At 31.7% G+C, this 57,671-nt stretch carries 48 protein-coding genes, 1 tRNA gene and 1 pseudogene (2 of these 50 cut by a window edge); 25 read left to right on the top strand and 25 right to left on the bottom strand.

Going from position 1 to position 57,671, the window contains the following annotated elements; all coding sequences use genetic code 11:
- Nucleotides 1-214, bottom strand: the 5' end (the start) of a protein-coding gene (locus tag KAOT1_RS18335; RefSeq protein WP_007096388.1) for an SGNH/GDSL hydrolase family protein. The gene continues 785 nt to the left of window position 1, outside the view; only the first 214 of its 999 coding nucleotides appear in the window; its start codon is at nt 212-214; its stop codon lies off the left edge, out of view.
- Nucleotides 215-401: 187 nt separating this feature from the next.
- Here KAOT1_RS18335 and rplM point away from each other — a divergent pair, with 187 nt between their 5' ends.
- The 4 genes from rplM to tsf all read left to right on the top strand — a co-directional run bounded on the left by rplM (nt 402) and on the right by tsf (nt 3,279).
- A complete protein-coding gene (gene rplM, locus KAOT1_RS18330) occupies nt 402-857 on the top strand; it encodes a 50S ribosomal protein L13 (protein ID WP_007096387.1) in 456 nt (151 codons plus the stop codon).
- Nucleotide 858: 1 nt separating this feature from the next.
- Nucleotides 859-1,245: a 30S ribosomal protein S9 gene (gene rpsI, locus KAOT1_RS18325; RefSeq protein ID WP_007096386.1), complete on the top strand. Its 387-nt coding sequence runs from the start codon at nt 859-861 to the stop codon at nt 1,243-1,245.
- 178 nt (nt 1,246-1,423) lie between these two features.
- Nucleotides 1,424-2,209: a 30S ribosomal protein S2 gene (gene rpsB / locus KAOT1_RS18320; RefSeq protein WP_007096385.1), complete on the top strand. Its 786-nt coding sequence runs from the start codon at nt 1,424-1,426 to the stop codon at nt 2,207-2,209.
- Nucleotides 2,210-2,313: 104 nt separating this feature from the next.
- The gene (gene tsf, locus KAOT1_RS18315; protein ID WP_007096384.1) at nt 2,314-3,279 is read left to right on the top strand and encodes a translation elongation factor Ts; all 966 of its coding nucleotides are present in this window, start codon (nt 2,314-2,316) and stop codon (nt 3,277-3,279) included.
- A gap of 73 nt (nt 3,280-3,352) precedes the next feature.
- On the opposite strand, the gene KAOT1_RS18310 is transcribed toward tsf, so the two are convergent.
- Nucleotides 3,353-3,529: a hypothetical protein gene (locus KAOT1_RS18310; RefSeq protein WP_157560185.1), complete on the bottom strand. Its 177-nt coding sequence runs from the start codon at nt 3,527-3,529 to the stop codon at nt 3,353-3,355.
- Nucleotides 3,530-3,860: 331 nt separating this feature from the next.
- Here KAOT1_RS18310 and pyrH point away from each other — a divergent pair, with 331 nt between their 5' ends.
- From pyrH to KAOT1_RS18275, 7 genes are all read left to right on the top strand, one after another.
- A complete protein-coding gene (gene pyrH, locus KAOT1_RS18305; protein ID WP_007096381.1) occupies nt 3,861-4,568 on the top strand; it encodes a UMP kinase in 708 nt (235 codons plus the stop codon).
- 276 nt (nt 4,569-4,844) lie between these two features.
- Complete coding sequence (gene frr, locus KAOT1_RS18300) at nt 4,845-5,399, top strand: ribosome recycling factor (RefSeq protein ID WP_007096380.1); 555 nt, start codon at nt 4,845-4,847, stop codon at nt 5,397-5,399.
- Between the two features lie 187 nt (nt 5,400-5,586).
- Nucleotides 5,587-8,109 carry a DUF5686 and carboxypeptidase-like regulatory domain-containing protein gene (locus KAOT1_RS18295; protein ID WP_007096379.1) on the top strand — a complete coding sequence of 841 codons (2,523 nt, stop codon included), beginning with the start codon at nt 5,587-5,589 and terminating at the stop codon, nt 8,107-8,109.
- A 47-nt stretch (nt 8,110-8,156) separates the two neighbouring features.
- Entirely contained in the window at nt 8,157-10,574 is a 2,418-nt protein-coding gene (locus KAOT1_RS18290) for an efflux RND transporter permease subunit (RefSeq protein WP_007096378.1), read from the top strand.
- A 782-nt stretch (nt 10,575-11,356) separates the two neighbouring features.
- Nucleotides 11,357-12,799, top strand: a complete 1,443-nt coding sequence (asnS, locus tag KAOT1_RS18285) for an asparagine--tRNA ligase (RefSeq protein ID WP_007096377.1) — start codon at nt 11,357-11,359, stop codon at nt 12,797-12,799.
- A gap of 314 nt (nt 12,800-13,113) precedes the next feature.
- A complete protein-coding gene (rpoN, locus tag KAOT1_RS18280) occupies nt 13,114-14,571 on the top strand; it encodes an RNA polymerase factor sigma-54 (RefSeq protein ID WP_007096376.1) in 1,458 nt (485 codons plus the stop codon).
- Complete coding sequence (locus KAOT1_RS18275) at nt 14,572-15,177, top strand: hypothetical protein (RefSeq protein ID WP_007096375.1); 606 nt, start codon at nt 14,572-14,574, stop codon at nt 15,175-15,177.
- On the opposite strand, the gene KAOT1_RS18270 is transcribed toward KAOT1_RS18275, so the two are convergent.
- From KAOT1_RS18270 to KAOT1_RS18235, 8 genes are all read right to left on the bottom strand, one after another.
- Nucleotides 15,172-15,870, bottom strand: coding sequence for a porin family protein (locus KAOT1_RS18270; RefSeq protein ID WP_007096374.1), 699 nt, complete (start codon nt 15,868-15,870; stop codon nt 15,172-15,174). The genes KAOT1_RS18275 and KAOT1_RS18270 overlap by 6 nt on opposite strands.
- 106 nt (nt 15,871-15,976) lie before the next feature.
- Nucleotides 15,977-16,468, bottom strand: a complete 492-nt coding sequence (locus tag KAOT1_RS18265) for an ExbD/TolR family protein (RefSeq protein ID WP_007096373.1) — start codon at nt 16,466-16,468, stop codon at nt 15,977-15,979.
- A gap of 13 nt (nt 16,469-16,481) precedes the next feature.
- Entirely contained in the window at nt 16,482-17,105 is a 624-nt protein-coding gene (locus KAOT1_RS18260) for an ExbD/TolR family protein (protein WP_007096372.1), read from the bottom strand.
- A 2-nt stretch (nt 17,106-17,107) separates the two neighbouring features.
- Entirely contained in the window at nt 17,108-17,518 is a 411-nt protein-coding gene (locus KAOT1_RS18255) for a hypothetical protein (protein ID WP_007096371.1), read from the bottom strand.
- Nucleotides 17,519-17,548: 30 nt separating this feature from the next.
- On the bottom strand, nt 17,549-18,277 hold the full coding sequence (locus KAOT1_RS18250) for a MotA/TolQ/ExbB proton channel family protein (RefSeq protein WP_007096370.1): 729 nt from the start codon (nt 18,275-18,277) through the stop codon (nt 17,549-17,551).
- A gap of 77 nt (nt 18,278-18,354) precedes the next feature.
- Nucleotides 18,355-18,442, bottom strand: a tRNA-Ser gene (locus tag KAOT1_RS18245).
- 57 nt (nt 18,443-18,499) lie between these two features.
- Nucleotides 18,500-19,528 carry an asparaginase gene (locus KAOT1_RS18240; RefSeq protein ID WP_007096369.1) on the bottom strand — a complete coding sequence of 343 codons (1,029 nt, stop codon included), beginning with the start codon at nt 19,526-19,528 and terminating at the stop codon, nt 18,500-18,502.
- Nucleotides 19,529-19,659: 131 nt separating this feature from the next.
- Complete coding sequence (locus KAOT1_RS18235; protein WP_007096367.1) at nt 19,660-20,427, bottom strand: TatD family hydrolase; 768 nt, start codon at nt 20,425-20,427, stop codon at nt 19,660-19,662.
- A gap of 161 nt (nt 20,428-20,588) precedes the next feature.
- On the opposite strand from KAOT1_RS18235, the gene KAOT1_RS18230 reads away from it, so the two are divergent.
- Entirely contained in the window at nt 20,589-21,029 is a 441-nt protein-coding gene (locus tag KAOT1_RS18230; RefSeq protein ID WP_007096366.1) for a retropepsin-like aspartic protease, read from the top strand.
- Between the two features lie 351 nt (nt 21,030-21,380).
- On the opposite strand, the gene KAOT1_RS18225 is transcribed toward KAOT1_RS18230, so the two are convergent.
- Entirely contained in the window at nt 21,381-22,979 is a 1,599-nt protein-coding gene (locus tag KAOT1_RS18225) for a recombinase family protein (RefSeq protein WP_007096365.1), read from the bottom strand.
- A gap of 2,900 nt (nt 22,980-25,879) precedes the next feature.
- On the opposite strand from KAOT1_RS18225, the gene KAOT1_RS18220 reads away from it, so the two are divergent.
- Nucleotides 25,880-26,107, top strand: coding sequence for a hypothetical protein (locus KAOT1_RS18220; RefSeq protein WP_007096364.1), 228 nt, complete (start codon nt 25,880-25,882; stop codon nt 26,105-26,107).
- A 344-nt stretch (nt 26,108-26,451) separates the two neighbouring features.
- On the opposite strand, the gene KAOT1_RS18215 is transcribed toward KAOT1_RS18220, so the two are convergent.
- The 4 genes from KAOT1_RS18215 to KAOT1_RS18195 all read right to left on the bottom strand — a co-directional run bounded on the left by KAOT1_RS18215 (nt 26,452) and on the right by KAOT1_RS18195 (nt 29,429).
- Entirely contained in the window at nt 26,452-26,697 is a 246-nt protein-coding gene (locus tag KAOT1_RS18215; protein WP_007096363.1) for a hypothetical protein, read from the bottom strand.
- 971 nt (nt 26,698-27,668) lie between these two features.
- A complete protein-coding gene (locus tag KAOT1_RS18205; protein WP_262494786.1) occupies nt 27,669-28,559 on the bottom strand; it encodes an IS3 family transposase in 891 nt (296 codons plus the stop codon).
- Between the two features lie 5 nt (nt 28,560-28,564).
- Nucleotides 28,565-29,116, bottom strand: coding sequence for a transposase (locus tag KAOT1_RS18200; RefSeq protein ID WP_007096359.1), 552 nt, complete (start codon nt 29,114-29,116; stop codon nt 28,565-28,567).
- A gap of 127 nt (nt 29,117-29,243) precedes the next feature.
- On the bottom strand, nt 29,244-29,429 hold the full coding sequence (locus KAOT1_RS18195) for a hypothetical protein (RefSeq protein WP_007096358.1): 186 nt from the start codon (nt 29,427-29,429) through the stop codon (nt 29,244-29,246).
- Nucleotides 29,430-29,979: 550 nt separating this feature from the next.
- Between KAOT1_RS18195 and KAOT1_RS18190 the strand changes: the two genes are divergently transcribed.
- The 8 genes from KAOT1_RS18190 to KAOT1_RS18160 all read left to right on the top strand — a co-directional run bounded on the left by KAOT1_RS18190 (nt 29,980) and on the right by KAOT1_RS18160 (nt 40,951).
- A complete protein-coding gene (locus KAOT1_RS18190) occupies nt 29,980-30,354 on the top strand; it encodes a LytR/AlgR family response regulator transcription factor (protein ID WP_007092587.1) in 375 nt (124 codons plus the stop codon).
- Nucleotides 30,355-30,496: 142 nt separating this feature from the next.
- Nucleotides 30,497-33,691: an RHS repeat domain-containing protein gene (locus KAOT1_RS18185; protein ID WP_007096357.1), complete on the top strand. Its 3,195-nt coding sequence runs from the start codon at nt 30,497-30,499 to the stop codon at nt 33,689-33,691.
- 1 nt (nt 33,692) lies between these two features.
- On the top strand, nt 33,693-38,039 hold the full coding sequence (locus tag KAOT1_RS18180; RefSeq protein WP_162014351.1) for a DUF6443 domain-containing protein: 4,347 nt from the start codon (nt 33,693-33,695) through the stop codon (nt 38,037-38,039).
- Between the two features lie 19 nt (nt 38,040-38,058).
- Nucleotides 38,059-38,610 carry a hypothetical protein gene (locus tag KAOT1_RS18175; protein WP_007096355.1) on the top strand — a complete coding sequence of 184 codons (552 nt, stop codon included), beginning with the start codon at nt 38,059-38,061 and terminating at the stop codon, nt 38,608-38,610.
- 391 nt (nt 38,611-39,001) lie between these two features.
- Nucleotides 39,002-39,574: a hypothetical protein gene (locus KAOT1_RS18170; RefSeq protein ID WP_007096354.1), complete on the top strand. Its 573-nt coding sequence runs from the start codon at nt 39,002-39,004 to the stop codon at nt 39,572-39,574.
- A gap of 331 nt (nt 39,575-39,905) precedes the next feature.
- A complete protein-coding gene (locus KAOT1_RS23080) occupies nt 39,906-40,076 on the top strand; it encodes a hypothetical protein (protein WP_157560181.1) in 171 nt (56 codons plus the stop codon).
- Nucleotides 40,036-40,749 (top strand): hypothetical protein, encoded by a 714-nt coding sequence (locus tag KAOT1_RS18165; protein ID WP_162014350.1) that lies wholly within the window; start codon nt 40,036-40,038, stop codon nt 40,747-40,749. The genes KAOT1_RS23080 and KAOT1_RS18165 overlap by 41 nt, the downstream gene beginning before the upstream one ends.
- Nucleotides 40,736-40,951 (top strand): hypothetical protein, encoded by a 216-nt coding sequence (locus KAOT1_RS18160; protein WP_007096351.1) that lies wholly within the window; start codon nt 40,736-40,738, stop codon nt 40,949-40,951. The genes KAOT1_RS18165 and KAOT1_RS18160 overlap by 14 nt, the downstream gene beginning before the upstream one ends.
- On the opposite strand, the gene KAOT1_RS18155 is transcribed toward KAOT1_RS18160, so the two are convergent.
- Nucleotides 40,935-41,372 (bottom strand): hypothetical protein, encoded by a 438-nt coding sequence (locus KAOT1_RS18155; RefSeq protein WP_007096350.1) that lies wholly within the window; start codon nt 41,370-41,372, stop codon nt 40,935-40,937. The two genes, KAOT1_RS18160 and KAOT1_RS18155, sit on opposite strands and share 17 nt — an antisense overlap.
- 193 nt (nt 41,373-41,565) lie before the next feature.
- On the opposite strand from KAOT1_RS18155, the gene KAOT1_RS18150 reads away from it, so the two are divergent.
- The 4 genes from KAOT1_RS18150 (at nt 41,566) to KAOT1_RS18140 (ending at nt 44,693) form a co-directional block, all read left to right on the top strand.
- Entirely contained in the window at nt 41,566-41,832 is a 267-nt protein-coding gene (locus KAOT1_RS18150) for a hypothetical protein (protein ID WP_007096349.1), read from the top strand.
- Nucleotides 41,833-42,207: 375 nt separating this feature from the next.
- Nucleotides 42,208-42,378 carry a hypothetical protein gene (locus KAOT1_RS23365; protein WP_007096348.1) on the top strand — a complete coding sequence of 57 codons (171 nt, stop codon included), beginning with the start codon at nt 42,208-42,210 and terminating at the stop codon, nt 42,376-42,378.
- Nucleotides 42,379-43,265: 887 nt separating this feature from the next.
- Nucleotides 43,266-43,754, top strand: coding sequence for a hypothetical protein (locus tag KAOT1_RS18145; protein WP_007096347.1), 489 nt, complete (start codon nt 43,266-43,268; stop codon nt 43,752-43,754).
- A gap of 270 nt (nt 43,755-44,024) precedes the next feature.
- The gene (locus tag KAOT1_RS18140; protein WP_007096345.1) at nt 44,025-44,693 is read left to right on the top strand and encodes a transposase; all 669 of its coding nucleotides are present in this window, start codon (nt 44,025-44,027) and stop codon (nt 44,691-44,693) included.
- A gap of 125 nt (nt 44,694-44,818) precedes the next feature.
- Here KAOT1_RS18140 and avs4 read toward each other — a convergent pair whose 3' ends face one another.
- From avs4 to KAOT1_RS18095, 9 genes and pseudogenes are all read right to left on the bottom strand, one after another.
- Nucleotides 44,819-49,510, bottom strand: a complete 4,692-nt coding sequence (avs4, locus tag KAOT1_RS18135) for an AVAST type 4 anti-phage nuclease Avs4 (RefSeq protein WP_007096343.1) — start codon at nt 49,508-49,510, stop codon at nt 44,819-44,821.
- Between the two features lie 197 nt (nt 49,511-49,707).
- Complete coding sequence (locus KAOT1_RS18130; RefSeq protein ID WP_007096342.1) at nt 49,708-50,202, bottom strand: VOC family protein; 495 nt, start codon at nt 50,200-50,202, stop codon at nt 49,708-49,710.
- Between the two features lie 75 nt (nt 50,203-50,277).
- The gene (locus tag KAOT1_RS18125) at nt 50,278-51,093 is read right to left on the bottom strand and encodes an AraC family transcriptional regulator (RefSeq protein ID WP_007096341.1); all 816 of its coding nucleotides are present in this window, start codon (nt 51,091-51,093) and stop codon (nt 50,278-50,280) included.
- Nucleotides 51,094-51,321: 228 nt separating this feature from the next.
- Nucleotides 51,322-52,716, bottom strand: a pseudogene (locus KAOT1_RS18120) (IS1182 family transposase); the annotation flags it as partial.
- Between the two features lie 256 nt (nt 52,717-52,972).
- Entirely contained in the window at nt 52,973-53,980 is a 1,008-nt protein-coding gene (locus tag KAOT1_RS23595; protein WP_007096339.1) for a hypothetical protein, read from the bottom strand.
- A gap of 159 nt (nt 53,981-54,139) precedes the next feature.
- The gene (locus KAOT1_RS18110; RefSeq protein WP_007096338.1) at nt 54,140-54,607 is read right to left on the bottom strand and encodes a DinB family protein; all 468 of its coding nucleotides are present in this window, start codon (nt 54,605-54,607) and stop codon (nt 54,140-54,142) included.
- A gap of 757 nt (nt 54,608-55,364) precedes the next feature.
- Complete coding sequence (locus KAOT1_RS18105) at nt 55,365-57,041, bottom strand: DUF6035 family protein (RefSeq protein WP_007096337.1); 1,677 nt, start codon at nt 57,039-57,041, stop codon at nt 55,365-55,367.
- A gap of 188 nt (nt 57,042-57,229) precedes the next feature.
- Nucleotides 57,230-57,496: a hypothetical protein gene (locus KAOT1_RS18100; RefSeq protein WP_007096336.1), complete on the bottom strand. Its 267-nt coding sequence runs from the start codon at nt 57,494-57,496 to the stop codon at nt 57,230-57,232.
- 8 nt (nt 57,497-57,504) lie between these two features.
- Nucleotides 57,505-57,671: the 3' portion of a hypothetical protein gene (locus KAOT1_RS18095; RefSeq protein WP_157560177.1), read on the bottom strand. 412 nt of this gene lie beyond the right edge of the window; only the last 167 of its 579 coding nucleotides appear in the window; its start codon lies off the right edge, out of view; the stop codon is at nt 57,505-57,507.

Here is a 57,671-nt window from a genome sequence, read left to right as displayed (position 1 = left end):
TAATTGTTGCCGCTGTGGCGGAAAAAGAATCGCCAAACACCAAAAAATCTACGGAAGGTTTTGCCAAATCTGATTCCGAATTTAAATGTGAAGTTTCTGCTTTATAAAAATCGATCACAGAATTTCGGTACAACACTTCAAACAACAAAAGACTTAGCAATCCTATGACAATAGTATTGACAAAAAACTTCTTTATTTTTGGTAAAAATTTCATCTTTGAAAATTTTGATAAATATAGTTCTTAAAATTATGTTTTTGAAGCATTTTTTAATGGATTGAAAACCAATACATTTAACTATTTTCAGTATTCTTCACAATGTATTTGTTATCTACAGAATAAATCTTACCTTTGCGGACTCTTTTAAAGAGATAGGAATGTTTAATTATTAAAAAAAATTAGTGTGGACACATTAAGCTACAAAACAATTTCAGCAAACAAAGCTACTGCAAATAAGCAATGGGTTTTGGTTGATGCTGAAGGACAGACGCTAGGGCGTATGGCTTCTAAGGTAGCAAAAATCCTTAGAGGTAAGTACAAGCCTAGCTTTACACCACATGCTGATTGCGGAGATAATGTTGTAATTATCAATGCAGAAAAAATCAACTTAACTGGAAACAAATGGACGGACAAATCTTATATTCGTCACACAGGCTATCCAGGTGGTCAAAGATCGCTAACTGCTACGGAACTTTTCGAAAAAGATCCTGCAAAATTAGTAGAAAAATCAGTGAAAGGAATGTTACCAAAAAACAAATTAGGTAGCGCTTTATTCCGTAACCTAAAAGTTTATGTTGGAGCTGAGCACGGACAAGAAGCTCAAAAACCAACAACTATTAACTTAAATGATTTAATGTAACATGGAAGTTATTCACAAAATTGGTCGTAGAAAGACCGCTGTTGCTCGTGTATATGTTACTCCAGGAACTGGAAACATTACCGTAAACAAAAAAGCATTTGAAACGTATTTCCCAACACCTACTTTACAGTACAAAGTAAAGCAACCATTTGCTTTAACAGAAACTGTTGACACTTACGATGTAAACGTAAATGTATATGGTGGTGGAGCTACAGGACAAGCAGAAGCTGTTCGTTTAGCTATCTCAAGAGTATTATGTGAGATCGACGCTGAAAACAGAGCTGCCTTAAAACCAGAAGGATTATTAACAAGAGATCCAAGAATGGTTGAACGTAAGAAATTTGGTCAGAAGAAAGCTCGTAAGAAGTTCCAATTCTCGAAACGTTAATTTTTGGTCGTTTTTCAAAAAAACGTACTGTTCATTTATTATTGAAATTAAAATCATGTTGTCGTTGTTTCGCAAAAGCGAAATTTAGTTTAGCATCTAAATAGGTAAGACCAATTACAAAAAATAAAATTGCTACTTATCTATTGCTAATTCAACGGAACGTAAACTATTTACAAAAATGGCAAATAACATAGAAGTAAAAGACTTACTTGAAGCAGGTGTACACTTTGGACACTTGACAAGAAAATGGGATCCAAACATGGCGCCGTATATCTACATGGAGCGTAATGGAATCCACATTATCAACTTATATAAAACTGCTGCTAAAATTCAAGAAGCTAACGAAGCTTTAAAGAAAATTGCAGCCTCTGGTAGAAAAATACTTTTCGTAGCTACCAAAAAACAAGCAAAAGACATCGTTGCTGAAAAAGCAGGGAAAGCGAACATGCCGTACATCACTGAAAGATGGCCAGGCGGAATGTTAACTAACTTTGTAACGATCAGAAAAGCCGTAAAGAAAATGGCTTCTATCGATAGAATGAAGAAAGATGGAACGTTCATGACTTTATCTAAGAAAGAACGTTTACAAGTAGATCGTTTAAGAGCAAAATTAGAGAAAAACTTAGGTTCTATCTCTGATATGACACGTCTTCCAGGTGCATTATTCGTAGTTGATATCAAACGTGAACACATCGCGATTAAAGAAGCTCAAAAATTAAACATTCCAATTTTTGCAATGGTTGATACAAACTCTGATCCTAGAGAAGTAGAGTATGTAATTCCTGCAAATGATGATGCTTCTAAATCAATCGAGAATATCTTAACTCACGTTACAGATGCAGTTATCGAAGGATTATCTGAGAGAAAAGCTGAAAAAGAAGCGAAAAAAGCTGAAAAAGAAGCGCCAGCAAAAAAGGAAGCTCCAGCGAAAGCAGAAGCTCCTGCTAAAGAAGAAACAAAATAATTATTATTTAACGTTGATGCGTTTATTCATCAAAAGAAGATCAATAGCTTTGCTATCGATATAAAAATGCTGAATAAATACATAAACATTAAAACTAAAATAAAATGGCAAAAATTACAGCCGCAGAAGTAGGTAAATTAAGAAAAGCTACCGGTGCAGGAATGATGGACTGCAAAAAAGCATTAGTAGAAGCAGAAGGTGACTTCGATAAAGCAATTGATATCCTTCGTAAGAAAGGTCAGAAAGTTGCTGCTAAAAGAGCAGATCGTGAGTCTTCTGAAGGTGTAGCTGCTGCAAAAGTAAATGATGACAACACTGCTGGTGTTGCTATCGTTTTAGGATGTGAAACTGACTTCGTTGGAAAAAACGAAAGTTTCGTAGCCTTAGCAAAAGACTTTGCTAATTTAGCAATCGGATACAACACTAAAGAAGAATTCTTAGCTGCTGATTTCGGTGGAATCACAGTTGCTGAAAAGTTAACGGAGCAAACTGGTGTTATCGGTGAGAAGATTGACTTAAAAGCTTTTGAAAAATTAGAAGCTGCTTATGTTGGTTCTTACGTACATATCAATAAAATTGCTGCTGTTGTTGGATTATCTGCAAAAGTTGACAATGCTGAAACATTAGCAAAAGACTTAGCGATGCAAGTTGCTTCTATGGGAGCTACTACATTATCTTACAAAGATTTTGATCCTGCGTATGTGGCTTCTGAAACAGAAGCTAGAATTGCTGCAATTGAAAAAGATAACGAAGAATTAGAGCGTTTAGGAAAAACATTGAAAAATGTTCCTCAGTATATCTCTATGTCTCAGTTAACTGATGAAGTAATGGCAAAAGCAGAAGAAGATGCTAAAGCGCAATTGGCTGCAGAAGGTAAACCTGAGAAAATCTGGGATCGTATTTTACCTGGAAAAATGGAAAGATTCGTTTCTGATAACACTACGTTAGACAAAGAACAATGTTTATTAGATCAAGACTTCATCAAAGATGAAAAGTCTACAGTTGCTAAATACGTTGCTTCTTACGGAGATGTTGAAGTTACAGGTTTTAAACGTGTATCTTTAGGATAAACAAAACACTCACTCATTTGAGTATTTATATAAAAAAGGATCGTCAACTTGACGATCCTTTTTTGTTTTTCTACTAACAACTACAGCTATCGCCTTCATAAGTTCGAAAGCCACAAAATGCACCAATAGTTTCTCCACAAGCATAACCACCTTGCGTTTCACAATTAGCCGTTTCTTCACAATCACCCATTTGCATAGAGTTACATAATGCAATAAAAGTTTCATCATATCCTCCTGTGATTGTTGACAAGTTTGAGACTTCAATTTTGTTTAATCCTAATTTTAATTTTTTCTTTTTTCATGGTAAATAATTTTTGATTCATATTATATAAAGATACAAAACAGAGATTCCTAGAAATATAATTAACATATTTTGTGATATTTAAAAAACTTATACTTTTTATAAGTAAAAGCCATATAACGTATAAGTTAAGTTGTAATAAAATAAATTTCATCTATACTCATTTCACTCTTTTAAAGCATAACTGTTTTAAATCTTTCTTAAAAATAATCTTCATTTTCAAAAACATTTTTGTAGACTTCAATATTTGCTATATTTGCAAAACTCATCACTACAAGCAATGCAATACAAAAGAATTTTACTCAAATTATCAGGCGAAGCACTTATGGGCGAACGTCAATACGGAATTGACCCAAAACGTTTGGCAGAATACGCTGAAGAAATCAAAAAAGTGACAGATTTAGGAATCCAAGTTGCCATAGTAATTGGTGGTGGAAATATTTTTAGAGGTGTTGCTGGTGCTAGCAATGGTATGGACAGAGTACAAGGAGATCATATGGGAATGCTCGCTACCGTGATTAACGGACTCGCTTTACAGAGTGCTTTGGAAGATGCAGACGTACACACACGTTTACTTACCGCTTTAGAAATTAAAGAAGTGGCAGAACCATACATTAAAAGAAAGGCTATTCGCCACCTAGAAAAAGGACGCGTGGTTATTTTTGGTGCAGGAACAGGAAATCCGTATTTTACTACAGATTCTGCTGCGGTTTTACGCGCTATCGAAGTCAATGCTGATGTTATTTTAAAAGGAACTCGTGTTGATGGTATTTACAATGAAGATCCTGAAAAAAATACCAAAGCCATCAAGTTTGACCATATTTCTTTTGATGAAGTTTTAAAACAAGGTTTAAAAGTAATGGACACTACCGCTTTTACATTGAGTCAAGAAAATGCACTGCCCATTATTGTTTTTGACATGAACACAAAAGGAAACTTACTCAAAGTAGTTTCTGGTGAAAATATAGGTACGAAAGTAAACCTGTAAGAAAAAAACTGGCGTAGTTTTTGATTTTATTCGATCAAAAACAAAAAAATATTTTAAATTAGTAATGATATAGTATGAAGTGATTTAAACTTTTCGGGTTTAAGCGAAAATTAGAAGTTTTAAGTACTGTTGAAGGATTTTTTGAGTTTCATAGCAGCGCTACGGAACGAAAAAAAGACGAAAACAGGGCTGAAAAAATAGTAATTTTTTAGCAAATCAAAAAAGTTTAAATCACTTCTATAATACTTGCTATTATATTCAATAATTAAAGACATTATGAACGAAGACATTAAATTTATTATAGATACGACAAAAGAAGGAATGGATAGTGCCATTACACACTTAACAAAACAACTTTTAGGAATTAGAGCCGGAAAAGCTTCTCCTGCTATGTTGTCTAGTGTTATGGTTGATTATTATGGTTCGCAAACGCCTTTGTCTCAAGTTGCCAACGTAAATAGTACTGATGCACGTACAATTACAATTCAGCCGTGGGAAAAAAGTATGATTCAAGAAATTGAAAAAGGTATTTTAGTTGCCAATTTAGGTTTTAATCCAATGAATAACGGAGAATCTGTAATTATCAACGTTCCGCCGTTAACAGAAGAACGTCGTAGAGAATTGGTAAAACAATCCAAAGCTGAAGCTGAAGATGCAAAAGTTGGTATTCGTAATGCACGACAAGAAGCCAATAAAGAAATTAAAAAACTAGATGTTTCTGATGATCTTAAAAAGAATGCCGAAATTGACGTGCAAGCTTTAACAGATGATTATGTAAAGAAAATTGATGAAATTTTCTCCGTGAAAGAAAAAGAGATTATGACGGTTTAAAAAAACGTTAAACTTATAATAAACTAAAAATAAAGCGACCAATGGTCGCTTTATTTTTGTAACATTATAGGATTATATTCGTTATAAATAATAAGGTCTGCAATTATATATTGTCAAACAAAAATTGATAGCAATACATAATAATATCGACCAACTATATCTGATCTATTAAAACATACCATAACAGATGAAAAAATCTTTGCTGATTTTTATTTTAGCATTCACTTCTATTACTGCTTTTGCACAGCAACGAATTTCGGGAGTTGTAACTGACAAACAATCTAAGGAAGCATTGCCATTTGCCAATATTTTTATTTCCCCTACCAAAGGAACAATTACCGACGCAGAAGGAAAGTTTACGTTAGATTTGAAACAGAATATTCCCTCTATCAAAGTTTCATACATCGGCTACAAAACGGTGACGATTCCTATTGATAAAAACACAACATATCTTAAAATACAACTCGATCCTTCACAAGAAGCATTGGATGCTGTGGTTTTATACAATAAAGAAAATCCCGCTTTGCAAATTATGCGTGATGCCATTGCTAATAAAAAACAAAACGATCCTGAGCGTAAACTGAATTCGTTTAAACTCAATTCCTATAACAAACTTTTAGTAACCGCGAATCCTGATTCTATCAACGGACAAATTGATTCTATCTTTACAAAAAAAGATGGAAAGCTTGTTTTTAAAGAAGTAGATTCTTCCAATTACAGCTTTAAAAAAGAACTCACGAGAAGTCATCTGTACATGACCGAAAAAGTGAGTGAAGTTTCATTTAGTTCCTCCAAAGGAAAGCGCGAAAAGATTTTAGCCACACGTATGGCAGGTTTTAAAGAACCTATTTATGAAATATTAGGTATTAAAATTCAGTCGTTCTCCTTCTATAAAGGTAAATATGAGCTTTTTGGAACTTCCTACACAGGTCCAATGGCAGGAAATGCACTTTCCAAATACAACTATAAAATACTTGATACGGTTAGTAACAGCAATCGCGAATCATACATGATTTATTACAGCCCGAAGAAAAAAGGGAAAACTTCTGGATTAGAAGGTATTTTATATATCGATCGTGAATCGTACGCACTGCAAAAAGGAATTGCAGAAATAAAAGGTGTCATTGACATTAAAGCCGTTCAAAATTTTGAATACAATCAAACCTTCGAAGTTTGGTTTCCGACCGACAAAGAAATTCAAATCCGTAAAGGAAAAACAGACGATTCTGTATCACTTTTTGGACAAACAATTAAAGTACAACGCGGCACACCGCAAGACAGCACAAAAACTACTCGAACTAACAAACAAGATGTTAGTGACTTTGTGTATTTGACTTCTAAAACACAAAACTTCGACTTAGCCATCAACGAACCTGTAACCATTCAAGGGCGCGGATTGGCAATTGAAATTGATGACAAAGCACACAACAGAGACGAAGCCTATTGGGAACAATTTCGAACGGAAAAGATCACTGATCGTGGCAAAGAAACTTATGTTGTTTTAGATAGTATTGTGGAAGAAGAAGGCGTAGAAAAAGATATTTACTTAGCACGAAAACTGTTGAAAGGATATTATCCAACAAAATATATCGATTTAGATTTACGCTACTTAGTAAAGTACAATAATTATGAAGCATTTCGTTTGGGACTTGGTGGTGTAACAAATGCCAATTTTTCTACCAAATATCGCCTAAATGGTTATGGCGTGTATGGAACGCGCGACAAAGATTTTAAATTTGGAGTTGGCGGCGCAGCACGATTAGACAAACGAACACAAACATGGTTTGGAATTTCCTATACGGACGATTTAGTTGAAACAGGAAGCTCTCGTTTTATCACAGACAGACGTGCGTTTTCACTTTTTGAACCACGATTGTTTAATATCGATCTTTTTTACGAAATAAAACGTCTTACCGCAAACATTGAACACCAAATTACTGCCAAAACACATGCAAATTTAATGCTTTCTAGAAGCAATGTAGAATCTACGTACGACTATGGTTTTGTGAATAATGGCGAAATATTTAACGCGTACGACATCACAGAAGCTACACTTTCTGTACAATGGAATCCGTTTAGCGAATACATGCAAAATCGTCATGGACGTAATGAAATCAAAAGAGGATTTCCACAATTTGCATTTCAGGCAACCAAAAGTTTTGATGGTTTCCTAGGCGGCGATTTTGATTATACAAAACTTGATGCGCGTATTGTGCATGAAATTCGACCAATTGACAAAGGTGTGACTTCCTTTTTACTAAAAGGTGGTTTGGGAATTGGCGACATTCCCATCTCACATTTATATCATACATCACCAAACAATCCTAACAAAGACGTACTTTTACAGCGTTTTTCGATTGCTGGAAGAAACAGTTTTGAAACTATGTACTTTAACGAATTTTTCTCCGACAGATACGCGATGTTTCAAGCAAAACACCAATTCAAACCGTTTAAAATTACCAAAGGGTTTCGTCCAGAATTAACCTTAATTACACGTTTTGCTATTGGTGATGCAGACAATATTGAACGCCATTTAGGACAACAATTCAATTCGTTAGAACACGGTTTTTCTGAATCTGGATTTGAAATCAACAAACTATTTGCAGGTTTTGGATTGAGTTTTATGTATCGCTACGGTGCATATCACCTGCCTGAGTTTGAAGATAACCTGTCATTTAAGTTCACTTATTATTTTAGTTTAGGATTCTAGTTGCCTTCAATCGTTTTTGTTAAATTTGCACGAGCAAAAATGATACAATGATTAAATGGATAAATACGCGCTTCTGGGCAAGTGTTGCGAGACTAATTCTTAGAAACAGAATCATCATTCTTACACTTGTCATTGGTATGACCGTATTTTTGGGATATCAATGGAAAAATATGCGTTTCTCGTATACGGAAGCAAATCTCCTACCTGACAATCATCCTGTAAACATTGAATACAATAAATTCCTTGATATTTTTGGGGAAGAAGGAAACCTAATCATTCTTGCCGTAAAAGACAGTACATTATTTACAACTGAAAAATTCAATGCTTGGAATCGACTGAGTAAAAAATTCAATGCAAAACCCGAAGTAAGTGCTGTAATTTCTACCGAAAATCTCAAAAAACTTGTTAAAGACGAAGAAAATCAACGATTTGCACTTGATAATCTTGTAAAAGGCGAAATTAAAACACAAGAACAAGTTGATGAAATTCGTGACGAACTCTTTAAAAACCTGCCTTTTTACAAAAGTTTATTATTTAATGACGAAGGAACCATTCGTACGGCGGTTTATCTCGATAAAGAAATTGTAAACACCATTGTTCGTAAAGATTTTATTTATGATGAAATTCTTCCGATAATTGCTGAGTTTGAAGAAGAAACTGGACTCGATTTGCGCGTTTCTGGTATGCCATACATTCGTACGCTCAACTCACAAAACATTGTTGATGAAATCGGTTTGTTCATTGGAGCGGCATTGCTCATTACAAGTTTGATATTTTTCTTTTTCTTCCGATCGTTTCGCGCTACGTTCATTTCTATGGTTGTGGTAATTATTGGTGTCATGTGGGCATTCGGAATCTTAGGATTATTGCATTATGAAATTACGGTACTTACCGCGTTAATTCCGCCATTAATCATTGTGATTGGAATTCCAAATTGTATCTTCTTCATCAATAAATATCAGCAAGAAATAAAAAAACACGGAAATCAGGCAAAGTCGTTGCAACGTGTAATTTCTAAAATTGGAAATGCAACCTTAATGACCAATGTTACGACTGCCGCTGGTTTTGCTACATTTATCATCACTGAAAGTAAGCTTTTAAAGGAATTTGGTATTGTGGCTTCCATTAATATCATTGCGATTTTTATACTCTCGCTGCTTATCATTCCAATCATATATAGTTTTATGGCATTGCCAAAACAGAAACATTTAAATCACTTAAACAAACGTTGGATTGGTGCTTTTGTTGGTTGGATGGAACACACAGTTCGTCACCACCGATTTGCAGTATATATCACTTCTGTTGCATTATTGGTTTTAAGTATCATTGGAATATATCAAATTCGAATTTCTGGAAGTTTAATTGAAGATATGCCACAACGCGCCGATTTCTTTAAAGATATTCGCTTTTTTGAAAAAGAATTTGACGGCATCATGCCATTAGAAATTTTGATTGATACCAAACGTAAAAATGGTGTCACACGACTTTCTACTTTGAAGCGAATGGATAAGTTTGAAGAATTAATCGTGGAAACTCCAGAATTATCTCAGCCTATGTCTGTAGTAAGTTTGGCAAAATACTCGCGACAAGCCTATTTTGGAGGATTGGCAAAAAACTACACCTTACCCACTTCCAATGAAAACAATTGGATTTTGGCATACGCTGGAAAATCGAAATCAGAGACCAATCTGCTGACAAGCTTTGTAGATTCTACCGGAAGGTACGCACGTATTACAACGTTTATGAAAGATATCGGAACCGATAAAATGGAACGTATCGAAGAAAATTTACGCGCAAAAATAGACAATACTTTTAAAGACAAATATGATGTCACGCTTACAGGAAAAGCATTGGTTTTCTTGAAAGGAACAAAATATTTAGTCGATAATTTAATCATGTCATTATCGCTTGCCATCTTTTTGATTTCGCTGTTTATGGCGTATTTATTCCGTTCTTTCCGAATGATTTTGGTTTCGTTAGTTCCCAACTTACTTCCGTTACTCATTACTGCGGGAATGATGGGCTTTTTAGGCGTTCCTATCAAACCTTCTACCATTTTGGTATTTAGTATTGCTTTTGGTATTTCTGTGGACGACACAATTCATTTCTTGGCAAAATACCGTCAAGAATTACGCAGTAGCAATTGGAAGATTCGTAAATCTGTATATGCTGCCTTGCGCGAAACTGGTGTCAGCATGTTTTACACATCTATTGTATTATTCTTTGGATTCTCGGTATTTATGATTTCTAGTTTTGGCGGAACGGTTGCTTTAGGCGGATTGGTTTCTGCAACACTACTGTTTGCCATGTTAGCAAACTTACTGTTGTTGCCTTCCTTATTGCTTTCGCTAGAAAGAAGCATTGCCAACAAACGCACAGTGAAAGAACCAAACTTTAGAATTCTCCCTGAAAAGGTAAACCGAAAACTATCGGAACTTTCAAAACGAAAAGATAAAAAAGAATAAATAACGTCAGTTCGATATAAATCATTCAATTTATATTTATAGTAATTTTAGAAATAATCCTGTAATATAATTCATTTTTAGGGTTTTATTTTCGTTTTCTTTGCTTACCCAAAGAAAAGAAACAAAAGAAAGGGAACTTTTCCAGAGGTATTTTTGGTTTTTCTTTTTGGGAAAAACTAAAACCGCATGAGTTTTTCTAAATTTTCTCCAAGGTTTCGAAAATTTTAACGAAAAACTCCTGCTATACTTCGGAAAAGAAAAGTTTCAAACTAAAGTTCTTACATCGAACTCACGTTAAATAGTTAAGATTGGCAATCAAATTTTTAGCAGAAACAGGAGCAATTCATTTACAAACTGCTGTAAATGAAATAAAGCCTGAAGCTGTGGATACAGCATTCAGACTTTATAGGTTCCCCCAAACCTACCTTAATTTACTTAATCATTGAAGACAAATTAAGATTACAATTGATTAATAGCCATGACAAATATATGTCAACATCAAGCGTTTAAACAAGGGGAAAAATCCCCTTTTTGCTGGGTAATACCCTTTTATTTCTACGTATTTTTACGTTATGTTGAATTCTCTCAATAGAAAAAGATACTCTTCGTACAAAATGAGACTTTAATTTTATTTAGTAACCTTTTAACTGTTTGGCTAATTTTATTGATTCTATTAAATTGATTCCGCTGCTCATCATACAACTAAGCAACAAAAATTTGTGATAGCGCATTTCATAAGTTTTCGCTAATAAACTATATTTGTCGACTAAATTATTTGAAAGATGAAATCATACACAGTCGCTGAATTATTACATTCAGAAACATTACTACAGGAAGTTACTGTAAAAGGTTGGGTACGAACGTTTAGAGCAAATCGTTTTATTGCTTTAAATGACGGATCGACCATAAAAAATATTCAATGTGTTGTTGATTTTGAAAATACCAATGAAGATATTTTAAAACGTATTGGTACAGGTGCTGCTGTTGCTATTAAAGGAGAATTGATTGAAAGTCAAGGAAAAGGGCAAAAAGTAGAAGTTCAGGTAAAAGACATTACAATTTTAGGTGATGCTGATCCGGAAGAAGTATCAAAAACAATTCTTCAACAGAAAAGACATACATTAGAAAAACTACGTGAACAAGCACATTTGCGTACACGTACAAATACATTTAGCGCTGTAATGCGTTTGCGTTCGTCATTATCATTTGCCATTCACAAATATTTTAATGATAACGGATTTTATTATATGCATGCGCCAATCATTACAGGAAGTGATGCAGAAGGTGCTGGAGAAATGTTTCGTGTTACGACATTAGATCCTAAAAATCCACCACTAAACGAAGAAGGAAATGTAGATTATACACAAGATTTCTTTGGAAAGGAAACAAATTTAACCGTTTCTGGACAGTTGGAAGCCGAAACCTATGCAATGTCACTTGGAAAAGTGTATACGTTTGGACCGACATTTAGAGCCGAAAACTCAAACACATCACGTCACTTGGCAGAATTTTGGATGATTGAACCAGAAGTTGCGTTCATGGATTTGGATGGAAATATGGACTTGGCAGAAGACTTTATGAAATCTGTATTAAGTTACGTGTTGGAACACAATGCGGACGATTTGGCATTTTTAGAAAATCGTTTGATTCAAGAAGATAAAACCAAACCGCAAGCGGAACGTAGCGAAATGACTTTGACAGAGAAGTTGCGTTTTGTGATTGACAATAACTTTAAACGTGTAAGCTATACGGAAGCGATTGATATTTTACGCAATTCTAAGCCAAATAAGAAGAAGAAGTTTAAGTACATCATCAACGAATGGGGCGCAGATTTACAAAGTGAACACGAACGTTTCTTAGTAGAAAAGCACTTTAAATGTCCTGTAATTTTATTTGATTATCCTGCAAATATCAAAGCGTTTTACATGCGTTTGAACGAAGATGAAAAAACAGTTCGCGCTATGGATATTTTATTTCCAGGTATTGGAGAAATTGTCGGTGGATCGCAACGTGAAGAACGTTTGGACGTATTGAAAGAAAAAATGGCTGCCTTAGATATTCCAGAAGAAGAACTTTGGTGGTACTTAGAACTTCGTAAATACGGAACTGCAGTACATTCTGGTTTCGGACTTGGTTTTGAGCGTTTGGTAATGTTTGCTACAGGAATGAGCAATATTAGAGACGTAATTCCTTACCCAAGAACTCCGCAAAATGCAGAATTTTAATATAGATATATAATACTTGTAAGAGCAGACTTTTTTCGAGTCTGCTTTTTTTATGACCAAATTTACTTACTTTTCTTTCATATTTTCTAACTACAGGAAAAACTACCGTTTTCTTCGCAAATGCGTTACTATTTTTTGTGTTACAGCTTCCAATACCTTTATAGGTTTTTTATATTTGTGTATATCTGTGCGCTGTTTTTTAAAAAAATAATAGTATTTTTAAATAATGGTCTCATTTTTGATTGGCACTACCAATAGTACGACTAAAAACCAATCCATTTTTAAGCTCTGAAAAGAGTTTTACACCAAAAAATATGCTTAAACAACAACTAAACTTTAGACTATCCCAAAAATTATCACCACAGCAAATTCAGTTGATGAAGTTGATTCAATTGCCTACACAAGCTTTTGAACAACGTTTGAAACAAGAATTAGAAGAAAATCCTGCGCTAGATAGTGGAAAAGAGCAAACCGACGATTTTGATTCCGATTTATCCAATGAATATGACGACGATTATGGAAATGAAACGATTGCCGCAGAAGATATCAATATTGATGATTATTTGAGTGACGATGAAATTCCTAGTTACCGTTTACAAGCTAATAATTACAGTGCCGATGATGACGAAAAGAGCGTTCCGTATGCTTCTGGAACTTCCTTCAATCAACATTTAAAAAATCAATTAAATACGTTTCGACTTTCGGAAGAAGATCGTGAAGTTGCGGAATTTTTAATAGGAAGTGTAGATGAAAGTGGTTATATACGCAGACCTTTAGAAGATATTGTAGACGATTTAGCATTTACTCAAAATATCTTTACTACGGATGAAAATATTGAAAAGATACTGAATATTGTCCACGAATTAGATCCTGCTGGAGTTGGCGCGCGAAATTTACAAGAATGCTTGTTAATTCAGTTGCACCGAAAAGAACCAACAGCTTCTATAGAGCTTGCTATCGCGATTTTGGAAAAGTCGTTTGAGCATTTTACCAAAAAACATTACAAGAAACTTTTACAGAAATTTGATATTACGGAAGTTCAATTGCGCGATGCCATTTTAGAGATCGAACGCTTGAATCCGAAACCTGGCGGATCGTATGCTGGGAATACGAAAATTATTGAGCATATTGTTCCCGATTTTACCATTCGCATCGTTGAAGGTGTTTTAGAGCTGACATTAAACGGTCGAAATGCACCAGAATTGCATGTTTCAAAGGAATACAATAACATGTTGAAAGGCTATAAAGATTCGCGTCAGAAAACGAAATCTCAGAAAGATGCCGTGATGTTTATCAAACAAAAGTTAGACGCTGCAAAATGGTTTATTGATGCTATTAAGCAACGCCAACAGACACTTTTGGTAACGATGAACGCTATTTTACATTATCAGGAGGAATATTTCCTTACGGGAGATGAGCGCAAATTAAAACCAATGATTTTAAAAGATATTGCCGATATGATTAATATGGACGTTTCTACCGTATCTCGTGTGGCAAATAGCAAGTATGTCGATACGCCGTATGGAACGAAATTAATCAAGGAATTTTTCTCTGAATCCATGAAGAATGAACAAGGAGAAGATGTGTCTACTCGTGAAATAAAGAAAATTCTGGAAACAGTTATTGAAGAAGAAAGCAAGAAAAAGCCGCTTACCGACGAAAAATTAGCAACAATTTTAAAGGATAAAGGCTATCCAATTGCGCGAAGAACGGTGGCGAAATATAGAGAACAACTTGATATTCCTGTGGCACGATTACGAAAGAAAATATAAATGCGTAGTTTTCTCAACGTAATATCATACCTATTTCATCCAATTTTTATTCCTGTAATGGCAACTGTTGGCTATTTTTTAGTCACGCCTCGCTTGTACGAACTAAATTTTAAGATAGATGTAGTCATTACCATTTCTATTTTTACCATTTGTATTCCAATTCTGATTTTTATTTTACTGAAACGCTTCAAGTTGATTGATTCTATTTTTGCTAGAAAGGTAGAAGAACGAAGAATTCCGTTGTATGTTTATGTATTGATTTTATTTTTGATCGTGACAAAAGTCATTACTAAATCTATTTTTGCAGAGTTGTACGATTTCTTTTTAGCGACCTTATTTGCTTCGCTTGTTTGTTTGGTGCTTGTATTGTTTCGAGTAAAAGCAAGCATGCACATGATGGGCGTTTCTGGATTGTTAATGTTTTTAATCGTATTGAGCATCACGTATCAACTCAATATTATCTTTGCATTGAGTATTTTGATTTTAGTGACTGGACTCGTAGGAACTTCGCGATTATTTCTAAAAGCACATACGTTTCCTGAACTGATTATTGGCTTTCTTATTGGGGCAATTTCGCAACTTTTGATGCTGTATAATTGGTTATAAGATGTAAAACATCAAGCCAACTTTGATAGTATTCATTTCAAATTGTTCGCCGCTTGTAGTTGCGGTTCCATCTTTAAAGAGTTTATTCAATCCATAATATACATGAAAATTCCAAGTATTGTAACCTGCACTTAGTGTCAATCCGTACCGAAAACGGTCAAAATCATCATTTTGAAACTTTATTTTCTCGTTATCTCCAACAAATTTAGAAACTCCTGAAAAGATATATCCAAATTTTATCCCACCATAAATACGCCAAAATTTATAATCGGTTGAAGTTGATGTTCTCCAACGAAATTCAATGGGAAGTTCTACTTCGTGTGTTCGGTATTTATTTCGCTTGAAACCTTCATCACTGGCAATTGCTTCATAAGAAACTCCTGCACTTGTTTCTGTAGCTTTTAAGTTATGAAAATAAGAATTATAGGAATATCCTACACCAATTCCAATAGCTTTGTTACGCTTCTCATTAATAGGAAAATCACGAATAAATCCTAAGTGTATTCCGTTAGACAGGTTATTTTGAGAAATGCCGCTTGGGCGATTTTGAAGAATGTTATAGGTAAATCCAATATAGAATTGATCTTCTCGGTAGTTTTCATCTGGAATAGTGTCTTGTGGTACTTCTTCTTGCGCGATAAGAGTTTGCATTCCTATAAAGATGATTAAAATTTTGATGACGTAGCGCTTCATTCGTTTTCTATATTAGCTGAGTAATTTTATAAACAAGTAGTACCAAGATAGCATAAAAAAAGCACTCTAAAAAGAGTGCTTTTTCTAAATATAAATTTAAGATCTTCTATTTGAAATTTTGTTGCACATTACCTTTTCGGGTAGTGTAGTTAATCTTTAAAGCATTAATTTCACGAAGTTGTTGTTTAATATCAGCTATTAAACCCATATTCGTTTCGTTATCTACCTTTAGTGCAGTAATCGCAATATTTTGGAATTGCTGCCCAAGTTTCGGATTGTTATTGATTTCATTGAACCAATAATCTTTGATTTCAGAAACATCAGCAAATTTATCATTCAACTGAATTTTTGCTTGTGTTCCAAATTCTTTTTGGTATCGTGAACTTGGCTTTCCTGCATAAATGTAGATTACTTTATCATCTTTATTCAGAACTTGTACTTGATCTGCGTATGGCAATTCTTGTTTTACTTTGTAATCATCTTTTTTAAACGTTGTTACCGTCATAAAGAAGAATAATAACATGAAAACAATATCAGGCAAAGCTGCTGTAGATACTGGTGGCAATTCACCACTTTTTTTCTTTTTAAATTTAGACATAGTAGCTACATTTTTAATTGTTAGTTTCCGCTTCAGATATCTTCATAGGATACATATCCTTAATCACGTCCATTTTCTTTTTTAGTTCTTCTTTAAGTACTTCCCCAGTTTGCGGGTGAGAATAAATTGAATCCATCGTTGTATATGAACTATTTTTCCCATAAAGTCTTATAGCTTCCCTGTTTCTCAACGTATTGTAGGCTCCTACTAATTCGTTTTGAACTGAAATAAACGTTTTATAATCTGTTTCTCTGTCATTTCTTACAGAGACGATCGCTTTGTTCGGATGATCGGAAGAATCCGGACTTCTTTTACCTTTGCAGTAATTACAAGGTTCTCCTTTCTCGTTAGTTCCTCCTCCGTTGTCTAGAAATTCTATCGCTGCTTGCCTCAAGTCTTTCAAATCCATTACTTCTTCTTCAACCAAAAGATCATTGTTTTTATTTACAAGTACTGTAAATAAGTTCTTTTGCTTGATAATTGGAGGTGTTACTCCTGGAGGTGGCATTGGAGGCAACTTTCTGTTGATACCATTGTCCACTTCAAAAGTAGTTGTTACTAAGAAAAAGATAAGAAGTAAGAACGCAATATCGGCCATCGAACCTGCATTAACTTCTGGTATATTTCTTCTTCCCATAATTATTTATTAAGTGATTTTTTGATTCCAAATCCTATCATTGCTAAAACAGCAACTGCTGCTAAGAAGTAGAACATGTAAATTCCTGTTCCTACCCATTTAGAGGTTCCTGCATCGATGGAGATATCTCCAACTTCTCTTAGCTCATCACTTGCAGACACATAAGAAAGGATTAAAATGATTGCTAAAACAGCAATTGAGATTAATGACTTCTTAAGAGCCTGTGGATTAGTAGCTAAGTTTTTGAGTCCAAAGAATACGGCAATTAAAGCAGTGAAAACAACAAGGATTTCACCTGCACGAATCATCATATTCCCATCAGATTTGCCTGTAAGAATCGTGATGTATAGGATAGCTCCTATAAGCGCGATAATAGCAATTACGATTGTTAATATTAATTTTAATGATTTCATATTATATTGTATTGTATAAAGTTGACAGTATTATTTCTTGTAACGAACCAATAAATCTATTAAAGAAATAGATGAATCTTCCATATCGTTTACAATACTATCAATCTTAGCAATAATATAGTTATAGAAAATTTGAAGTATAATACCTACTATAAGACCAAATACAGTTGTTAATAAGGCTACCTGAATAGAACTCGCAATTAACGAAGCATCTAACGAACCTACAGCTGCAATCTTATCAAAGGCTTGAATCATACCAATTACCGTTCCCATGAATCCTAACATCGGTGCAATGGCGATGAATAATGAAATCCAAGATACGTTTCTTTCAAGTTGTCCCATTTGAACTCCTCCGTATGCTACTACTGCTTTTTCTGCATTATCAACACCTTCGTCCATACGATCTAATCCTTGGTAGAATATAGAGGCAACAGGTCCTTTTGTGTTTCTTGCAACTTCTTTTGCAGCTTCTACACCACCCGTTGCTAATGCATTTTCAACATTTGCTAATAATCTCTTATTATTAGTTGAAGCCATATTTAAATAGATGATTCTTTCAATACATATTGCCAATCCTAAGATAAGACATAACAATACAATTCCCATGAATCCTGGTCCACCTTTAATAAAGTATTCTTTTAAAACTTGGTGAAAACCTTGAGCCTCTTCTGTTTTTTCTGCTACGTCTTGCGCTGTTGCAACACCTACATTTAAAATCGTTAACATGGCTACTGCCATAATAGAAAATCCTTTTTTCATTTCTCTTGAACTTAAATTTTGTTAGTTAATCGGGTTAAAGATATAAAAATTTTATAATTATTTACGATAAAATTATGCAGAGAGGAAGGGATTCGAACCCTCGATACGGTTATGCCGCATACACACTTTCCAGGCGTGCGCCTTCGACCACTCGGCCACCTCTCTTTATCGTCGGGCAAATAACAAAAAATATTTTAGTTTTTGAAATATATCCAGTTATTTTTAGGACATTTCACCTCTAATTTGTGTTTCAAAGACAGTTTTGAACTCAGATTGGCTAATTTTTCTTCCCAAAAGGTACATTAATTTTGCAATTGCAGCTTCGGAAGTTATGTCCTTACCACTGATGATTCCTAAGCTTTTTAACGCAACACTGGTTTCGTATTGTCCCATAATAACTTTTCCTCCAGAACACTGTGTAACATTTACAATAATTATACCTTTCTGCTTTATTTCTTTTAAAAAGTTTAAAAACCATGCTTCTGTTGGTGCATTTCCAGCTCCATACGTCTCCAAAATGATGGCTTTTATGGTATTTGAAGCCAAAAAACCTTCCAAACTTGCCAATGTTATTCCAGGAAATAGTTTGATTAAAGCAATATTATGGTCTATTTTTTTGTGAACTTTGAAGGGTTTTTGTTTCGCAGGACGCCATAAGTTTTCTTTGAAAATTTTTAAATGCACACCCGATTCTGCCAAAGGTGGATAGTTTAGCGAATCGAATGCTTCAAAATGTTCTGCATTTATTTTTGTGGTACGATTGGCTCTGTAAAGTTTGTATTCAAAATATAATCCAACTTCTGTAATCTGCGGATTTCCGCTATCGTCTTGTAAAGAAGCTATTTGAATTGAGGTAATGAGATTTTCTTTGGCATCTGTACGCAAGTCTCCAATAGGCAATTGCGATCCTGTAAAGATGACTGGTTTTGCTAAATTTTCTAACATAAAACTTAGCATAGAAGCCGAATAACTCATTGTATCACTTCCGTGCAAGACAACAAAACCATCAAATTTTTCATAGTTTTCCTCAATAATTGTTGCCATTTTTATCCAATAGTTCGGATTCATGTCAGAAGAATCTATCGGAGCATCAAAGGCAACCGTTTCTATCTCACAGTCTAAATGCGAAAGTTCTGGAATTCGTTCTAATAGTTTATCGAAGTTGAAAGCACGCAATGCACCTGTTTCGAAATCTTTTATCATTCCAATGGTTCCACCTGTGTATATAAGTAAAATGTTGGGTTGCGTCATGGTTTGGGTGTTGGGTTTTGGGTAGCTTTGTTCCGTTATTTGTGGATTTGTTAATTTGTCTTTTTGTGGATTCGTTTATCTGTGCGTTTCAATTTCGAGTTCAAATCCAAATTCAGTTTCAACTTCATTTTTCAAACTCCAAAGATAGCTTTTGAATTTTTAGTGGTGATTTCGGCAATTTCTGCTGTGGATTTTTCATAGATAGAAGCTACTTTTTCAAGTACATTCATCACATAACTGCTTTCGTTTCGCTTTCCTCTGTATGGCGTTGGAGCTAAGTATGGCGCGTCTGTTTCAAGCACAATATGTTTTAATGGTATTTCATGCAGAAACTTGTCAATTTTTCCATTTTTAAACGTGACAACTCCACCAATTCCCAATTTCATATTGTAACCAATTGCTTTTTCTGCATGTTCTTTGGTTCCTGTGAAACAGTGAAAGATTCCGAATAAAGATTCACTTTTTTCTTTTTCTAATACTTCAAATACTTCATCAAAAGCATCACGACAGTGAATTACAATCGGCAATTTATATTTTTTAGCCAATTGAATTTGGTATTGAAACGCTTCTTGTTGTTGTTTTAAGAATGTTTTATCCCAATATAAGTCAATTCCAATTTCGCCAACTGCATAGAATTTTCGCTCCGCCAATAATGTTTCAACATGCGCAATTTCTTCTTTATAGTTTTCTTTTACGTGTGTTGGATGTAAGCCTGACATTAAAAAAACTTCGTTAGGATAGTCTTTTTCAAGTTGAAACATACGTTCTGTGTAGGTAGAATCAATTGCAGGAACAAAAAAACGTTGTACTCCATTTTTTATAGCGCGCTGCATCATTTCGTTTCTATCCTCATCAAAAGCTTCACTGTATAAGTGTGTATGTGTGTCTGTGATTATCATGCCGTAAAAATAGTATTTTCAATAAGATTTATGTGTGGCTTCTTTTTAAAAAGTATGACAGGGCGTTATTTTTTTGTGAATACATGACAATTATATCATAAATAATGTAGCGGCATGGCTTTTGATTTGTAAATTTACACGAATTAAAGCGTTTTGCATAGATGAAAAATAGTTTACGAAAGTTTCTGCTCGATAAAGGATATCAGCGTGTTAAGTTGAATCGAATTAACACAAATCATTACGAAGTAAAGGCAAAGATTAATGGTGTTGAAGGAAGTTTTATTCTAGATACTGGCGCTTCTACTTCTTGTGTAGGATTTGAAGCTGTGAAAATTTTTAATTTAAAAGCAAAAGATTCTAAAATAAAAGCTGCTGGCGCTGGCGCCGTGAATATGGAAACGCAGATTGCTAAGAATAATAAGATTCGAATTGGAAAGTGGAAGAAACAACGAGTTGCCTTAGTTTTATTCAATTTAGATCATGTAAATACGGCGTTGACACAACATGAAGCACAACCTGTACATGGAATTATTGGAGCCGATATACTGCGAAAAGGGAAAGCCGTGATTGATTATGACAAGAATTGTTTGTATTTGAAATAAGGTTTTCTAGACTTTTTAGAGCTTTAGATTGTTAGACTTTTAGATTGTAATCATAACCGAATTCGTTTAACTAACAGTATTGAATGAGCTTTTTGGCTTTTTTTGAAATTCAAAAGAAAATACTGCAACATTTAAACTTTAATAATCATAGTTTAACGTCAGTTCGATATAAATCATTCAATTTATATTTATAGTAGTTTTAGAAATAACTCTGCTATATAATTCATTTTTAGGGTTTTATTTTCGTTTTCTTTGCTTACCCAAAGAATACTGAATCAAGTTCAGCACAGGCATCAACAAAAGAAAGGGAACTTTTCCAGAGGTATTTTTAGTTTTTCTTTTAGAGAAAAACTAAAACCGCATGAATTTTTCTAAATTTTCTCCAAGGTTTACCTCATGCAACTTTTTACTTTTGGTTGTATTTGTGCTAGTTTTATTTTTATTGTAACTAATTGATAATTTGCTTGTTATATCCAATATCGGATTCACTTCAAAACTTAGATAACGATCATTTTGACGATTGTACCTTATACCGTTTGGGAACAACAAATTTTGTAATTTCTGCTTTACCACACAGTTTGATAACTCCCACGTTGTAGGCAAGTTAGCTAATAGTTTTATCGAGTTTTCAACGTATAAATCAAACTTAGATTTTTCAATCGTACTATTTTGAATTTCCTTTTCAATTGCTTGATACTCTAGCTTTAATTTTTCATTATGCTTACTATAAAGTTCCATATTAATTTCGCCATATACAAATCGTTCCTCTACTGTTTCAATCTTCTGCTTGATTGCCTTTAGATTGTATTTTAATTGCGCTATAATATCCTTATTTGATTCATTGTGATACTCAAAGGTATATTTCATTTGTAGCTTAAGCGGTGCGATGAATTTTTCATCGATTTGAAAAGAGTTTAACAGGTTTTTAAACTTGTCATTTAGCTTATCAGCACGACTGTAACCACTACACCCTTTCGCATTGCACCTGTAATAATTGATTTTATATATTTTTTCAGTGTATCCTGTGATTGGTTTTCCACAACCATCACACGTAATGAATCCTTTTAATGGCAAGTGCGGATTGTTCTTTTTGTGCTTGAATCCTGCACCGTTTTTCTTTGCATTGATGTTATTGACTTGTAGAAATAACTTCTTTGATACGATAGGTTTGTGATTTCCTTTTACCACCTTACCTTCTAGTAAGCTATTTGCAATGAGTCCGCAGTATACAGGATTTCTAAACATATCTGTAAGTCTTGGTGGACTTAAATTAACTCCGTAGTTTTTTAAACGTCTGATGATCTCAACATTTGACAAACTTTCGTTTGCTTTCCACTGAAAAGCTTTGCGAATAAACTTTGCTTTGTCTGAATGAATTAATATAGGGCGGTTTTGCGTATCTCTAGCATTTTTAAAACCTATTGGAGCGTTGCCAATATAGAAACCTTGCAATAGGCGTTGCTTCATTCCTGTAATGGTTTTTTCTTTTCGCTGGTCATTATCGTATTTACTAAAGAGTAAGTTTAGGTTTTGAAAGAATGTACCCGTAGATGTTTTGGTGTCCATTGGCTGTGTGACCGATATTACATTGATACCTTTAGCCTGTAATTTTTCAACCGTTGTAATAGCGGTAGAACCTGCACGAGAAAAACGGTCAATACTGTAGACAATGATGTTTGATATTTTTTTCTGACGTACAAAAGTGAGCATTTTTTGATATTCTTTTCGATCGTCATTTTTCGCACTTTCGTTTGTACCACCAAAATACGCACTTATTTCAAGTTTGGCACGTTGTGCATACAGGGTACAGTATTCGCGCTGTGTTTCTAAAGAGGTATTTTCTTTTTGCTTTCCGCTAGAAACCCTTGTGTAGATAACTGCTTTGTTGTTATTGATAACAGTTTTAGTGCTTTTTTTTCCGAAGCTTTGGAAGTCTTGAAGATTGCTCATGGCTTGTAATGATGTTATGTGTTACTAATGATAGTTCTTTGAGTGTATGTATGATTTGCTCAGCTTCCTGAGTAGATATATCAGCAAACCCGTTGAAGCTTTTTAGTTGCTCCACTGAGATTGTTTTTAACGGCTGTATATCTTTTACATGTTTCATTGAAAGGAACTATCATACGCCTGTAAGCGATGAGACTATTTAAAGCAAAAATTCCTTTATTTAAAATTGTAAATTTAGCTGAAATCATAGATTTCAATATTACGAAGAATTGAAACCTAATCAAACCGTTTTTAGTTAATTAACAGTTAAAATCCTACAATTTGTACTTCAAAGAATTGCCTTTTATTTTTTTTAGATGAATTTGTGTTGTGTTCTCGTTTTTATTTTCTAGTATCGATTGGTAGTGATGCTACAGGATTTCAAAGAGCATGACAGGATTATATGTATCGTTTTCATTGTTTTTTTATTTAAAAATGAAAAAAAATAGAATAGTTAAAATGGGATTCGCCACGATTGGAAGCGATTAGCATCGATTCGACTAGATTCGACGCAATAAAAGGTAATTTTGTTTTTATCAATTTCATATTCAAGAATTTTTATTTAGTGCTGGCAACCTTCAAAACCATTTTAGCGTAAATGGATTTAAGTTGAAAAATTATTTCTTCTCTTATATGTACTTACGATCTGTTACAATTTTTCGAGCTTATTGGAACAAAGATTTAGTATAAGTTTGAAATATCATTTGTTCACTTTTGTAACTTGAACCTAAAGCCTACAAAAGCAAGTTTTAACTAGATAGAAATACTGATAGGATATCCACAGCAATGTTGTTTGAAAAATGACTGTTATTTTACTTATTATTTTACTCGTTAATTACCTTTTGTTGTTTTACCAATTAGCTTCTATTTAATTTTCAGCTAGAGATATTTTCTATTTTTTAAATTATTATGATTTGTGTTTTTTATTTGGTTTTAGGATTCAACATTCTTTTCAAGTATGTCAATTTATCATTTCATCGTTGTTAGGACTTTACAAAGACTTCTGAAATTCAGACATCTATTTTTATCAGTACAAAGATTTAAAATGAAATTGGAATATCATTTGTACGTGTTTTGTATCATACAAATCAAAACACTTCAATTTTATCAATACAAGGATTGAGAACTAAATTGAAATATCATTTATAAAATTTTATGCAGTGTACAAAAGCATTTAAAAACTTGTAGGCTCTATAGAACTTGCTTGAAAATGAAATTATTATTTGTTTTTTTAACAATCTTCTGAAGATTAGAATTAAAATTAACTCTAAGAAAATGAATTTAATTTCTGTTTTGAGGAAATATTTTTTTTAGAAAACAGTCGATTTGTAGGTTTTAAGCATCTTTTCTACAAAAATATATCAAAATAGAATGTCGGCTTCTTTTTGTTTAAAAAATCAAACCACTTTTATTTTTGATTTTTTAAAGTTCTGTATGCTAGATATCTATCTTCTAAAAAAAAGAAAATTTTTAAAAAACTCATCAAAATGGAATGTCAGCTTCTTTTGTTTAAAAAATCAAACTACTTTTATTTTTATATTTTTAAAGTACTGTATATCAATTATATAAATTCTGAAAAAAAGAAAATTTTTGAAAAATACATCAAAATAAAATGTCGGCTTCTTTTCGTTTTAAAAATCAAATCACTTTTATTTTTATATTTTTAAAGTACTGTATATCAATTATATCAATTCTGAAAAAAAGAAAATTTTTGAAAAATACATCAAAATGGAATGTCGGCTTCTTATCGTTTTAAAAATCAAACTACTTTTATTTTTGATTTTTTAAAGTATTGTATACTAAGCATCTAACTTCTGAAAAAAAGAAAATTTTTAAAAACTCATCAAAATAGAATTTAGATTTCTTTTCGTTTTAAAAAATCAAATCATTTTTATTTTTTTTGTTCACTGTTAAGCAATAAGTTGAAAATATTTACTCATCATTAAGTAATAAGTTGTAAAATTAGATAGATTTTTAATTGCTTTTATCATAGAATACGATGAGTTAATTTCATTATTTGCACCAACTTACTATGATATGATATGTTGGATTAAATGCTACAAAAAATTTGAAAATGAATCAATAAAATATATAGTAATTTGGGCATTAAAAATAGAGTTTTTAATGCCCAGATTCAACACCTTGTTTTATAACTGAATACTTAATGTTGATTTCAAAAACCTTAAAGTATTACTTTAGGGTTTTAGCAATATTTAATTTGTTTTTTAATACAGAAACTTTTGTATGGTACAAAAAGCATACAAATGATATCTCAATATTCTTCTCGATCTTTGTTCTATATATGAAATATAGCGATTGTCTTTTTGTCCTAGAAGTGACTCAAAAATGACCTGAAAATACCTTGAAAGTAATTCAGAAGTGTCCTAAAAGTGACTCAAGAGTGACCAGAAAGTGTCTTGAAAGTCCCAAAATGACTCAAAAATGACATGAAAACACCTTGAAAGTGATTCAAAAATGATTCAAAAGTGTCCTAAAAGTGACTCAAGAGTGACCAAAAAGTGTCTTGAAAGTTAGTTAGAAAATACTACCGTGAATTTATATCGCTTAATATCAATTATTTATAAAATATACGATTTAGTATAATGATTTAACTATTCACATTCTCAAAATTCGTTTTTGGATATTCAATTATTTCTGATGTGTATATCCTATTTGTGATTAGAAGTTTTGTAAGTCATTAATAAATTGTTCAAGTTACAAAAGTGAACAAATGATTTTTCAGACTATTTCCAAATATTTGTTTTTCACAAAATGGGATTCAGAGATTTCATTTTATAAAAAAAACAGCGTTTAGAGACACTGAGTATTTAAAAAAATAGTAAAAACCTAAAAAAATAATTTGTATGCGCAGAAAACAAAAATCAATTAGAGAAAAGCTAAATTTAGATTCCATTAAAACAGATACAAAACCTATTGTTGATAAAAAGGAAATTTTAAAGCATCCAATTACAAAAGTAATTATTGTCGGTGTTAGTATTTATGGATTCCTGTACGTCTCCAAACATTTTGTAAATGCGTATGCTGGTCTTGTTAAAGCTGTTCGCAATGCGCAACATAATTTGAAAAGATAATAAGATGCAAAAAGCTTCAATCCTACAGGATTTCAAAACCAAAATAATCCAATACTTTTAGTACCTCTGGTCGGGAAACCATTTTCATTTTCTTGGCTTGCTTTTCAGAAATCTTACGATGCTCCGCAATTGTTTTGTTAATGAAGCTTCTACCTAATTCTCTACCAATACCGTGAATGAGTTCGTTCCATAAGTTGAGATTTCCCCATTGCTTTTATATCGTCTTTTTTTATCATGCCTATGTTTCTATGCTTTGTTATGTATTCAAAATTGGCTATTTGAATATGGACACAAACAGGATTTGACGCAATACGACGCGATTAGTTTGCATTTGATAGGATTCGTTAGGATTTGACAGGATTTGACTGCGATGCTACTATTTCTTCGCATTCAAGTCCTAAGAAATCAAGTATGATTCTCACTTCTTTTTGAAATACAATTTTTTGATTTTTTGCAAAGGATAAGGGAACACCTCGTTGCTTTGCTATGACTTCATTGATGATTGCACTTGCATATCTTCTGCTAATGGGTTTTACAAGTTCCCTTAACTGCGCTTTGCCCATTGTTTTGATTTGTGATTGCGGTATCATCGTCGATGCTGTTTTGTTCTTTCTTGTTGCTGTTTTGTTGCTCCAAAATTGGCGATAAAGCAAATAGGAAATGTACCATTGTGTAGGATAGCGTAGGATTGTGTATGATTTGTCCGTATTATGTCGAGTTTATAGGCAGAATTGTTTGCCACTGTGACTTTAAAAAGTCCGTACACCATTGAAATTGCTTAGGATGCAAGCCATGCGTTCACATTCTTTTTTTGAAATTTACGATTTCACTTTTTTGATTTTTGAGTTCTCTTTTTATTTTCTTCTTCATCTTCTTCCTTATCTTCTTCTTCTTCATCTTTATCTTCAAGCTTCACTCAAGCTTCGTTCAAGCTTGATTCAAGCTTGGGGCAAGCTTCAATTTTTTTTAGATTTTTATTAAAAAATAAGCTAATAAGATTTTTTTTATGCCCGTAAATGGTTTTGATAAAATGAAAAAAAATAGATTTCCGCAATTTTTTATTTGACGTTGGAACTGATTTTTTGACAAAAACACCCTTATTTACAATCGTTTTTTAACGGTAAATGATCTCTAATTGCCAAATTTTTACGAAGCAGTAGTAACTTCTATAGCTTAAAATTGGCTAGTTTGAAGCTTAGGGCAAGCTTGGATGAAGCTTGCTTCAAGCTTGAAATTTCTATTTATCTTTGAGTTTTTAGGATTTTTAGCCTTACTTTTTTCTAGTATGTCAGGGTTGATTTGATGTTGTTTGTATCAAATTTTTTATAATCTCTCTTTTTTTTTGCCTGAAGTATCATAAAGTTTTATAAAGTGTAGAAGTGTATTCAATAAAAAAGCTATTCCAAATTATGAAATAGCCTTTACCAATACGTTTTTTATGTTTTGTTGCTTCTTGTTGGTGTTTTGTTGCAAGCTTCAATGGTATCGTCCTAAAATTTGTCTACACATTATTAATTAATCCTATAATATGTCTATTCTAAATGTTAATCCTAAAATATGTCTACATACCATACCTTTTCTTTTTATAATTCTTCCAAAGCGGTTTTAAAACCGCTTTGGAAGAATGTGCTTGATTAGGTGTCATCATACCACAACTTAAATGAGGTCTTTCTGAGTTGTAAATATTAATAACACTTTTTATTTTTTTCTTTGCATCTGTCAGATCATAAAGCTTTAGGTAACTCAAAAATTCTGTTTTTAAAATCCCGTTTATACGTTCTGCAATTGCATTTTCTTGTGGACTACCGCCTTTAGTCATACTAATTTTAATAGCATTTTTTTTCAATAAGTTTATATACTGATCGCAAGCATATTGACTTCCTCTATCTGAGTGATGAATTGTTTCTCTATTGATAGATTTATCCTTTAAAGCTATTTCAAGAGCTTTTACAGCATTAGTAGCTTTCAAGTTATCAGATATAGTATATCCTATTATCTTTTTAGAATATGCATCAGTAATTAAGAACAAATAGACTTGTTGTGTTACGGTTTTTATATAAGTAATATCGCTAACCCAAACCATATCAATAGTATCTATATCTAAGCCTTTAATCAAATTTGGATACTTTTTAAAATGATGATTTGAATTTGTTAATGATTTGAAACGTTTCCGATTACGCACTAACATATTGTGGTTGTATAGTAACTTAAATAAGCCATCTCTGCCTAACTTAATTTGATGCTGTTCAAGCTTAGGCTTAATTAGTTTATACAACTTCCGAGTGCCTATTCTAGGCTGACTTATACGTATTTCTTCTACTAATGACAACACAATATGATGATGATATGTTTGTATTTCTAAACGTTTATAGTACTTGTAATATGCGTGTCTTGTGATACCAAACAATGCACATATCCTATCAAGACATATACTAGGATAGTACTGCTTTATCTCTCTTATTGTTTGGTATTGAACTTTTTTCTAATATCTATTCCTAGTTGTTTTGATGCCAATTCTATAATCATAGCATTGACCTCAGAACGTAAAAGTGCATCTTCTAATTCTTGTTTAAGAAGCTTATTCTCTTTGCGGATTTTTTCTGTATCTGAAGTTACTTTTCTAAATTTCATCGAAGCAATGGGTTCCTCATAAGTATCCTCTAATATAGAAATATTATATTTTTTCATCCAATAAGTAATATTGGTAGCTGAACGTAGACCATAATGACGCATCGCCTGTTCCTTAGTCATTCGACCATTAGCAACCTGATGACATACTTCTTTTTTAAATGATTCACTGTGTCGTGTGTTTAATTTTGAGGGTTTATAATTGGAATCTAACCCCAAAGAATAAATCCAATTCTTTATGGTATTACGAGATCTAATTCCATATTTCTTTGCTACGTAAGTCAAACTTAATCCGTCCTTCAATACTGCATTGCATGCAGTCAATTTTAAAGCTTCTGAATAATCTTTAAATTCTCGCTTTTCTGTCTCTTTATTGTCCATAATCTACATTTTACTGTAGACTCATTCTAGGACGAGACCATGGGTATAAAATATGTAAGAGATGTACAATTAAGTAGCATACGGTATGATTTGTACACATTATGTCGAATTTATTCAAAATGACGTGCTAGTCTTCACATTCAAGACCTAAAAAATCAAGTACGATTCTTACTTCTTTTTGAAATACAATCTTTTGATTTTTAGCAAAGGATAAGGGAACATCTCGCTGTTTTGCAATCACTTCATTGATGATTGTACTTGCATATCTTGTGCTAATTGGTTTTACAAGTTCTCTTAATTGCGCTTTGCCCATTTTGGTAATTCTTTTTAAAACTTAATCACAAAACTCTATCTAAAGTGATATAGATGTTCTTTTTTAGAAGTGCATTTTTTTAAATTAATCTATTCTTATATCCTCAGAAATTAATTTTTAAACAAAAAAATTACGCTTTTACCGTACTAAAGGTAAGGCAATAATACTATTGTTTTATAAAATAAATACAAAACTTTACAAAAATAAAAACTTTCTATAAGATGAAGTCTTTGAAATAAATTATCACTACAAAATATATCACTAAAATAATTACTGCAAAGATAGAAAATGAAGATAAGAAAGTTTAAAAAACTAGATGACTTTGAACATTTTTGCAATGGGAATCATTATGATTCAAAATTAGTCATTAACATAAAGTTAACAAGAAAAAGCATCGATTGTAATTAAGATATGACGCTTGTTGGTGGCAATTTAACGCTTATACAAAATAATTGCATCGAACAGGAAAAGTGACCTACTTTGATTTGCAAAACCACTTTCTAATTAATCACGCCAACCTAAAATATTTGAATTTTAAAAACAATAACACATGAAAATCAAAAGAGAAACAAAAAGTTACAGGCAGGGCGTTTTAAACAGCGACAAACATATACGTTTAGGAGCAAAACACAAAGGAGCGTACATATTAAAAGAAAATATTAACTACATCGAAGCTAACGAATGTTACACATGGTTTCATTTAATTAATGGAAAAAGATTCCTCAGTTGCAAGCCGATAGGCTATTATGAGGATGAACTCTCAGGTAATGGATTTCTTCGTATTCATCGCTCCTACCTAATCAATCTTTCTAACCTGAAATTATATGAGCGTAAATACCGATTAGTCCATTTAAAAGGAGAAATAACCTTGCCTGTGAGTTATCGAAAAAATAATACGTTCTCAAAGTATTTACAGAGTGCATAAAAAGTTTATAGAAATAAATTCCCTAAAACCTACAGCATAATACAATCATATTGTGAAAAAATAGCCTACTCAAAAGTGGAGTCACTACTCCACAAATTTTATGTTTAATTTAAAATTTTTAAAAGTGAAAAAAATCTTTTTAATGAATTTTTTGTGTCTTGTTTGTATACAATTCACAAATGCGCAAGATGGCAAACCCAATTATTTTAGAGGTGCGCCAGGCGATGATGTTTTTGCAACACCATCGGTAAAAGCTTTCCACGAAAGCAAACTAATTCCTGAGAATTTATATACAGGAAAAATTAATGTTGGAGTTCCCATTTATGATATTTCAATTGGAGACATCAATGTTCCCATTTCTCTAAGTTATAATACTTCAGGAATAAAAGTAAGTGATATCGCATCCAATGTAGGCTTAGGATGGAGTTTAAATGCGAATGGAAGTATTTTAAAAATTGTCCGTGATTTAAATGATGATGATTTCTATGGTACAGGTTATAGTGTTCCTGACGATACAGGAGATAACGCTGGTAGTTTTGAAACGATTGTAACGCAAATAGGATATCATAGAGGTAAATCTCCTGAGCCATTTAGTTTTAATAGTGCTACAGGAATGGTACATTCTGATTCAGAAGAAGCAGAAGAATGGAGTAAAATTGATTCTTCTCCTGATTTCTTTTATGCCAACGCTCCAGGACTTAGTTCTAAATTCTATTTAGAAGATAAATTTCCTAATGACAATACAACACCTTTTGCAAATCGAAAGTACAATGCAATCTTTTTAGATCATTCTGGTGTAAAAGTTCAAAATCTAATACAAAGGACAACAACAACTATTCCTAGATTAGTTGATATCTCACATGGCAATGAACCTGCTGATTTTTATCAAAATGGAATACCTTTTTATAATTATCAGTACTTGGATTTTCCTTCGTTTGAAATTGTCAATACCAATGGACTTAAATATATTTTTGATACTAAAGATTATAGCGAAAGTACCTATCATGGAGTTTGGGACTCAGCAAACCAGGGACTTGGTTCTACCAATTGGAATTTATCAAAAATCATTGACCCAATTCATAACAGAGAGGTTATTTTTGAATATGAAGCCTATGTCAAGGCAATTCCCGAAAGAATTAAAAATATTACCGCTACCTATCAAGATCCTTTAGATACGAATGATCTTTATGATTATTACTACACTACTATATCTGACGTATCACTTGGAAATGGGACTTATGATATGGATTTTCAAAGCACTGTTTCTACTAGAACCACTAAAGCAAATCGGCTTAAAAAAATCACATGGGACGAGGGAACAGTAGAATTTATCTACGGATTAAATAGAATTGATGATCTTGGAGAAAAAGCACTTACTGAAATTTTAGTAAAAAATAATTTCGGTCAACTTATCAAACATTTTGAATTTGAATATTCTTATTTCAATTCTTTAGAGAATTGTAACGAAAAAGAATGTAAGCGATTACGATTGGATAAAGTAAAAGAATTACCAATTGGAAACACCGCAGTAAATGCTAAGGTACATGAGTTTGATTATAATTATGACAATCCACTACCAAGAAGGGATTCGTTTCAAAGAGACTTTTTAGGCTATTTCAATAATAATGGTTTTGAATGGTCTTCTAATGATGAGTCTGAAATTCCACCCAATGCAATGCTACATTTCTATAAAAATCAAGGTGGGAACTCTGTATTACCTTTTAAAAGAACAAATGGTAGTAATTACAGAATCATTCATGGGCAGTACTCATTAGAATCCAACACATATTCTTTAACTGCTACGCTGAAAACCATAAAATATCCAACAGGTGGAAGCGCACATTTTAAATATGAAAATCATACTTTTAATCTACAAGGAGCGCAATACATCGCGGGTGGCGCAAGAATAAAGCAACAAACACTTCACGATGGTCGTGGTGGTACTAGAAATATATTTTATGAGTATACCCATGCTAACGGAACAAGCTCAGGCTATATCAATCGTATGCCAACCTTTGCGTACATCAATAAATACAGTGATGCGCCAAGTAATTATTCTTTCCACCATTTTTCAATGACTGCTCCTGAAAATGATTGGAAACGTTATTTTACCTATTTTGATAAAACTAAAAATAGTTTAGAACTTACCGATGGTAGTTTTGTCGGCTATGCTAGAGTGGTAAAAAAAGAAAATGGTAACGGATATTCTGAGTATACCTATACAACATCAAATACATTTCCAAATGAATTGGAAACAACAGTAAATGCCGATAATGTCAATAATCCTTATGTATTTCTTACAAGTAACAGTTCTTATCCAAGTTTAAATGTTATTGATTATGATATTAAAAGAGGGAAGTTAATCAGTGAAAAGCATTTTACCCAGAGTGAAAATATCAAGCAACATATAACTTATCAGTATGATTATGATGCTTTTAATACTGTGGATTTAAATTACAGAACAACTGTCTCTGGTAGTCCATTCACACAAGGTGGTACAGCAGGTGTTTTTTATCATACCTCTGTTATTAATATAGAACGAAATCTAAATACAAAAGTAATCACAACTGATTATGTAGACAATGGAAACTTTAGTACAACACAACAAATCGTTTATGATGCTAACTATCCTTTTGTAAAAGAACAGAGATACATTACAGATCAAAGTATTGAAAAATCAGTATTTGTCTACCCTTTTGAATCAGAAGTTTCAAATGAACCTTATGTAAATAGTTTAGTGACTCAGAATCGTATTGCGACTCCTGTCTCTCATAAAAATATACGTGTACTTAGTAACCAAAGTCAATTACTATCAAGAGCGAAGTACAATTTTGATGTATTTGAAGGAGTTATAAATCATAAAAGTAATCAAGTATCTAAGGGAACTAATGATTTTCATGCTTTGTCAACAATTGATAAAAGAGACTTAAATGGAAATGTGTTGGAATACCATAACGAAAATGGAATTCATACCTGTCTGATTTGGGGATATAATAGCACCAAACCCATTGCTAAAATTCAAAACGCTTCTTTTGCCGACTTTACAAATACCCAAAATGATATTATAGCCGTTGTAAAGCAAGCTTCTGACAACGATAATAATACAGTATCAGAAGACAATCTACGTCAAGCCTTACAAAATCTTCGTGATGCTTTTCCAACGGCAAATGTCTCCTCATATACGTATGATCCGCTTGTTGGAATTACAAGTATGACCGATGCTAGAGGATATACGATGTATTATGAATATGATGAGTTTAACAGGCTTAAAACTGTGAGGGATGCAGATCAAAATTTAATAAGTACCAATGAATACAATTATAAAAACAATGACTAAAATGAAAAAGCTATTATACATATTTTCGGTAGTAGTTCCAATGTTAGTCATGGGACAAACTACCTCAGAAAATTATACGAAAACTACCGTTTATCAAAACCAAACGCAAAACGGAAATATTCCAGAGAATCAAAAACTAGAATCTATTACTTATTTTGATGGACTAGGCAGACCTTTTCAAAAAATATCCGTAAAAGCAGGAGGAGGGCAACAAGATATTGTTGTACCAATAGTCTATGACCAATATGGACGTATGACCAAAGAATACCTTCCGTATGCAACAAGTTCCCAAAATGGAAATATACATGCAAATTCCATTAACAATCAAGCTACTTTTTACAATACTGAAAAGTATGAAAACACGCTAAATCCATTTGCTGAAACGGTATATGATAATTCTCCGCTTAGTAGACCATTAAAACAAGGTGCGCCAGGAAACTCTTGGGCTATCAATCCAAATTCAGACAACGACCATGCTGTCAAGTTTGAATATCAAGTAAATACTTTTGAAGAAGGAAATATCGCTAAGGATAATGTGATGCGCTTTGGTGTATCGCATCCAAATAATGATACAGAGCAAACTCAGCTTGAATTTATTAACTATTATGGAGAAGGTACGCTTCAAAAAAAGATCGTAAAAGATGAGAATTGGACGTCCAATCAACCTTTTTTAAAAGATCATACCACAGAAGAATATGTAGACAAATTAGGACGAGTTGTTTTAAAGCGAAATTTTAATAAAAATAAAAAGCATGATACCTATTATGTGTATGACAAGTTTGAAAATTTAACCTACGTCATACCTCCAAAAGCATCCGATGATATTGTGGTAACTACAACTACACAAACAGGACTTTTATCAGGACAAAATTTCTCATGGGTAGATTTGGTATTGGTTGACAAAGAATTAGCAGAACAATATCAAAAAAAATTAAGTCAATACAAAAATGAAGATATTCTAACGGCTGATTTAGAAAATAAATATGGCGCACAAGGTGGCTTTTCAATTAGTAGAAATACCGATACCAATGAGCTTATTTTAAATATAAATTTTTCAACTAATGAGCCGTTGCCTTTTAAAACAGGAGAAATTGTTTCTCTAAAAGACTTAGGAGAATTTAAAGATACTGAATTAGGTGTCATCAAAACTGACGATTATGATTATACGTTTTTAGTGAAGAATAATACATTGTTTATTCAGGGAGAAGGAAAGCTTTTGGCTCTAAATCAATCTTTCAGTAGTAATACAAAACTAAACTACAGTAAAAACTTTTCTTGGGTTTCTATTTTAGACGTAGATACAAAATTTGCCAATACTTATTTGTCACAGTTAAAACCATATCCAAACGATGAGATTTTAAATGTTACCATAGAAAATCAATATGGTGGTAGCGGTGGTATGCATATCGCTGTCGATCAGAATGATGTAGTATCATTACACATGAACATCAACACAACAACACCTTTAGCCTTTAGAGAAGGGTTAGTAATTGATTTAGGACTTAAAAGAAGAATTGCTGATGTGACTCTTGGGACATTCTCAGCAGAAGGATTTACTTATGAGTTTTCTATTAAGGAGAATGCATTACATATTAGCGGTAGCGGAACTATTACATCTGCATTTCCAATTTTTACAGGAACTCAGCCAAGTACTACAACCAACTATAGCATTGCTCCAGAAGTATTACAAGGATTATGTTATATCTATCATTATGATAATAGGAACAGAGTAGTAGAAAAGAAAATACCAGGAAAAGGGTGGGAATACATTGTATATGACAGACTCAACCGCCCAGCACTCTTACAAGATGCAAAATTACGTCTAGATGATAAATGGTTTGTAACGCAATACGATGCACTAAATAGACCTGTGATGACAGGATTATATTGGAAGGAAGGAAATTCATGGACGCGTAGACAAATGCAAGAAGCTGTAGATAATAGTCAAAACCTAAATGCTTTTCGTGTTGCAACGCCTATAAATAATAACAACCATTACTATGATGGATTTGCTTTTCCAGGTATTAAAGAAATACACTCAATTAATTATTATGAGGATTATAGTTTTAATGAGTCATCATTGACACTACCATCAAATTCACAAATTTACGGCGTTCAAATATCCTCTGATACCAAGACACTACCAACAGGAACAAAAATCCGAATTTTAGGTACAGATCAGTGGATTACTACCATAACGCATTATGACCAAAAAGGGAGACCTATTTATGTGGCATCAAAAAATGAATATCTATCATCATTTGATATTACAGAAACAAAACTTGATTTTACTGGAAAGGTATTAGAATCAAAATTAGTACATACTAAAAATGGAAATACACCAATCATAACCATTGACAGATTTACCTATGATTCTTCGGGAAGATTGCTCACTCAAAAACAACAAATAAATGACCAAGAAGAAGAATTGATTGTAGCCAATACTTATGATGAGTTAGGAATATTAGAAAGTAAAAAAGTTGGAAATACAGAAGTAAATCCACTTCAAGAAATTGATTACAGCTATACTATTCGTGGTTGGCTTAAAGCAATCAATGATGTAAATACCAATGATGTAAATAAACTATTTTCTTTTAAGATAAATTATGACAATCCTGACTTGAATCAAACCACACATTTATTTAATGGAAATATTAGTGAGACACATTGGAAAACTGCCAATGATATGAACCTAAGAAGTTATAGCTACAACTATGATGCGTTAAATAGAGTTACAAGTGCTATGTATCAAAGTGGGCAGACTTTATCTAGCCTTGCCAATAATGATATAGAGAACTACAGCTTAAATAATGTATCCTATGATAAAAGTGGAAATATTCTTTCACTTGAGCGAATGGGAATTACTCAGGTTGCTAATCCTACGGTAGATATCATAGATCAATTAACTTACAATTATGCTAGCAATAGCAATACACTTGTAAAAGTTACAGATGTTGCAGATAATGCAGGATTTAAAGATGTGAACACCTCTGAAAATGATTATATGTATGATGTCAATGGAAATATGACTTCAGATATAAACAAAGGAATCATTCCCAATGGAATCACTTACAACCACTTAAATTTACCAACTACAATTAATTTTGGCGATCAAGGGAGTATTTCTTACATTTACGATGCTACAGGAATAAAAATGGCTAAAATAGTTCAAGAAAATAATAGTTTTGTAAAAACACAGTATGCAGGTAATTTCATCTACAAAGTTGACAATACAAATGCGGAATCATTAGTGTTTTTTAATCATCCCGAAGGATATATTGAGCCTACAAATAGTAATACGTTTAGCTATACTTTTCAATTTAAAGACCATTTAGGAAATATTAGATTATCGTATCAAGATTTTGACGATAATGGAGTTATTGATAGCAATACTGAAATTAAAGAAGAAAGTAACTACTACCCTTTTGGCTTAAAACACAAAGGATATAATAATATAATTACTGGAAGAAACCATAATTACGGCTTTGGTGGAAAAGAAGAAAATGATGAACTTGGTTTAGAATGGTTAGATTTTCATGCTAGGAATTATAATGCTTCCTTAGGTCGCTGGATGAATATTGATCCACTATCAGAAAAATTTTATAGTTATTCTACTTATAATGCTATGATGAATGACCCAATCAATTACATAGATCCTGATGGTATGAAAGCAAAATGGATACCAAAGCTAAATGAAAATGGCGAAATAACTTATATTTCTGAAAAAGGTGATAGCGCATCAACCTTGTCAAGTCAATATGGGATATCTCAGAAAGATGCAGAAAAAATAACGGGAACAACAGGAGATTCTAAAATAGATGAAGGAACAGAAGTTTCAGGGAGCAAGGTAGAACAAGTAACTGGTAATAAAATTTTAAAATTAGATATTAGTTCTAAAGAAGGTAAAAGTGACCAAAGAAGATTTGACCAATTTCTATTTGCTGTTGATGTTACCAGATATAATGGTGATTATGCTTTTAAACCTTCAACGTTTTTTAAATCTAAAATAGGTATGTCTAGCGCGCTCTCGACTACCTGGGGAGGAGTAGATAATATGGCAGGTAGGGCATATTTCAGTTACAATAACAAAAAATATTCTATATATTTTAAAATTCCTATGATTAGATCAGTTGCGAATAGTTCGTCTACTTTATTGGGTACAGAAGTTTATAATAGTAAACAAAGATTTACAAAAGAAATGGGTAGATATTCAGATATTCAAATAATAGGATTATTTGCAAATAATGCCAACAGAGGCAAAATATGGGGAGGTTTTGAAATGATTATGAGAAATGGTGAAGGCTATGCTATTTCTAAAAGATTAACGAAATTTGAAATAAAAAAATAAATAAATAAATACTTTAGTTATGAATAAATATTCTTATTTGATAATAGTCTTTATCTTTATTATGAGTTGTAAATTGTCAAAAGATGAAAATATTAATTTAGAAAATAAAATTGAAAATTGTGTAAATGGTAATATCGCTGAAAATAGATATAAAACAGACTTAGAACCTATCAATACTTTCACTGTTTTAAAAGAAATAGAAAATGTTTTTTGTAAAGACTCCGATGTTAAAAATAGTTTTATCAATTTAATTAATCTAATGAGAAAAAATGAATTAGATAAAGAGAAACTGTTATCCGAAATAGACTTGATTTGCAAAAAATATGACTTTGATTTAAATAATAATATTTACAGATATAAAGAGTGTCTAAATGTTATTTTAATTCAAAATAAGGTAGAATTGTATTCTACACTTCATTTGTCTACAAGTTTCTTAAACTCGATAGATATGGAAGGTTATGACTTAGATCAATTTGAAAACTTTATTAATAATTATGATGCTGATGACATCAAGATTTTCCAATACAGAGTTATATTTTCTCTTGTTTTTTATTCAATGATATCTCAGTAATAATTTACCTTAATCAAAAAAAGATCAACACAAAACAAAGATTATTCTAAAATGAGAAGATTAGAGTTTTTTAGATAGTGTAGATTTATTAATATGAACTCATTTTGACTTTTTTTGTTTCTTGAAAAGCGACTAAAATTCGCCCATATTTCAGCTATTTTCTTATCCTTAGCGATGCTATGCCTTTTAAAAATAGCTTTATCTGAACAAATTTTAACTCATTTTCGGTTAAAAATAAAAAGTCAAGATGAGTTCTATATGTATTTTGTTGATTGTGTATTTTAAGATTTAGGTTTAGGATTTCGTTTTTGAAAAAGATTAACTACTCATTCAAAAAATGAAAGTCAATTAAAAAAGATTTTTAAATCCTTAAAAATAATAGGAAAATAACATGAAAAAAATTAAAATACTATTACTAATTATAGTTGTATTAGGTTCTTGTAAATCAGTAAATCAAAATGTTAGGAGTGAACTTAATGAATGCCTAGATTACAACATACAAAGTCAATCACCTATTTTCGGTTCTTACTTCAAAAGTTATGATGAAGTTTATGATTTTTTTAGAAATGTAGAGAATAAACTCAAAGAAAATAAATTATTACAAAGCAACGATAAAGAGTCTTACAAAGAATTGTTCGAAAACTTCTTTAAGGATTCTAGCATTGAAAATGATATTAAAATAGCACTCGGAGAAAAACTAACATCAGATAACGAAACTATTAACTTAGGAATTCAAAGGTTTATATTATTTACTTGTCCTGAACACATCTTATCACAAAATGATAATTCTAGTGATTACTTAAAAGATTTGTCAATTAGACAAAATTTCTTAAAAAAAATCTTTTATGATGAAAATCCAGATAAGAATGAATTAATAAATGGTATGATAAATAATATCAGTAACGATCAATTCCAAGATATTATTTTTAGAATTCCACTAATTTATATTTTATTGAATCATTAAATTAGAAATATAGCTTCCAATGTACGGTTTATATTGGAATGTATAATCTTTCTATAAACAAAAGCTAGTGTCTAAAAAATCGCTAGCTTTTCTAATATAAAAACTAAAAGTTTTATATTTATATAAAACTTTTAGTTTTTATTTACGTTTTAACCATAACTTATCTACGTTAAAAACATAATTATTATTAAAAATAAGTGGTAATTTTTAATTTCATATTACTTTGTTTACTTTAGCAATAACATTTCTTATTAGTCAATAGATATATTTCTTACTAATTGATTTTTGATATACATTTGAGATTAATGTATAACTCTAATCTTTAAATATTATGAAAAAAGGAATAATATTCATGTTGTCGATAATGGGAATGCTTTTATTTGCAAATTGTGAACCAACAAATTTAGCTGATGAAGATATTGAATTTCATTCTACCGACAAAAAAGATAGCGTCAATTCAGGTGGAGGAACAAATCCGCCAGTCAATAATGATGAAGAATAATTTAATTTATAAATATTCTCATATTTTTTTAGCGGTGGTATGCGCCACCGCTTTCTTTATACATGAAATAGTTCCTGAAGTTCCAGAATCCTACATCGAAGCAATGGAAAGCTTTCATAAAGAAAAAAATAAGAAATCAGCCTTATTGAAAGATTTTAAAGAAGCTTATAAACAATCTCCTGAATATAAAGCATACAACAAACAGAAGATTATATCTGATGAAGCTTTTAATAAATTTGAAAATGTTGTTGAAGAAATTAGCTTTCTTGGTTTTGAAGATTTTCAACAGTTTCTCGGAGAATTTGGTTGGTCTTTTGGATTATTTATCTATTCACTTTTCAACTTTGTAAATACTTATCGAGAACCCAATAGAGCTAGAAAAGGTAAATTGATACTTCATGTTACGCTTTTAGTTATATCATTATATTTTATTTATTGGGCATTATATAAGTACCAAGATTTTGAAAAAATAACTTATCTCGTATTTTCTATCATAACTTCATTTGCAATTGCAATTAGTGTACATTTAATTTTACTTAAAAGATATATTCAAAATAAATCTTATCAACTAAATCATCAAGATTTGATAGGTTTTATACTTAACAATACCAAGCCAGAAAGTGAACACGATATGTGGGAAGTCCTAAAAAAGATTAAGCATGAGAGAGTTTGAAGATGAATTAGAAAAACTCAAACGTCTATACGATGAAGGGTTTCTAAAAGATGAAGACTTAATTAAAAAACTCCATGAGATTATAAAAAGAAAAGAAAGTCTCAAAAAATCGGTAAGAGATCAACAAGATTGGAACCTTGATTTTACGACACAAAATTTCACAGTAAACGACTTACTTTTCTTAGTTAATTCTTTGAATTGATATTAATCATATTGAGGTATTCTTTTAACTCATTTAATCGTTCAGTGACACCCTTTTCAACAAGGTCTTTTACAAATAGTTTTAAATATTCTGATCGTTTGAAGTATTCATCTTTGTTTTGCACAAAATGGTCGATAATTTCAATAGCTTCAAACCTTACTCCATGTTTTTCAAGAAAAAAACTATCGTCGTTATCAAGATATATTTCGCCCTTCCCATTAATAAGCCAATCTTTGGAAACATTATAATGCGTACATAAAATCTTAACTAAAAGTTCAAGGGTGCTTTTTCTAGGATTCTGAGTTTTTCCATTTTTAATTTTATCCGCAGATACTTGAGAAATTAAACCATTTGATTTCTCTCTGATCTGATAACCCGAAATATTTTTCTCCTTGAGAACTTTTATTATGCGATCAACCATTCTAATGTATTTAATTTTGTAAAACTTATTATATATTTATAAAAACTTTTAGTATATTGCATTGTTTTTAATACTCAAAGGTATTAAAATATAATCCAAAATAATTACATACAATTTTGAAATAACAACCTATTACCTGAAATAGATTAATAAAGTTGAAAATAGCTGTTTTTTTTAATTTAAAATTTATGAAATGATTGAAATATTTATGGTAATAATTGAAACTTTGATATTAATTGTAGCCTTATTATTTACAATTTTAATTTATAAGGTATACACCAAAATGAAAAAAATACATACTATAATCAGTATTAACAGTATTGAGTTAGAAAGGATGAAAGAATTAGCAATTGGTAAGGATGATTTACTTAGTAAAATTGAACAAAAAATCAATGGCATGCATACTGTTATTTCTACTCAATTAGTTAAAGGAATTATGAAAAGTTCTAAAGAAAAATAGTTTTTAATAAGCAAAGCTTTCGAAATCCCCGTTTTTAGAATAATCCGAAAAATACTTCTCATTTTCGGGGATTGAAAGCTTTAATTTTAGTCAAGCGAGTAGGCTTAATAATTCTCAATTGACTGTTTTTTAAACATGTAACAAAGTGGCTATTTTGTTTAATATGCATGACTATTTTGATTTTTAAACGAAAGTTTAATTCGGGAATCAAAAATGCCACTTTGTTCTTTTAACAGAAAAGTTGAATTTACTAAAATAATTTGAATGACCATTCAAATTATTGAATTCATCTTAAATCACGTGTATCTATTGTAGCGTGTTCCACTGAACCTAACCAATTGTTATTGATAGCCTTTTAACATAACATAAAGATTCATGGTTAGTGAGACACAGTTTCTAGTAGGTTTTTATGTAATGGAAGCTATCATACTATTAATTATCGCAAGATACTTCTATGTAAAAAACAAAGGAAGGAAGAAAACAAAAAATAAAGTGGATGAAGAAATCGAAAAGGAATTAACAAATAAAGAACGTAAATACCCCTAGCTAGTTCATAAAGAACTCATTAAGTATTTTATAGGTTGGGTTGGTTTTTTTAACTAAACTCATGTTTAAATACTCTTTAAACAAGTAAGGCGACAATAGGTAGTTTCAAAATCAGTCGCCTTGCCAACCTAGAAATAAAAATTAACACATTTTTTTTTCAAGTTTTTCATCAGGCACTTTTGGTAGTGTTTGAAGGTGTGTTAAAAATGGAGTTTTAGGGTAATAACTCTGGCAAAGCGATAGCTAAATCGTTGTCGCTTTGCTTAAAGAAATTAAATAACACGCTTGGAATGTTCTTTTTCTATTCCCTAACAGCAAAAAGGCACTTTTTGCAATACAAGTGTCAACATTCAAGAGGTGTTTAGAGTGAGTTTTACAGTTGCTTACTCTTTTAGTGCAAAGCGACAATTATGTATGATAAGGTTCTGTCGCTTTGCCACTAAAAATAAAACATACTGATTTTACTTTTCAAAAGTTTATGGTAAAAGACTATTTATCGATTTGGGATTGATAATAGTTTTGTCAGTATGTTATGATCGGGTTAGAGTAATAACCTGTGTCTAATTTAACTATTAGTTAGGCAGACAGGGCGGTTCTTACGATGGTTAGTCAGACCGCCTTGTTATCATAAAATTAGGATAAAAATATTTGGAATGAAAGGAAACAAAATATGTTTAAATCGATGTATCAGTTTGGGGAAGCTGTGAACTCTTTTCAAAGATCAAAAGAAGTAGATATTTATGTATGTATGGTGGATATCAAAATAAATTTCAGGTTTTTGATTTGGTGTAAGGTTGTGATTTAAGCTGGAGGTAGCGTAGTCTTATGAGGGTAAGGCTATGCTACTATTTTCAAATAAACTTTTAAAACTTAAAAAAGAATTACCAATGAATAGTACCAAAATAGTAGAAATTACAATTTTACTTTTTTTGCTTCTCTTGTGTAGTTGTGAAAGCACTCCAAAATCTAATACATTAGAGATTGCTAAGACAATTGATGATGAAATTGTCTTTATTGACAAAGACAAACTAATTGAAAAGTTAGAAAACGATTTATTGACTACTAAGCAAAGAAGCATTAAAATAAACGAAATACACATTGATTTTAGCAAAGCTGTAGATAACCAAGCTTCGACTATTATTCAACTCATTGGAAGCAATAAAATACGTTCGACACAGATTTCATATGTATTAAGAAAAGAGCAGAATGTATTTCTTTTAGATATCGAAAACACAATTTTGGTATGTGAAGGCTGTACTGTTGGTTGCTTACCAAAACGATTAACCAATAATGAAGGCTATTGTACACCATGTGATATAACACATGATGACACGTGTATCAAAACAGAATCATTAATACCTGAGAATAAGCGATAAAAACATGAATGCTGACAAACTACAATTTCTTAAAGGTTTTATTACAGGATTTCTAACTGCAATCATCTTTATCATAGCTTTTGTAATTGTAGCATTGTATTATAATCTGGAAGAAGTTCTATGAGTTAACAATTTTACCCTTACCTAAAATTCCCCACAATTCTTGAAAGTCTCAATCGTAATGATTGAGGCTTTCTTGTTTTGTTGCGGATTGTTGCAGTTTTGTTGCTGTTTTGAACGCAAGATATTACGATTCGATTACAACGACGTTTGCGTAAAACAGGATTGTTATGGGAGCATTTAGTAGCCGATACAGGTTATAGTAGCGGAGAGAACTATGCTTTTTTAGAATCACAGGGACTTACAAGTTATATTCCACCACATGGAACATACAAAGGCGGTCCAGATGACTTTATTTATGATAAAGAAAACGATCATTATCTATGTCCAGAAGGAAAGATTATTCCTTTTAAGAAAGTGTTTTTAGATTATCGAACCAAAACCAAAAAGAAAGAATATCGTAGTTCATCCAGACAATGTAAAGGCTGTCCATTGGCTTCACAATGTTTAAGAAAAACAGCCAAAGAGAAGAAGTTTTCCGTTACCTATTACCGAGAGGAATATGAACGTGCTATTGCCAGAGTCAACAGCAAACAAGGTCGTTATATGAAGAAAAAACGGCAAAGTACGGTAGAGCCTGTCTTTGGAACACTAAAGGAATATATGGGACTTCGGAAAATCAACACCTTAGGAATTAAACAAGCAAACAAAGTCATGCACATGGCTGGCATTGCTTATAACTTGAAGAAATACCTAAAATTCATTACAAAAACTGCAAAAAGTGGAGCAAGATCGCTTGGGTTGGTCATTTTTAAAGTAAAGACACTATTTGGCAACTATAGCTTGATTTTAAGCCGTGCTCATTTTAGGGTTTCATAGGAAAACTCAAAAGAAAAGCACTCTTAAAAGAGATGTAAATCAGTTGTTTTTTATAAAATTATTGGGTTGTGCAACGGTTACCGTTGTTGGCAGCTGGTGTTTCTTGTTTTTTGTTTCGTTTTTCATTATAGAATACTTTCTCGTAATAAATAACCATGAATAGAACCTCGTTCAATCATAAAATCAAGTATTGGGATTATTTTGTTTTTCAATTTTATTTCTTCTTTTATTTTTTGTCTGTTAAGGAAAACAAACTTTCTTAAAAACTTTTCCAAGTAGTATAAAGTGTTTGATTCTAAATCGTCAAGATTTAATGATTTGTTGTTTGACACAATTGTATAAATCCAATCAACACCTTCGTCTTCAAAGTTTTTCCCGATTGAATTTAAAACTTTGACAACAGAATACAATACAGCGGGAATGTTCCCTATTTCTTTTGAAGCGTTTGTATAAAGTGATAAATTTTCCTTTTTTAAGCTACGCCACTCTTCAATTCCTTCACGCCACCAACGCCATGCGAACAAGTAATTAATTATAATTTCTTTTAAATGATAGCCAAGTGGATTTGAACATAGTTCGATTATTTTAGGATATAGATTGTTCCATATGTGCCAAAATTGTTCATACTTGTTTATGTAATCTTCTGCACTTACTAATTCTGAAATAAATGACGCTGTTTCTTCTGTTGAAGAAAACGAATCAACAAATGGTTTAAGATATATGTCAATTTCGCTTTTATCTCTTTCTAAAATGAAATATGCGAACCTCTTGAAAATATGTAACCGTAAAGAATAAATGTTGGAATCATCTCCCGAATCATCTTTGTAACTTCTCCTATCTTTGAGCAACTGTGGTGCCAAAAAGGGCAAAGATTTAGAATAGATATCTAAGTGAGTTTTATCTTTAGTGTTGGAAGGAATTAATTGAAGAACTATTTCCAAACCATGAATGTCAAGTGAAGAAATATCGTTTATATCAAATGAGATATTCTCAAAAATAAAATCAGAATTTGTCTTTTCCAATTCTTCTAAAATCGAGCTTTTAGAAATTCGCCCCCAACCTTGTTTTTTCCTTATTTCCGCAATAATATCTTTGTAAATAGGTTGGAATTTTATATATCCAAATAAAATTGATTGAGCAATTTTTGGATTTTGTTCCCACAATTTTGATTTGTGAATTGATTCAATGACGTAATCACATATTCTTTTATAGGCTCCGATAGATGTTTTATCCAAAAGAGCCAAAACCATGATCGAAATATAATTTTCTGTTTCTTCCGAATATTCATTTATTAGAACTGGAATGGCATGGACAGATACTTCAACCCCGTCACTTATTTGATAGTCGTAATTATCGGCAAAAAGATTAGATAGAGAAGAATGAATTATTTCTTTGCAAAAATCCTTATCTTCTTCTGATAGTTTGTCTTTATGCTCAATTAATAATTTAGAACACGAAAACGCAGGTATGGAATAGTCAAAAATTCCGATTCCATTTCGTCCAGTTTTTAGCTCTTCAATAAGTTGTTTGGTTTCCGATAATGCTAAAATAGGATTCTTATCATAGTCCTGATGTTTTTCTGTTTTTGTTTGGCTACTCTTTCCTACTTGAAAGTCAGCCCATAATCTAAGGGATGTATACTTGAACATTTCTTCGTATTGACTATGTGCTTGCTCACTTTCCTTTCTATGTTCATCAGAAAGTTCTTTGGGACTAAATTCTATTAGTAAATTATTGTCGTCATGTTTTGATACTTTGGAAATAAGGTTTCGTCTATCCATTCTCGCCAACAATATTCCAAATGCTTTTTTTGTTAAAACGTTGGCCTTGTGTTGGTCAATTATTTTATACAATTTCTCAATGAATTCAGAATTTTGTTCTTCTGTAAATCCTTTTACACCAAAAAGCTGATAATTTAAAAACAATGATTCCAAATTTGAACTTCTATGTTTATCCTCACAAGTCTTCAATCTTTCATCTGCATATAAAATATCTTTCATTTTATCCATTCCATATCCTATTGAATACAGAGATTTAGCTTGAAACTCATTTGTGCATCTAAATGTGTCTAAATGAAATAATTCAATTGTTTTAAATAAAATTAAAGCTATATCGTAGAATTTATCAGGATTTGCAAGTACAACACTACAAACAATCGAAGTAAGAGAAGCAGATTTTGATTGAGTAAGAATTCTTAGAAGTATTTTCTGAATTATTTCTGACTTTAAGATTTGAGAAAATTCTAAAAGAGTTTTTTCTAATGCCATATGTATTGACTGCAATAGGTTTGGAACAACAGGGCTTCCATTGCCACGATACATACTCCATATAGCACCACTTGAATACTGGGTTATTTCCGTTTCATTTATATGTATTATAACTTTTGTGACACCTTCTTTGCCATAATCAGATTTACTGAAAGATTCAACGGCTCTACTCGTAAAATCTATGATAAAATCAATTGTTTTGTAGAATTCTATTTGTAATAACCATTTTATTGGTGTTTGATTAGCACTTGAAGGAAAATAATTGAATTGGTGTTTTCCTGCTAATCCATATCTACTTTCCATTGTGTCTCTATCATATCCAAATCTGTCTTGCTTTTTCGGCTGTTTTTGCCAAAATAAATCACACAATTGAATAATAGATTGCGGAAGTGTTTTAATTAATTCAGTTGCTATGTATGGTTTCTCTATAATTTTAGAGCAAAGTCCTGCATATGGGTGTCTGTGTTCAGTCCATATATTAGAAACTACTTTGTCAAAAATTTCTTTTAATTCTGGTTTTAATTCATTGGCAGCATTGAAAACCACTTTCAAAATATTTTCTTCTGCAACTTCGTGCATATAGAAGTTTTCTTCAGTTTCAGTTTTTTGAACTATACTCAATGCTAACAAGCCTGCGTATTTTGTTGTTTGTCCTGTTTTGTTGAAGTCGCACCAATCAGTTAATATTGGTAAAACAAGTTTTAAATTACTATCAAAAAAATCAATTTTATGTTTGTAAATAAGCGTAATTACTTCTTCCCAACCTTTGCCTTTAGGTTTTATAATTTCAAAATTTTGAATTTCTGAAATATCAGTACAGGCGATTCTTAGCAGGAACAAAATACGTTTTAGTATTTTAAAATCATTTGCAATGATTTCCTTCTCGAAAAAATTAAAAAACGTCTCAGAATAATCCGACAATAAAACAGAAACTAAAATTTCATCTTTCCAAAATTGTGTTACCTCAACGTTGGTAAATGCACCTTGAATAAAACTTTCTATTTCTTTACTTTTTGCATATAAATGGTCAGATAACCATAATCTAAATGCTCTGCGAATAGGTAATGAATTTCCTAAGTCGTTAAAAAAATCTTTTATGTTTAAATAATTTGAAAAACTACGGGAAACTATTTTATCCAACGTCCATTCTTCATAAATGTCATGAGTAATGAAATATCCATTATGTGCGTCGTCATATCCAAGTATTTCGTCTTGTTTTAATTGAAATAATGCTGTTTGTGGTAAACTGTCTGCATTGATATAAAATCTTCCTGTTTCACATCTTTGTTTGGCAATGCTGATAATACACCTTTCTCTTTCAAGATGCAGGTTGTCTTTTTGAACAGTGTTTTGTATTTTCTTTTTCCAAAGCAAATCAATAAATCCATTATAGTTTCCTTGTCTGTCAATGTTTGAATATTGTTGAACATACTCCCTTAAATAAAACAAGTTTCTAAGGCGTCCTAAGAATTTTTGATTGTCGGGAAGTGAGAATTTGAATTCATCTGCTATTGATTTTAATTCATCAGCACTAATCAAAGAAACATTATTCACGTCAAATGGCAACTGATAATTCTCCTTGATGTGAAAAGTTAAATCATTAAGATAAGCGTAGCGTGTTGTAAATATGATATTCCAAGCATTCTCTTTTAACTTTTGTATTAATTTAGAGAGAATATCGTTGTTAGAAATCTCTGCGAGTTTTTCTGCGGAATCAATTACAAATATTTTAAGTGGTTCATCTTTGTAGGTATTGAGAAACTGTGCAAATGTAAATTTGTTGTCAAAATGAAATATGTCGTTAATGTGATTTACATTAAGTTCATTTGCTTTAAAAACACAAATTGGTATTTTGTTAAAATAAGAATTATAATATTCCTTGAAAATTGCGGTTTTACCACAACCACCTTCACCTGAAATAATTATGTTTTTTTTCGATTGAGAAGTATTTGCTATTGCTTCAACAACCGAACTTCGATCAATTTTAATTTGTTTGTCCCCGAATGATATTTCTGTTTGAATTGCTTGTAAAATATTCTCGTTGTGTTTAGAAATTTCATCAAGCAAATCTCCTTCATTTGGGTCAAGGCTAAAAAAAATGTCATTAATATATTTGTTGTCTGGCAAAGACAATTGTAATTCAAAATGACTTGGAACTCGCCATTGAATATTAATTCCTTCTGCCTTAGCGGCTTTCTCAATATCTAATTGATACTGCGGTTTCTTTTTGGTTTTAGTAGTGCTCTCTGAAAGTTCTTGGTTGATGTAGAAAAGTAACTCGTCTAATTGTTTGTTTTTGGATTTAGCTTTTTTGATTGAATCAATAATGTCGTCTTTGTTGACAGCGATTGAGGTTGTATAATATTTAGATTGAAAACCATAATATTTTCCACCTTTTTCAATTGGCTCTGTCTCAATTCCAGTTTGATTTTTGTAACGAAATAATCCAATTCTAATATCAAATTCTGCACAGAAAAGTAGATAAGACATTTGTTCAAATGCCCAAGTTTCTTGATTGTCGTATTTTAAACCAAAAATTTTCCAATTCATTTTTTGATAATTATCCTATTGTTGATATTCGGGTACTTGGTTGTTGCACTTGCTGCCAACGTTGAGTGTATGAGCAGTAGCGGATATATAGCTACTACTTTTAGGTAAGCAATATACTTAAATAAACGCAAAAACGGTTCAAGTTTGCACTTAAACCGCTATTGCTTATACACAATGTTATGCGTTCGCTCTTTTTCCTAATTTGGCGAATGAAGTCCGATTTTGTTTCCTTCTGAGTCGTGGAAAATAGCAAAAAATCCATTTTCGTCTGCGTGTGGTGTTTTAGGAATAATAATCTTTCCGCCATTTCCTTCTACTTTATCAAGAATCGTTTGCAAGTTGTCTCCGCCATTCAGATAAATAGTAACTCCTTTGGCAGAAGGTTCGTGACCTTCTCCTTTCATAATAACTCCTGTTACCATTTGGTCTTGGTATGGGAATAAGCCCATTTCTATTCCCGGGAAATCTAATCTTTCAATTTCTACTCCTAAAATCTTTTTGTAAAAACTAATGGCTCGTGAAATGTCCGTTGCTGGAATCTCAAATATTGATATAAAACTGTTCATATTCTTGTCGTTTTTTATTGTTGTCTCTTTAGTAGGATTTGATTCCATATCAGAAGTTCCTTTGTTTTTGCAGGATACAATACCAAGGGTCAAAGCCATAATTGTGATAAATATTTTTCCTTTCATTTTATGTCCGTTGTTGACGGAACAAAATTAGCGGTAGAAAGTCGCTTGAAATTGTAAAAATGCGACACCCTTAAACTATTTGTAAAAAAGTGCGGAAAGAGCTAAATTTTCGTGATTGATAAACTCTTTGGGGTTTATTCCTGTAAATTCTCTAAAGTCTTTTATAAAATGTGCTTGGTCAAAATATTCACTTTCGTAGGCTATATCTGTCAGATTCTCTGACTTTTTGTTAAGCAACATTTTTAAAGCGGTTTGTAATCGAATTACTTTTCCCAATTGTTTAGGACTTACTCCAATTTGCTTTTTGAAGTTTCTTTCAAGTTGTCTCCGTTTTGACAAATTGTCTTTGAGGATTGAATTTATTGAAACACTTCCGCTTGTGGATAAAAGGGAATCTACAGTGTTTTTTACGATTTTATTTATCGTTTTTTCATCATTAAGTCTTTCCAAAAGAAATTTTTCGATAATGCTTATCCGTTGTTCCGTGTTTTCAGCTTTAACAATTTTTTGTTCTAAATTATCTGCGATTTCCTTTTTAAAAAGTTTGCTTGAAGGTGTTTCTTTATTTACCAAATTGCTGATTGGTTCAGAAACAAAGTTTGCAAATCCATATGGATAAAATCGGACAGCAAATGTTTTAACATATCCCGTTGGCTCAATGTAAAAAGGTTCAATTGTTTGTCCGAGTACCATTGCGCGAGGTTGAAGTATAAATTCATTTTTGGAAGTGTACCGCTTTATATCATCTCCGAGAATAAACGCCATTTCAATACAACCATCAGGTACTATTCGTTGTTTTTGCGGTTCAGACTGTTTGGGCACTTCCAAAGTCCAATAGCAACTAACAAGTGATTTTAGGTTAGAATGTGGTTCAAATGTTTGATAGTCCATTTATCTTTTGGTCGTTTTTCTGAGTGACGCACAACGGCAGTCTGTCTCAAAACTACCTATTAGGTTTCTAATTTACATTAAATTTTAAAATTACGTAGCTATTTTAAAGACTTCTTGTCTTTTGTAAAATAATGATTTTAACACGCTAATAATGCTCTTTTTGGGCTTATATAAGCGATTTACCCTCCTAAAATGACACAAACAAAGTTTTTTGGTACTCTTTGAAGCTTTGCCAATATTGATGATTCTTTTCAAATTGTAGGCTAAAGCAACTAATCCAAAATCAGCTGAAGCCGATTCAATTGTCCGTTTAGTAATGATATAATCAAATCCCCATTGTCTTTTGATGGTTCCAAAGGGATGTTCTACGATAGCTTGTCGCTTTTTGTAGGTATCTTCATTAACTTTTATACGTTCTGCATTGCCTTCAATAGCATGCGCATATTCACTTCGTTGCACGATCTTTCCATTTACTTTAGCTGTTGTACATAAGTTTCTAACAGGACAAGTTTTACACGCCTTGGTTTTGTATTGTTTGAACTTATAGTTACGTGCCTTATACCAATTTTGATTACTTGTTAGTTCTTGTTTTTGTGGGCATATATAACAATCTTTGTGTTTATCATATTTAAAATATTCTACATTATATTTAGGGTCAGGGGCTTGACTGGCTCTGCCAATATTAGGGATAGCAACTAATGTTTCGATACCTAACGAATGTGCAATATCAAATTCACTACCTGTATGATATCCTTTGTCATAAAGGGCAGTAAACTGATGATGTCTTAAAATAGATTTAGCTCTTCTGAGCATCATTCCCATGGCTTTCTTATCGTTTTGATTGGTGATTTTATAATCAATAAGTATGTTGTGTTTTTCGTCAACAGTAGTTTGTGCCGTATAGCAAACTTCTGTTATCATTCCTCTTACTATTTGATGTCTGCTATCTGGATCGCTAGTAGATAATTGAGGGTTTTCAGTAGTAGTATCAGCTTCTAATTCTTGCTTTATCTGCGTGTACTTAACTTGATGTCGTTTGTGTTTTTCAATGTTTTTCTGAATTTTAACTTTACTATCATTATCAGCAGTAGCCAATTCAGTATTGTATTGCGATAGTTTTTTATCAATATACGCTAAATGACGTTCAATCTTTTTCTTATTATAATTGTTTTTCTTGCTATTCTGCGCTCTTAATTTGGTGGAATCACCAGCGATAAGAACTCCACCAATCAGGTTAAAATTCTTAGCAATGGTTACACTTTGTCTGAAAACTCGTTTGATAGCTTTTGAGTTTTCTTTTCTAAAACGCGCTATCGTATTATGGTCTGGTTTAAGATTTTTCAAAAGCCATATCACTTCAATATTTCGGGAGCATTCTTTTTCTAAAACTCGTGAAGATCGTGTACGATTCATATACCCGTAAATGTATAATTTTAGTAAATCAGCAGGATCATAAGACGGTCTTCCTTGAGAAGCTATGGCGTCAAAACCTAATTCTTGTAAATTAAGTGAGTTTACAAATTTATCTATAAATCGTACAGAATTATCTTGAGGTATCATATCTTCAAGACAAGTAGTGTATAATGTAAGTTGTGTTCTCGAATCACCTTTTAAATATTCCATACTTAAATATCGGAATATTTAATATTAATAGAAAATAATATGCGAGTTTTGAGACAGTCTGACGGTCTTGTATATGGCTCGTAGCGTGCAAATTAGCGATAAATTTTCGGTTAAGCACGAGCCGAATTTTTTAATTTTCTTATTATCTTTTTTCTCAATAAGCCAAATTAAAAAATTTGGCGGACTTGCAAATATGCCTTAACTTCGAATAAGCAACTAATTAGCTATGAGCTATATACGTTGTTACCCAACGTTTTTATTTCCATCTTACTTTTCTTAATTCCTCTGCAATGCGTTCAACGTCAGTATATTCACCGAGTGTCAAAAAGTCTCGCAGGTCTTTATATCTATACCCTTGAATTCCTCCACGAGAAATTTTCTTAAAGTCAGTATCAAATGTATTTCGTTCAGGTAAAATATAATATTTTAATCCATAATGGTTTTCATCCAATTCCGTAAGTCCTTTTTTCAATCGACTTATTTGGTCATCCGTATGACCTTTGCTATGAAGAGTTAATTTGTTTGTATCAGCATCATAGTCCGCAATAATTGTTGTTTCAATCTCAGAAATTGTCCTAACAGATTTCCAATTATAAAGACCAAAGAACTTAAATTTTTGACTGTGCCAATGAGTTGGACAATAATATATTTTATGCTTTTTGTTCCAATTGTATGAAAAGCCTGTTGGCACAAACAACAATTTATATTCCTCGTCAGATATTAAATTACTTTCAATACAATAATTGCTAAAATCGTCAAGAAGTAGTCGCAATTCCATATCGTGAGTATTCTCTTCATAAATGCCTTCTAAATTTTCAAGCAAATCATTGAATAGTAAATTATTGAATTGAATATTCAGTTTTGGATATGACTGCTTAAGTCTAGTGTTAATTTCTGTTACCTCACTGTCATTAAATTTAACCGAACTTAAATGCCAAAGTTGATTTTGACTATTCTCATTAAATACTTTGCCGTACTTAATTAATTTATCGATAAATTCAGTACTATTTAACTTTGTTTCAATAACTATTTTTGAGGGTTTTACTTCAATATGTCCGTCTATTATCCCCTTTTTCATTCCGATTTGTTGAGTGAAAATTGGTTGAGGATAATAATATTGCTGGATATTGCCTTCGTTTAGTCGTTCGATTATTGATTTGTAATAGCCAATGTTTAGGTCATTTAATCTTGATAGCATCAACAAGACATTATTTGTGACGGTATTTTCTTTTTGCGAATATTTTTGAAATTGGCTTATTCTCATTTTTTGGTCAAATGTTGGGTAACGGTTAGGCTATGAGTAGTTGCGTGACTAAGGTACAACTTTTGCAAGTACACACCAAACTGAAAATTTCGCAGAAATTTTCAGATGTAGCCCAAGCCTAAGCAATTACTTATAGCCAGTGTTGGCTGTAGTGTTTTTTCAATCCCATATTTTTGGTCTATCAATTTTCATTGCTCTTAAATACGACAAAAATTGTCCTGCGTGAACTGATTCGTGATATCCAATCCGCAATAAATATTTTCCAAGTATTTTCTTTTCTCCGTTCCCTGGATGAATGATTTCGGCTTCGTTTAATTCCGTATCCGAAAATTGCCATACACTTTCTATAAATGTTTTTCTATAAGGTTCCGCAAATTCAAGTTCGTCAGTTACGTTAATGAATGGTCGGTTTTCCCAAGGTGTTTTATAATTTGTCATATCACCTTGATTAATAATAATATTCCATCCATAATCAGCCTCCAAAACGTGTCTTATCATTTCTGACGCACTCATTGCTTTTTCGTCAGGTTTCCAATTATAATATTTCTCAGGTAGTCCATTCCAAAGTTTTATACTTCTTCTCCTTATTTCTGTAAAATTTAAAATTATAAGTTCAGATTGAGTCATTTTCTTTGTTTTCGCAAATGTCGTTTTACATTACAGCCAACGTTTCCGTGTATAAATCGTAGCGTATAAATATATAAAAATTTTTTAGTTAATCAATTAGCCAAATCTTTGATTTGGACATTATTTTGTCAACAATAAAGAACCAAATCAAAGATTTGGTGGACTTAATAAATAAGCACAAACATCTAGTTTCTCAATTACCAGCTATGTTTTATACACAGTGTTGCCTTTTCGTTTATTATTCACGTTTCTGTAAATTCATCGTTTAATTCCATACACTTGCTAAAAATCTCCTTTGCGTTCTGAGTGGATTTTCTTTTGCCCTTTAAATTCTTAAAGTTCAAATTTCATTTCAGACTGTAAAAATCCATAAAAAAAATCGTCTCCACTATTCATGGTTAGCTTTCAAATCAGCGTATTTTTTAGAATCGTCACTCATTTTTAATCCGCGTTTAATAGTCGAAATCAGCCTTCTATTTTTCAATTCAAAATCGTACTCATAAATCGCAAAAAAAATCACGTGTCTAATTCTGTATTCTAATTTGATTTTAACTTATTTTTTTGAGTTCAGCGTGAGAAATCAGCAGTTTAAGCGTCTTTTTCACTCAATTTTAAGTTTGTCTTTTTTAATGAAAGGCAACGAGTTTGTGTATGGTTAGTTGCGTAAATTTAGCGATTAAATATCAAGTACACAAATAGTTTGAATTCCGCAGGAATTCAAAAGTACGCACTTAGTAGCAATTAACTATACACGTTGTTAGCCACAGTAATTTTCATTATTCAATTCGGGATATAAAATTTGAAAAAGCAAATCACAATCAAATTTTGCTTTTGGTCTTTCTTCATAAAATGCAGTTACTTTTTTATTAAAAGTTCCTTTCTTATCTAATTCGATTAGTTTATCCCAAATTCCGTAATGTTTAAATGCTATTTCTATGTAATCCCAATATTCTTTATATGAATGGACTGCATTATTTGCAAAAGCAATCCATTGATTTGGTTTAAAACCAAAACCAATAATTTCATTTCTCTTTGCACTCTCAATTGTACAAATTAAATTTCGATGTTCAAATAACTTGTCTATTAAATATTTGCTATTTAGTTTATTAGATAGATAATGTAATAATAGTTCAGATTGTTTTTCTTTTTCTGTTGAGTACCAATTTTGAATAATTGGCTCGTCAGTTTTTGTAAAAACATAACCTCTTTTTAATATTAATCTTGATAAATACTTTCCGTGTTCTAATTCTTTATTTTCAAACAATGTTTGAAATAGACTTTTTTGCTCTTTGGATTTTTTATTCACATCAATGTCAAGATATTGACAGTCAAGCATAAATTCTAAAAAGTGGTAATTGTTTCTTTTTGCTATAGAAAACCATTTATGAATTTTAGGCTGATTTTCTTCTTCTTTAAATGCTTTTGATTCGTTAAGTATCTTTAACTCAAATTCGTTTAATTCAAAAATTCTATCTTTTATTGGTTTAAAATAAAATGATTCAGTTTTCCATAAATACCTTAAATCATCAATAATTTCTTCAGCTTTTTCTTTTGCCTTGTTTAATTTTCTTGCTTTTTTTCTTTCGGCTTCAGCTTTTCCTTCTTTCTTAATGTTGTTTAGTCTTTCCTTTTCTTTAAGTTCTAATTTTTTCTTGAAGTCGAAATAATAGGCTTGATATAATTCTTTATCAAATTTTAATTGTGAAAGGCTAATTGATTTTTCAATCCATTTGGTCAGTAACTTGTTATTTTCAACTAAAAAAGGAAATTTATATGTGCAAAGAAGTCTAAAATCATTCGTGTTTTCGTCTAATTTATAGAAGTTTTGATATTCTGTTAAATACTTTATATCTCTTTCTGTTTGATTTTGACCTTGAACATCAAAATTGTCAAGTATCCATATTAGATACATTCCATTACGTTTATAAAACTCGTAACGACTAATTATATATCTTAACGATAAATCTGAAAGCTGAATTTCAAAAACTAATTTTTTGCCTTTGTATTCACAAAAGACATCTGGCTTTCTTTTTTCATTATCGTTTATAATAAATTTATCATCTACGTTTATTGAAGAAACACCTTTTATTTTTGATATTCTTTGTGCAATTTTGTTTTTTAATTCTTTGTGTCTGTCGCTTTCTTTGGATTTATAAATTTTCGTTAATTCGTCTGTTTCTTTTGGTGAAAACTTTGAATCTTTTAAAAGGCAATATTTTGCTTTTGGCTGATGTTTAAAATGAAGTCGGTCATTCTTACTTGTTGAAACATTAAGTTTCTGTGTGCATTCACAACAGTATAATTCAACTTCGTCTTTATGAAATTGTTTTCGGACTTCAAATCCGCTTTTCGCAGTTTCAAAAACCTCATTTGCTTCAAGAATTTCACCTGATATTTTGTCAAAAGCTACTTTAATTGTTCTTTCAAATGACATATTTTGAATGGTTGGTTTTTATTGTGGCTAACGTTGTTGTATAAGATTAGTTGCGTGTTTTAAGAACCTAATTTAGCAAATAAATCACAGATAGAAAGTCCGCGAGGACTTTCGTAAGTAGGCTAAAACCAGCAATTAATTTTATACGGTGTTGCCCACAGTTATATTCCGTCAAACGATTTTTTCAATCATTTGTCGTGTTTGAATTGAGAAATTAAACCAAAACGAATAAAATCTAATTCCTTATAAAATGGATTTGGTTCAAGTCCGAATTTAGAAAGATATTTGTCAAATACTTGAATATACAAACTATCATATCCAGCTATTTTTTCGTAAACAATAAGTCCCTTTTCATTTAGCATATTTAGTATTTCACTCGAAAGTTCTTTCGCTGAAACAATGTCTTTCGCTTCGTAAAACTCTTTGAACTTTATATTTAATCTTTCTTTGAACATATTTATTTTTAATTAAATGAATTTAACATATTATCTGTTTCGTCCATAAATTTTTCAAATGTATAATTTGATATTCCTGCGACTTTTTCACAAATATTTTCCGCTACCATAATCTCTTTTTGAGAAGGAATACCACCTTTAGCCAATAAATCAAAAACGAATGAGAAGAAAAATC

Origin of the sequence: Kordia algicida OT-1 (assembly GCF_000154725.1) — a bacterium.
Taxonomy (GTDB): domain Bacteria; phylum Bacteroidota; class Bacteroidia; order Flavobacteriales; family Flavobacteriaceae; genus Kordia; species Kordia algicida.
Note: the sequence above shows the minus strand (reverse complement) of the source record. Positions and strands in the feature narration are given on the sequence as shown.

Excerpts from the sequence above, each read along its gene's own strand:
- KAOT1_RS18190 (WP_007092587.1), top strand. The coding sequence starts at position 29,980 with ATGAAAATCAAAAGAGAAACAAAAAGTTACAGGCAGGGCGTTTTAAAC.
- KAOT1_RS18240 (WP_007096369.1), bottom strand. The coding sequence starts at position 19,528 with ATGACGCAACCCAACATTTTACTTATATACACAGGTGGAACCATTGGA.
- KAOT1_RS18155 (WP_007096350.1), bottom strand. The coding sequence starts at position 41,372 with ATGGTTGATCGCATAATAAAAGTTCTCAAGGAGAAAAATATTTCGGGT.
- KAOT1_RS23365 (WP_007096348.1), top strand. The coding sequence starts at position 42,208 with ATGGTTAGTGAGACACAGTTTCTAGTAGGTTTTTATGTAATGGAAGCT.
- KAOT1_RS18110 (WP_007096338.1), bottom strand. The coding sequence starts at position 54,607 with ATGACTCAATCTGAACTTATAATTTTAAATTTTACAGAAATAAGGAGA.
- KAOT1_RS18265 (WP_007096373.1), bottom strand. The coding sequence starts at position 16,468 with ATGTCTAAATTTAAAAAGAAAAAAAGTGGTGAATTGCCACCAGTATCT.
- KAOT1_RS18170 (WP_007096354.1), top strand. The coding sequence starts at position 39,002 with ATGAAAAAAATTAAAATACTATTACTAATTATAGTTGTATTAGGTTCT.
- KAOT1_RS18250 (WP_007096370.1), bottom strand. The coding sequence starts at position 18,277 with ATGAAAAAAGGATTTTCTATTATGGCAGTAGCCATGTTAACGATTTTA.
- KAOT1_RS18215 (WP_007096363.1), bottom strand. The coding sequence starts at position 26,697 with ATGATACCGCAATCACAAATCAAAACAATGGGCAAAGCGCAGTTAAGG.
- tsf (WP_007096384.1), top strand. The coding sequence starts at position 2,314 with ATGGCAAAAATTACAGCCGCAGAAGTAGGTAAATTAAGAAAAGCTACC.
- KAOT1_RS18175 (WP_007096355.1), top strand. The coding sequence starts at position 38,059 with ATGAATAAATATTCTTATTTGATAATAGTCTTTATCTTTATTATGAGT.
- KAOT1_RS18295 (WP_007096379.1), top strand. The coding sequence starts at position 5,587 with ATGAAAAAATCTTTGCTGATTTTTATTTTAGCATTCACTTCTATTACT.
- rpoN (WP_007096376.1), top strand. The coding sequence starts at position 13,114 with ATGCTTAAACAACAACTAAACTTTAGACTATCCCAAAAATTATCACCA.
- KAOT1_RS18150 (WP_007096349.1), top strand. The coding sequence starts at position 41,566 with ATGATTGAAATATTTATGGTAATAATTGAAACTTTGATATTAATTGTA.
- KAOT1_RS18270 (WP_007096374.1), bottom strand. The coding sequence starts at position 15,870 with ATGAAGCGCTACGTCATCAAAATTTTAATCATCTTTATAGGAATGCAA.
- rpsI (WP_007096386.1), top strand. The coding sequence starts at position 859 with ATGGAAGTTATTCACAAAATTGGTCGTAGAAAGACCGCTGTTGCTCGT.
- KAOT1_RS18235 (WP_007096367.1), bottom strand. The coding sequence starts at position 20,427 with ATGATAATCACAGACACACATACACACTTATACAGTGAAGCTTTTGAT.
- KAOT1_RS23080 (WP_157560181.1), top strand. The coding sequence starts at position 39,906 with ATGAAAAAAGGAATAATATTCATGTTGTCGATAATGGGAATGCTTTTA.
- avs4 (WP_007096343.1), bottom strand. The coding sequence starts at position 49,510 with ATGAATTGGAAAATTTTTGGTTTAAAATACGACAATCAAGAAACTTGG.
- KAOT1_RS18225 (WP_007096365.1), bottom strand. The coding sequence starts at position 22,979 with ATGAGCAATCTTCAAGACTTCCAAAGCTTCGGAAAAAAAAGCACTAAA.
- asnS (WP_007096377.1), top strand. The coding sequence starts at position 11,357 with ATGAAATCATACACAGTCGCTGAATTATTACATTCAGAAACATTACTA.
- KAOT1_RS18275 (WP_007096375.1), top strand. The coding sequence starts at position 14,572 with ATGCGTAGTTTTCTCAACGTAATATCATACCTATTTCATCCAATTTTT.
- KAOT1_RS18100 (WP_007096336.1), bottom strand. The coding sequence starts at position 57,496 with ATGTTCAAAGAAAGATTAAATATAAAGTTCAAAGAGTTTTACGAAGCG.
- KAOT1_RS18160 (WP_007096351.1), top strand. The coding sequence starts at position 40,736 with ATGAGAGAGTTTGAAGATGAATTAGAAAAACTCAAACGTCTATACGAT.
- rpsB (WP_007096385.1), top strand. The coding sequence starts at position 1,424 with ATGGCAAATAACATAGAAGTAAAAGACTTACTTGAAGCAGGTGTACAC.
- KAOT1_RS18130 (WP_007096342.1), bottom strand. The coding sequence starts at position 50,202 with ATGAAAGGAAAAATATTTATCACAATTATGGCTTTGACCCTTGGTATT.
- KAOT1_RS18180 (WP_162014351.1), top strand. The coding sequence starts at position 33,693 with ATGAAAAAGCTATTATACATATTTTCGGTAGTAGTTCCAATGTTAGTC.
- KAOT1_RS18145 (WP_007096347.1), top strand. The coding sequence starts at position 43,266 with ATGAATAGTACCAAAATAGTAGAAATTACAATTTTACTTTTTTTGCTT.
- KAOT1_RS18125 (WP_007096341.1), bottom strand. The coding sequence starts at position 51,093 with ATGGACTATCAAACATTTGAACCACATTCTAACCTAAAATCACTTGTT.
- KAOT1_RS18290 (WP_007096378.1), top strand. The coding sequence starts at position 8,157 with ATGATTAAATGGATAAATACGCGCTTCTGGGCAAGTGTTGCGAGACTA.
- KAOT1_RS18195 (WP_007096358.1), bottom strand. The coding sequence starts at position 29,429 with ATGGGCAAAGCGCAATTAAGAGAACTTGTAAAACCAATTAGCACAAGA.
- KAOT1_RS18255 (WP_007096371.1), bottom strand. The coding sequence starts at position 17,518 with ATGAAATCATTAAAATTAATATTAACAATCGTAATTGCTATTATCGCG.
- KAOT1_RS18200 (WP_007096359.1), bottom strand. The coding sequence starts at position 29,116 with ATGGACAATAAAGAGACAGAAAAGCGAGAATTTAAAGATTATTCAGAA.
- KAOT1_RS18185 (WP_007096357.1), top strand. The coding sequence starts at position 30,497 with ATGAATTTTTTGTGTCTTGTTTGTATACAATTCACAAATGCGCAAGAT.
- pyrH (WP_007096381.1), top strand. The coding sequence starts at position 3,861 with ATGCAATACAAAAGAATTTTACTCAAATTATCAGGCGAAGCACTTATG.
- frr (WP_007096380.1), top strand. The coding sequence starts at position 4,845 with ATGAACGAAGACATTAAATTTATTATAGATACGACAAAAGAAGGAATG.
- KAOT1_RS18220 (WP_007096364.1), top strand. The coding sequence starts at position 25,880 with ATGCGCAGAAAACAAAAATCAATTAGAGAAAAGCTAAATTTAGATTCC.
- KAOT1_RS18230 (WP_007096366.1), top strand. The coding sequence starts at position 20,589 with ATGAAAAATAGTTTACGAAAGTTTCTGCTCGATAAAGGATATCAGCGT.
- KAOT1_RS18105 (WP_007096337.1), bottom strand. The coding sequence starts at position 57,041 with ATGTCATTTGAAAGAACAATTAAAGTAGCTTTTGACAAAATATCAGGT.
- KAOT1_RS18260 (WP_007096372.1), bottom strand. The coding sequence starts at position 17,105 with ATGGGAAGAAGAAATATACCAGAAGTTAATGCAGGTTCGATGGCCGAT.
- KAOT1_RS23595 (WP_007096339.1), bottom strand. The coding sequence starts at position 53,980 with ATGAGAATAAGCCAATTTCAAAAATATTCGCAAAAAGAAAATACCGTC.